The 57671-nt window shown below is 66.0% G+C and carries 44 protein-coding genes (2 of these 44 cut by a window edge); 24 read left to right on the top strand and 20 right to left on the bottom strand.

What is annotated here, in order from left to right; genetic code table 11:
• From ACQR13_RS09770 to ACQR13_RS09755, 4 genes are all read left to right on the top strand, one after another.
• Nucleotides 1–3052, top strand: the 3' portion of a protein-coding gene (locus ACQR13_RS09770; RefSeq protein WP_434862783.1) for a DUF2126 domain-containing protein. It extends 263 nt beyond the left edge of the window; the window shows 3052 of its 3315 coding nt (coding positions 264–3315); its start codon lies off the left edge, out of view; the stop codon is at nt 3050–3052.
• Nucleotides 3053–3082: 30 nt separating this feature from the next.
• Nucleotides 3083–5614: a circularly permuted type 2 ATP-grasp protein gene (locus ACQR13_RS09765; protein WP_434862782.1), complete on the top strand. Its 2532-nt coding sequence runs from the start codon at nt 3083–3085 to the stop codon at nt 5612–5614.
• The gene (locus ACQR13_RS09760; RefSeq protein WP_434862781.1) at nt 5611–6489 is read left to right on the top strand and encodes a transglutaminase family protein; all 879 of its coding nucleotides are present in this window, start codon (nt 5611–5613) and stop codon (nt 6487–6489) included. Before ACQR13_RS09765 ends, ACQR13_RS09760 begins: the two co-directional genes overlap by 4 nt.
• Nucleotides 6490–6588: 99 nt before the next feature.
• Nucleotides 6589–6969 (top strand): hypothetical protein, encoded by a 381-nt coding sequence (locus ACQR13_RS09755; RefSeq protein WP_315714907.1) that lies wholly within the window; start codon nt 6589–6591, stop codon nt 6967–6969.
• Between the two features lie 733 nt (nt 6970–7702).
• Here the strand turns inward: ACQR13_RS09755 and ACQR13_RS09750 are convergent.
• From ACQR13_RS09750 to ACQR13_RS09710, 9 genes are all read right to left on the bottom strand, one after another.
• Nucleotides 7703–8596 (bottom strand): SMP-30/gluconolactonase/LRE family protein, encoded by an 894-nt coding sequence (locus ACQR13_RS09750; protein WP_434843538.1) that lies wholly within the window; start codon nt 8594–8596, stop codon nt 7703–7705.
• A 181-nt stretch (nt 8597–8777) separates the two neighbouring features.
• Nucleotides 8778–10826: a PQQ-dependent sugar dehydrogenase gene (locus tag ACQR13_RS09745; RefSeq protein ID WP_434862780.1), complete on the bottom strand. Its 2049-nt coding sequence runs from the start codon at nt 10824–10826 to the stop codon at nt 8778–8780.
• A 13-nt stretch (nt 10827–10839) separates the two neighbouring features.
• The gene (gene nhaD, locus ACQR13_RS09740; protein ID WP_434862779.1) at nt 10840–12123 is read right to left on the bottom strand and encodes a sodium:proton antiporter NhaD; all 1284 of its coding nucleotides are present in this window, start codon (nt 12121–12123) and stop codon (nt 10840–10842) included.
• Nucleotides 12124–12236: 113 nt separating this feature from the next.
• The gene (locus ACQR13_RS09735; protein ID WP_434862778.1) at nt 12237–13763 is read right to left on the bottom strand and encodes a cryptochrome/photolyase family protein; all 1527 of its coding nucleotides are present in this window, start codon (nt 13761–13763) and stop codon (nt 12237–12239) included.
• Between the two features lie 30 nt (nt 13764–13793).
• A complete protein-coding gene (locus tag ACQR13_RS09730) occupies nt 13794–14390 on the bottom strand; it encodes an RNA polymerase sigma factor (RefSeq protein ID WP_315749230.1) in 597 nt (198 codons plus the stop codon).
• A 162-nt stretch (nt 14391–14552) separates the two neighbouring features.
• Nucleotides 14553–15203 carry a ChrR family anti-sigma-E factor gene (locus tag ACQR13_RS09725; RefSeq protein ID WP_315749232.1) on the bottom strand — a complete coding sequence of 217 codons (651 nt, stop codon included), beginning with the start codon at nt 15201–15203 and terminating at the stop codon, nt 14553–14555.
• Complete coding sequence (locus tag ACQR13_RS09720) at nt 15200–15745, bottom strand: sigma-70 family RNA polymerase sigma factor (RefSeq protein WP_315714900.1); 546 nt, start codon at nt 15743–15745, stop codon at nt 15200–15202. The genes ACQR13_RS09725 and ACQR13_RS09720 overlap by 4 nt, the downstream gene beginning before the upstream one ends.
• A gap of 205 nt (nt 15746–15950) precedes the next feature.
• On the bottom strand, nt 15951–16571 hold the full coding sequence (gene folE, locus ACQR13_RS09715) for a GTP cyclohydrolase I FolE (RefSeq protein ID WP_315714899.1): 621 nt from the start codon (nt 16569–16571) through the stop codon (nt 15951–15953).
• Between the two features lie 90 nt (nt 16572–16661).
• On the bottom strand, nt 16662–18398 hold the full coding sequence (locus tag ACQR13_RS09710; protein WP_315749234.1) for a methyl-accepting chemotaxis protein: 1737 nt from the start codon (nt 18396–18398) through the stop codon (nt 16662–16664).
• Nucleotides 18399–18981: 583 nt separating this feature from the next.
• On the opposite strand from ACQR13_RS09710, the gene ACQR13_RS09705 reads away from it, so the two are divergent.
• Nucleotides 18982–20568, top strand: coding sequence for a B12-binding domain-containing radical SAM protein (locus ACQR13_RS09705; protein WP_315714897.1), 1587 nt, complete (start codon nt 18982–18984; stop codon nt 20566–20568).
• A 394-nt stretch (nt 20569–20962) separates the two neighbouring features.
• A complete protein-coding gene (locus tag ACQR13_RS09700; RefSeq protein ID WP_316194561.1) occupies nt 20963–23320 on the top strand; it encodes an efflux RND transporter permease subunit in 2358 nt (785 codons plus the stop codon).
• A gap of 250 nt (nt 23321–23570) precedes the next feature.
• Here ACQR13_RS09700 and ACQR13_RS09695 read toward each other — a convergent pair whose 3' ends face one another.
• A complete protein-coding gene (locus ACQR13_RS09695) occupies nt 23571–24065 on the bottom strand; it encodes a hypothetical protein (RefSeq protein WP_315737293.1) in 495 nt (164 codons plus the stop codon).
• Nucleotides 24066–24541: 476 nt separating this feature from the next.
• Here ACQR13_RS09695 and ACQR13_RS09690 point away from each other — a divergent pair, with 476 nt between their 5' ends.
• The 5 genes from ACQR13_RS09690 (at nt 24542) to ACQR13_RS09670 (ending at nt 29074) form a co-directional block, all read left to right on the top strand.
• Nucleotides 24542–24778 carry a hypothetical protein gene (locus tag ACQR13_RS09690; protein ID WP_315714894.1) on the top strand — a complete coding sequence of 79 codons (237 nt, stop codon included), beginning with the start codon at nt 24542–24544 and terminating at the stop codon, nt 24776–24778.
• A gap of 223 nt (nt 24779–25001) precedes the next feature.
• Entirely contained in the window at nt 25002–25880 is an 879-nt protein-coding gene (gene hpnC / locus ACQR13_RS09685) for a squalene synthase HpnC (protein ID WP_315749238.1), read from the top strand.
• Complete coding sequence (gene hpnD, locus ACQR13_RS09680; protein ID WP_316188177.1) at nt 25877–26716, top strand: presqualene diphosphate synthase HpnD; 840 nt, start codon at nt 25877–25879, stop codon at nt 26714–26716. The genes hpnC and hpnD overlap by 4 nt, the downstream gene beginning before the upstream one ends.
• Complete coding sequence (hpnE, locus tag ACQR13_RS09675; protein ID WP_316203758.1) at nt 26716–27966, top strand: hydroxysqualene dehydroxylase HpnE; 1251 nt, start codon at nt 26716–26718, stop codon at nt 27964–27966. The genes hpnD and hpnE overlap by 1 nt, the downstream gene beginning before the upstream one ends.
• Nucleotides 27967–28309: 343 nt before the next feature.
• The gene (locus ACQR13_RS09670; RefSeq protein ID WP_409977888.1) at nt 28310–29074 is read left to right on the top strand and encodes a phosphorylase; all 765 of its coding nucleotides are present in this window, start codon (nt 28310–28312) and stop codon (nt 29072–29074) included.
• 108 nt (nt 29075–29182) lie between these two features.
• Here the strand turns inward: ACQR13_RS09670 and hpnH are convergent, their stop codons facing one another.
• Both hpnH and ispH read right to left on the bottom strand, forming a co-directional pair.
• Nucleotides 29183–30331 carry an adenosyl-hopene transferase HpnH gene (hpnH, locus tag ACQR13_RS09665; protein WP_315714889.1) on the bottom strand — a complete coding sequence of 383 codons (1149 nt, stop codon included), beginning with the start codon at nt 30329–30331 and terminating at the stop codon, nt 29183–29185.
• A gap of 34 nt (nt 30332–30365) precedes the next feature.
• Nucleotides 30366–31292 carry a 4-hydroxy-3-methylbut-2-enyl diphosphate reductase gene (gene ispH / locus ACQR13_RS09660; RefSeq protein ID WP_434862777.1) on the bottom strand — a complete coding sequence of 309 codons (927 nt, stop codon included), beginning with the start codon at nt 31290–31292 and terminating at the stop codon, nt 30366–30368.
• 486 nt (nt 31293–31778) lie between these two features.
• On the opposite strand from ispH, the gene ACQR13_RS09655 reads away from it, so the two are divergent.
• Nucleotides 31779–34379: an MMPL family transporter gene (locus tag ACQR13_RS09655; protein ID WP_434862776.1), complete on the top strand. Its 2601-nt coding sequence runs from the start codon at nt 31779–31781 to the stop codon at nt 34377–34379.
• A 62-nt stretch (nt 34380–34441) separates the two neighbouring features.
• Here ACQR13_RS09655 and ACQR13_RS09650 read toward each other — a convergent pair whose 3' ends face one another.
• Nucleotides 34442–35068 (bottom strand): DUF2147 domain-containing protein, encoded by a 627-nt coding sequence (locus ACQR13_RS09650; protein WP_409977889.1) that lies wholly within the window; start codon nt 35066–35068, stop codon nt 34442–34444.
• A 101-nt stretch (nt 35069–35169) separates the two neighbouring features.
• Here ACQR13_RS09650 and hpnO point away from each other — a divergent pair, with 101 nt between their 5' ends.
• Nucleotides 35170–36561 (top strand): aminobacteriohopanetriol synthase HpnO, encoded by a 1392-nt coding sequence (gene hpnO, locus ACQR13_RS09645; protein ID WP_315714885.1) that lies wholly within the window; start codon nt 35170–35172, stop codon nt 36559–36561.
• A 110-nt stretch (nt 36562–36671) separates the two neighbouring features.
• On the opposite strand, the gene ACQR13_RS09640 is transcribed toward hpnO, so the two are convergent.
• The 4 genes from ACQR13_RS09640 to ACQR13_RS09625 form a co-directional block, all read right to left on the bottom strand.
• Complete coding sequence (locus tag ACQR13_RS09640; RefSeq protein ID WP_434862775.1) at nt 36672–37463, bottom strand: anti-sigma factor family protein; 792 nt, start codon at nt 37461–37463, stop codon at nt 36672–36674.
• A gap of 3 nt (nt 37464–37466) precedes the next feature.
• A complete protein-coding gene (locus ACQR13_RS09635) occupies nt 37467–38015 on the bottom strand; it encodes a sigma-70 family RNA polymerase sigma factor (RefSeq protein WP_315749251.1) in 549 nt (182 codons plus the stop codon).
• Between the two features lie 97 nt (nt 38016–38112).
• Entirely contained in the window at nt 38113–38430 is a 318-nt protein-coding gene (locus ACQR13_RS09630; protein WP_315714883.1) for a cupredoxin domain-containing protein, read from the bottom strand.
• Between the two features lie 14 nt (nt 38431–38444).
• Complete coding sequence (locus tag ACQR13_RS09625; protein ID WP_316185213.1) at nt 38445–39389, bottom strand: metallophosphoesterase family protein; 945 nt, start codon at nt 39387–39389, stop codon at nt 38445–38447.
• Nucleotides 39390–39612: 223 nt separating this feature from the next.
• Here ACQR13_RS09625 and ACQR13_RS09620 point away from each other — a divergent pair, with 223 nt between their 5' ends.
• On the top strand, nt 39613–40785 hold the full coding sequence (locus tag ACQR13_RS09620; RefSeq protein WP_316191766.1) for an acyltransferase family protein: 1173 nt from the start codon (nt 39613–39615) through the stop codon (nt 40783–40785).
• 156 nt (nt 40786–40941) lie between these two features.
• Here ACQR13_RS09620 and ACQR13_RS09615 read toward each other — a convergent pair whose 3' ends face one another.
• Complete coding sequence (locus tag ACQR13_RS09615) at nt 40942–42561, bottom strand: GMC family oxidoreductase (protein WP_316170550.1); 1620 nt, start codon at nt 42559–42561, stop codon at nt 40942–40944.
• A 173-nt stretch (nt 42562–42734) separates the two neighbouring features.
• On the opposite strand from ACQR13_RS09615, the gene ACQR13_RS09610 reads away from it, so the two are divergent.
• From ACQR13_RS09610 to ACQR13_RS09580, 7 genes are all read left to right on the top strand, one after another.
• Complete coding sequence (locus ACQR13_RS09610; RefSeq protein ID WP_316170549.1) at nt 42735–43904, top strand: M20 aminoacylase family protein; 1170 nt, start codon at nt 42735–42737, stop codon at nt 43902–43904.
• 477 nt (nt 43905–44381) lie between these two features.
• Nucleotides 44382–44729: a hypothetical protein gene (locus ACQR13_RS09605; RefSeq protein ID WP_315714878.1), complete on the top strand. Its 348-nt coding sequence runs from the start codon at nt 44382–44384 to the stop codon at nt 44727–44729.
• A gap of 239 nt (nt 44730–44968) precedes the next feature.
• Nucleotides 44969–46000: an aKG-HExxH-type peptide beta-hydroxylase gene (locus tag ACQR13_RS09600; RefSeq protein ID WP_316170548.1), complete on the top strand. Its 1032-nt coding sequence runs from the start codon at nt 44969–44971 to the stop codon at nt 45998–46000.
• Nucleotides 45997–47202 (top strand): radical SAM protein, encoded by a 1206-nt coding sequence (locus ACQR13_RS09595; RefSeq protein ID WP_316170547.1) that lies wholly within the window; start codon nt 45997–45999, stop codon nt 47200–47202. Before ACQR13_RS09600 ends, ACQR13_RS09595 begins: the two co-directional genes overlap by 4 nt.
• Nucleotides 47203–47295: 93 nt before the next feature.
• Nucleotides 47296–48411: an aKG-HExxH-type peptide beta-hydroxylase gene (locus ACQR13_RS09590; RefSeq protein ID WP_316191764.1), complete on the top strand. Its 1116-nt coding sequence runs from the start codon at nt 47296–47298 to the stop codon at nt 48409–48411.
• Between the two features lie 39 nt (nt 48412–48450).
• Nucleotides 48451–49740 (top strand): YcaO-like family protein, encoded by a 1290-nt coding sequence (locus ACQR13_RS09585; RefSeq protein WP_316193957.1) that lies wholly within the window; start codon nt 48451–48453, stop codon nt 49738–49740.
• Complete coding sequence (locus ACQR13_RS09580) at nt 49737–51092, top strand: TfuA-like protein (protein WP_316193958.1); 1356 nt, start codon at nt 49737–49739, stop codon at nt 51090–51092. The genes ACQR13_RS09585 and ACQR13_RS09580 overlap by 4 nt, the downstream gene beginning before the upstream one ends.
• 48 nt (nt 51093–51140) lie before the next feature.
• Here the strand turns inward: ACQR13_RS09580 and ACQR13_RS09575 are convergent, their stop codons facing one another.
• Nucleotides 51141–52625 (bottom strand): UdgX family uracil-DNA binding protein, encoded by a 1485-nt coding sequence (locus tag ACQR13_RS09575; RefSeq protein ID WP_316193959.1) that lies wholly within the window; start codon nt 52623–52625, stop codon nt 51141–51143.
• A gap of 153 nt (nt 52626–52778) precedes the next feature.
• Entirely contained in the window at nt 52779–54017 is a 1239-nt protein-coding gene (locus tag ACQR13_RS09570) for a putative DNA modification/repair radical SAM protein (RefSeq protein ID WP_434862774.1), read from the bottom strand.
• A gap of 183 nt (nt 54018–54200) precedes the next feature.
• Between ACQR13_RS09570 and ACQR13_RS09565 the strand changes: the two genes are divergently transcribed.
• The 3 genes from ACQR13_RS09565 to ACQR13_RS09555 all read left to right on the top strand — a co-directional run.
• Nucleotides 54201–54995 (top strand): ImuA family protein, encoded by a 795-nt coding sequence (locus tag ACQR13_RS09565; protein WP_315749266.1) that lies wholly within the window; start codon nt 54201–54203, stop codon nt 54993–54995.
• Nucleotides 54889–56478 carry a Y-family DNA polymerase gene (locus ACQR13_RS09560; protein ID WP_315749269.1) on the top strand — a complete coding sequence of 530 codons (1590 nt, stop codon included), beginning with the start codon at nt 54889–54891 and terminating at the stop codon, nt 56476–56478. Before ACQR13_RS09565 ends, ACQR13_RS09560 begins: the two co-directional genes overlap by 107 nt.
• Before the next feature lie 331 nt (nt 56479–56809).
• On the top strand, nt 56810–57671 hold the 5' portion of the coding sequence (locus ACQR13_RS09555) for an error-prone DNA polymerase (protein WP_316225203.1). The gene runs 2750 nt beyond the window's last position; 862 of the gene's 3612 nt are visible here — the first part of the coding sequence; its start codon is at nt 56810–56812; its stop codon lies beyond the right edge, outside the window.

Raw genomic sequence — 57671 nt, 5'->3', positions numbered from 1 at the left:
CAATCCGTTCGACTTCTTCGTCGAGCCTTACGCCGACAGTTTTCCCTTCGCCTATCCGGAGGGCCTCAAGGTGGAACTGGCGCCCTATCTCGAGACGATCGAGCCGGGGCCGTTGTTCGCGGAATACTTGAAGTCGATTCCCCGCGATGCGGACAACACGGTCAACTATCTCGTCGAACTCAATGCGCAGTTGCAGAAAAAGATTCGTTATATCATCCGGATGGAGCCTGGCGTTCAAACGCCGGAGGAGACGCTGTCGTCGGCCGCCGGCTCCTGCCGCGACTCTGCGTGGCTGCTGATCCAGACGCTGCGGCATCTCGGGCTCGCCGCCCGCTTTGTCTCCGGCTATTTGATTCAGCTTCGTCCCGACATCGATCCGATCGAGGGGCCGGTCGAGGTCGAGAATGATTTCACCGATCTGCATGCCTGGGCCGAGGTCTATCTGCCCGGCGCTGGATGGATAGGCTTCGACGTCACCTCGGGCATGCTGGCGGGCGAAGGACACATCCCCGTTGCTGCGACTCCCCACTATCACTCGGCCGCGCCGATCAGCGGCAGTGCCGGAGTCGCCGAGGTCAACTTCAACTTCGAGATGAATGTGAGGCGCATCCGCGAAGCGCCGCGGATTACCCGGCCATTTTCGGATGAGGCGTGGGACCGGCTCGACCGCCTCGGCGAAGCCGTCGATGCCGATCTCGCCGAAAACGACGTGCGCCTCACGATGGGCGGCGAGCCGACCTTCGTGTCGATCGACGACATGGAATCGGCGGAGTGGAATACGGCTGCCGTCGGCCCGGCCAAGCGCGGGCTCGCGGACAGCCTGATCCGGCGTCTGCGCGCGCGTTTCGCGCCCGGTGGCCTGCTGCATTACGGACAGGGCAAGTGGTATCCCGGCGAAAGCCTGCCGCGCTGGGCGTTCGGACTGTATTGGCGCAAGGACGGTGAGCCGATCTGGCGCAATCCGGATCTGATCGCCAGCGTCGATGGCCCGCGCAGGGCGACGATCCAGGATGCAGAGCGTTTCCTGGACACGGCGGCCGAGACGCTCGGGCTCGAGCCGGACTACGTGCTGCCCGCGTTCGAGGATCCCGCGCATTGGCTGCAGAAGGAAGCCGCGCTGCCCGAGAACGTCGACGCGCTCGACTCGAAGCTCGCCGATCCCGAAGAGCGCGCGCGCATGGCGCGGGTGTTCGACGAAGGCCTGCACATCCCGCGCGGCTTCGTGCTGCCGATCCAGCGCTGGAATGCGCAGCCCCGGCGCTGGCGCAGCGAGCGCTGGGGCCTGCGGCGCAAGCGCCTGTTCCTGATTCCCGGCGACTCGCCGCTCGGTCTGCGGTTGCCGATCGGCTCGCTGGCCTACATTCCGCCGGAGGATTTCCCGTACATCAACGAGCAGGACCCGATGGAGCAGCGCGGGCCGCTGCCGATGTTCACGCAGGGGCGTCCGGTGATCGTGCCGCAGGTACCGCCGCTGCCGAAGCTCGATCGCGCGCCGAAGCCGCAGCAGGACGTTCAGTATCAGTACTGGGGAGGGCTCGGCGTCCGCACTGCGATGTCGGTCGAGATCCGCGATGGCATTCTGTGCGTGTTCATGCCGCCGGTCGAAACCATCGAGGACTACCTGGAGCTGGTCGCAACGGTCGAAGCGACGGCCGAGTCGATGCAGATCAAGGTTCACGTGGAGGGCTATGCACCGCCGTTCGATCCGCGCATCGAGGTCATCAAGGTGACGCCCGATCCCGGCGTCATCGAGGTCAACATCCAGCCGGCCGCGAGCTGGCGGCAATCGGTCGACATCACTTTCGGACTCTATGAGGATGCCGCGAAGGTGAGGCTCGGCGCCAATCGCTTCCTGATCGATGGCCGCCACACCGGCACCGGCGGCGGCAATCATGTCGTCGTCGGCGGCAGCTCGCCGCAGGATTCGCCCTTCCTGCGTCGCCCCGATCTGCTGAAGAGTCTCGTCCTGTATTGGCAGCGGCACCCGTCGCTGTCTTATTTGTTCTCCGGCATGTTCATCGGGCCGACCAGCCAGGCTCCGCGCATCGATGAGGCGCGCCACGACAGCCTTTATGAGCTCGAGATCGCGCTCGCCAACGTGCCTCGGATCGGGCAGAGCGTGCCGCTGTGGCTGGTCGACCGGCTGTTCAGGCATCTGCTCGTCGACATCACCGGCAATACCCACCGCTCGGAGATCTGCATCGACAAGCTGTACTCGCCGGAGGGACCGACGGGCCGGCTCGGACTCGTGGAGTTCCGCGCACTGGAAATGCCGCCGGATCCGCGGATGTCGCTGGCGCAGCAGCTTCTCATCCGTGCGCTGATCGCCAAATTGTGGCGCGAGCCGCAGGACGGCCGGTTCGTGCGCTGGGGCACGGCGCTGCACGACCGCTTCATGCTGCCGCACTTCATCTGGGAAGACTTTCTTGATGTCCTTGATGAGCTGCGGTCGTCCGGCTACGACTTCTCGCCGGAATGGTACCAGGCGCAGCTTGAATTTCGCTTTCCGACCTTCGGCCGCGTGCAGCATGGCGGCGTGACCCTGGAGCTGCGGCAGGCGTTGGAGCCCTGGCATGTGCTGGGCGAGGAAGGCGCCGCGGGCGGCACCGTGCGCTATGTCGATTCCTCGGTCGAGCGACTTCAAGTCAAAGCCGAAGGTTTCATCGAAGGCCGCCACCTCATCACCTGCAATGGTAGGAGGATGCCGATGACCTCGACCGGACGGTCGGCGGAAGCGGTGGCGGCGGTTCGTTTCAAGGCATGGCAGCCGGCCTCCGGCCTGCACCCGACGATCCCGGTGCATGCGCCGCTGACCTTCGACCTGATCGACACCTGGAACGGCCGTTCGCTGGGCGGCTGCGTCTATCACGTCGCCCATCCTGGCGGCCGCAACTACGATACCAAGCCGATCAACTCCTACGAGGCGGAGGCACGGCGGCTCGCCCGCTTCCAGGATCACGGCCACACTCCGGGACGAATCGCGCTGCCGCCGGAGGAACGCACAAATGAATTCCCGATGACCCTCGACTTGCGCAGGCCGCTCCTGCATTGATGGCACGGAGTTTGTACGGAGGACCAGGGTATGGACGGCTCGAGCGGCCAGGACCAGGGAGCGAGCGCCGCCGGTCGGCCGGCGGCACGTTCTCCGCTGCGCCGGGCCGAGCATTGGGCCCGCGACTATGCCCGGCTCCCCGGCATCCCCGATGAGTTCATCGGGGCCGACGGCCGTCCGCGACCGGTCTGGACCCGCTTTGCCGAGACCTTCGCCGCACTCGCGCCGAGCGACATCGAGCGCCGCTTCGCCTCCGCCGATCGCCATCTGCGCGAAGCCGGCGTCACCTATCGCTCGCCGGGCGACAACGCCGAGCGATCGTGGCCGCTGAGCCATCTGCCGCTGCTGATCGACGAGTCCGAATGGGCGCAATTGTCCCAGGGCATCGTCCAGCGCGCCGAACTGTTCGAACGGGTCCTGCAGGACATCTATGGCGAGGGACGGCTGGTGGCGAGCGGCGCGCTGCCGGCAGCCGCCGTCGCCGGGTCCAGCGAATATCTGCGCCCGGTCTGCGGCGTCAAACCGCCCGGCGGCCGCTTCCTCAGCATCTACGCCGCCGATATCGGCCGCGGGCCCGACGGCGGCTGGTGGGTGCTCAACGACCGCACCCAGGCGCCGTCCGGCATGGGCTATGCGCTAGAAAATCGGCTCGTGCTGTCGCGCGCCTTCTCCTCGATCTACAAGTCCATGAACGTGGAGCGGCTCGCGCCGTTCTTCGAAGCATTCCGCGATGCTCTGCGCGCCAGCGCCGATCGTGACGAGCCGCGCATCGGCGTGCTCACGCCGGGCATGTTCAGCGAGACCTATTTCGAGCACGCGACGCTGGCGCGCTATCTCGGCTTCCTGCTGGTCGAGGGCGACGATCTCGCCGTCAGCGGCGACCGCGTGCACATCCGCACCGTCGCCGGCCTGAAGCGCGTCGACGTGCTGCTGCGGCGGCTCGATTCCAACTCGCTCGATCCGCTCGAACTCGATGCCGGCTCGCGACTCGGCGTCGCCGGCCTGATGGACGTCGTGCGCAAGGGCGGTGTGGTGATCGCCAACATGCCGGGTTCTGGTGTGCTCGAGGCGCGCGCGCTGCTCGGCTTCCTGCCGAGCCTTGCGCGGCGCGTGCTCGGTGAGGATCTCAAGATCCCGCACATCGCGACCTGGTGGTGCGGCCAGAAGTCCGCACGCGACGAGGTGCTGTCGCGGCTCGAGGAGTTCGCGATCGAAGGCGCCTATGGCCGCGCCGTGCCGGGCTTCGCAAGCAGCGGTCCGGTGCTGGCTAGTGAGCTCTCGGCCGCCGAGCGCGAGCGGCTGCGTGCTGCGATCAGCCAGCGCGGCATCGATTATGTCGGCCAGGAGGTGGTGCGGCTGTCGACCACGCCGGTGTGGGAGGACGGTCGGATCGCGCCGCGGCCGTTCGTGCTGCGGGTGTTCGCGGCCGCCACGCCCGACGGCTGGACCGTCATGCCCGGCGGCTTCTGTCGCATCGCCGACAAGCTCGATGCGCGCGCGGTGTCGATGGGCGACGGCGCGCGCGCCGCCGACGTCTGGGTGGTCGCCGACAAGGCGGTGGCGGCGCGCACCTTGCTGCCGCGCTCCGACAACGTGCGGATACGCCGCATCGCCGGCGTGCTGCCGAGCCGCGCCGCCGACAATCTGTTCTGGCTCGGACGCTATCTGGAGCGCGCCGAGGCCACCGTGCGGCTGATCCGGGCGCTCGCAGCCCAGCATCGTGATCCCGGCAAGGGATCGCCGGCGCAGCTCAACACCTCCGAGCGCATCCAGCGGCTGTTGCTGGCGTGGGGCGCGGTTGAGCAGACCTCGCGCAGCAAGGGATTCCAGGTGGCGGCCGAGGCCCTGCAGGCCGAGGCGCAGTTCGGCTCGGCGCTGTCGCTGCTCAGATCGGCTCAGCGCACCGCGACCTCGCTGCGCGAGCGCCTCTCGCCCGACGCCTGGCAGGTCATCACCGAGATGCCGAATCGCCTGGCGCAGGAGGCCGAGGATGAGGACGCCGTCGTCAGCATCGCCGAGCTCACGCTCGACCGGCTCGCGAGCTTCGCCGGCCTTGCCCAGGAGAACATGAACCGCGCCGCCGGCTGGCGCTTCCTCGACATGGGTCGCCGCGCCGAGCGCGCCATCAACACCGCGCGGTTCGCGCGGCAGTTCGGCTATGACGAGGCGACGCCCGAGGATCTCGACGTCCTGCTCACCCTGGTCGATTGTCAGATCACCTATCGCTCGCGCTATCTGATCGGCCCGGCACTGGCGCCGATCCGCGATCTCGTCGTACTCGACCTCTATAACCCGCGCTCGGTCGCGTTCCAGGTCGAGCTGCTGAACGAGCACATCGCGAGCCTGCCGGTCCTGAAGGAGAACGGGCTGATCGAGCGGCCGCAACGCCTCGCGATCTCGCTGGGCGCGCGGCTGACCGCGGCGGAGGCGGCCCATCTCGATGGCCGCACGCTGTTTGCACTGGAGCAGGACCTGCTCAATCTGGCGGAGGCGATCGGTCAGCACTACTTCCCGCACGGTCCGAATGCGACGCGGCCGGAAAAGCTGACGGGCCTCGCGTGATCTACGACATCCGGCACGTCACGACCTATGAGTATGAGAGCGCCGTCAGCTTTGCGCGCTGCTCGCTGCGGCTGGAGCCGCTCAGCGGTGACGGCCAGGAGCTGATCTCGCATAGCGTGGACATCCGGCCGCGGCCCTCGGAGCGGACCGCGCGGCGCGATTTCTTCGGAACGTTGACCGAGAACGTCGTGATCGACACCCAGCACCGCCACCTGCGCATCGACTCGCGCTCGCGGGTGAGGCTGTCGCGCACACCGCCGGAGCGCGATGCGCCGAGCGCGGCCTGGGAGGACGTGCGCGATGCCGCCTTCGAGGCGACGAGCCTCGGCCCGTCGTCGCCGATCGGCTACGTCTTCGCCAGCGCGCTGGTGCCGGTGCTGGAGCCGGTGACGGACTATGCCGCGGCAAGCTTCTCCGCCGAGACGGGGATCGTAGCCGGCGCCGCCGATCTGATGCGGCGCATCCGCAAGGAGTTCAGATACGATCCGAAGGCGACCGTGATCTCGACCCCGCTGCGCGAGGTGTTCGACAATCGCCACGGCGTCTGCCAGGACTTTGCTCACGTCATGATTGCCGGCCTGCGCGGTCTCGGTCTCCCCGCGGCCTATGTCAGCGGCTATCTGCGCACCATCCCGCCCGAGGGCCGGCCGCCGCTGCAGGGCGCCGACGCCACCCATGCCTGGGTGTCGCTGTGGTGCGGCGACGACCTCGGCTGGATCGGCTTCGATCCGACCAACGATCTCCTGGTCGGCAATGATCACATCATCCTCGGCATGGGCCGCGACTTCTCCGACGTCTCGCCGGTCGATGGCATCATCGTCGGCTCGCGCAAGCAGAAGCTCGGCGTCGCCGTCGATGTCGTGATGGTCGAGTAGGGTTCCCTGACCGGGAACGGTCGGAACATTTTTCCCGCATCGCACTTGATCCGCCCGAGGGGCCCGAATGGGGGCTGGCTGACCCTTTCGAGCGATGGAGTGATCGACATGAAACGTGTTGCAATCGTCATTGGCCTGGTCGGCGCCTGCGTCGCCGGCAGCGCCTCGGCCCAGCCGAGTGCGAACCTCACCGGCACCTACCGCTGCATCCAGATGTGCCGCGACGGAATGATCGGCGCGCCGGCCTTCGTGACGCAGAACGGCGATGCCGTGAACCTGACCACCGAAACCGGCGAGTCCCTCCAGGCCTGGCCGGACTGGAATGCTCCCAATAGCCGGCTTTGGATCGACGCACGTGACGAAAGCGCAGTGTATTCGCCCGACGGCATGCGCATCCAGTTCGACGACGGCCGTGTCTGGGAGCGCGACCTGCCGCCGCCGCTCATCGTCCGCCGCGCGCCGGTGGTGTACGGGCGATAAGCGATCGCCATTGCTATCGAGGCTCTCGCGCACGCGGGGGCCTTGATTTGCGGGTGAGATGAACGGTGCCGGCCTCACGATCCAGTACTCGCCGGAAGGGGTGATGAATCGAGACGCCGCGGCGTACCGGATGCCCGCCTGCGCGGACATGACACGGGGTACGGGGCGGCGTTCTCGCGACACGATCTGTCCGAGTCATGAAGGATAGCTCGAACCCTCTGAGAACAAGAGGGCGCAGGGAATGCCGGGTGATGGCCTCACCCATGGCCCGCCTGCGAAAAGAATGCAGGCGGCAGGAACCACAGGTCCAGCCGGATCAACCCGGCATTCCCTGCGCGATGGCTTTACGGCTTATACGTGGTCTCCCTGGTGCGCCGGGCTTTCTGGCCACCATCCCCAGCGCGATCGTATTGCGCCAGGTTGACACCAGCATCGGGGTGTCGGGACATCACGACTTCACCGTGCGCATCATGCCGTTCGTCCGCGCGACTGATCACGCTGCAGCACCACACGCCCACCGCTCCCCAGGCTCCACGTTCGTGACGATCGCGATACGCCCCTCTCACGAGCCCGGGATGGCCGGAAACATCGGTCTGATTTGCCCGACGACACAAGTGGGCAAGCGTGCGACAAACTGGCACGACGGGTAATTCGGGCATGGCGGATATGCGCGATCTATTAGTTGCCGTTCAGACAGCGAGCGCCATGCTGAATCCGGCACCAGCAGAGAAGCTCAGCACTTCCGCATCTGCAAACAATGCTCTCGCCCCTCGACATCAGTCCGAAACGACTCGATGAAGCCGCCCTGGCGCTGGGTCACATACACGGTCTTGCCGTCGCTGCCGCCGAAGGCGAGGTTGGTCGGCTCCCTGGCTTTCAGCGCGATCTCCCGGATCATGCGCCCATCCGGCGCCAGCATGGCGATGCTGCTCTTGAGGATGTGCGCGACCAGCAGCCGGCCGCTGGCGTCGGTGCGCAGTCCGTCGATCGTGTTCGGCTCGAAGGTCTTGATCAGCTTTGGCCGTGTCAGCGCGTCGCCGTCGATCGCATAGGACCAGATCTCGCCGCTGTTGGATTCGCCGACATAGAGCGTGCGGCCGTCGGGGCTGAGATCGATGCCGTTGGCGGTGCCCATGGCACGCGGCGCCGACATGGCTGCGCCTTGCAGGGATCCGTCGGGTCCTTTCGCGATCCGCCAGATGCGGCCGCTGCGCGCCTTCCAGTTGGGATCGCTCGCATAGATCGTGCCGTCGCGCGCCAGCGTGATGTCGTTGGGCTGGCTCATGTCATCGGCATGGAAGACGAGGCGGGGCTCGGTCGTACCGGGGGCGATGGCGAAGATGTTGTGGCGCTTGTAGTCGGCGACGAACATCGTGCCTGTGGCGTCGATGCGGATGGCGTTGCCAATGCTGTTGTCGGGCAGCTCGGTGAATTTTTCGGAGGCCGTCGCCTCCGGCGCGAGCTTGCCGATCGTGCCGGCCTTGCCGAGATTGACGACGAACAGATTGCCGTCGCGGTCGACGGCGGGCCCCTCGATGCCGAAGGTGTATTCGCCGGATGGAGTGAGCTGGGTGCTCTCGAACAGTTTTGGTGCGGCGAGGGTGGGCGCGCTCGCAAGCAAGAGCATGAGAACAGTCGCCAAACCCGAGATGCGTAGGGTGGACAAAGGCGCAGGACGACGCCGCTTGCGCCCGAACGCACGCTCGTTCGCGCCGTGCCCACCAGCCGCAGCACCGGTGCGCGCGGCCGGTGGGCACGCGCCGCCTGCGGCGGTCGCTTTGCCCACCCTACGGGCCATTGCAAGCCGGTCAGAGCGGCACCAGAAACTGCTGTTGGATGTAATAGCCATTGTCGTCCGCACAGGTGCCGTTGAGGTAGGTATCGGCGGGCCGGAAGAAACGGCTGAAGCCGGGCTTATTGACGGCAGACCTCTCGGTCATCACGACGACCTTGCCGAACGGGATCTCGCCGCATTCGCGGCCGTCGCCGGCGAAGAACTTGCGATGCGGAGGGCCGCCCGGTTTCACCCGCATCCTGGTTCCTGGAATCATGCGCGCGACCAGATCGTCCGCCACATCAAGCACCCTGGCGTAGCCTGGTTCCGTCTTGATGAGGTTGGCGCCCGGCGGCATCTGCCGCTCGGCACCCAATCCGCGCAATCGTTGACGCAGCCGGCCGGCTTCGGGATCGCCCGGATAGATCCAGCCGTCTTGCGCCAGCATGAAGCGCAGCACGGCGCGGTCCTTGTCGTCATCGGATTGCCCGGCCTTGAGGCCGAAATCCGAATGGCAGCCGCTGCAATGTTTTTCGATCAGGCTCCTGCGCACGGTCGTGAGCCGCGCGCGACTCGCCGCGTCCTGCATCACGAAAGCCGCAAGCCGGTCGATCAGCGCCTCGCTCCTGATGTCGCAGGGCAGGGGTTCGGGGGCAGCCTCGCCAGAGCGGTCGATGCGGATCACGGTCTGGTTCTTGTCCTCGACCAGCCAGATCGCGCCGTCGTCGGCGATGGTCATGCCGACCGGCGCGCCCTGCGGCCGGATGCCGTTGACGCGATGCCACCCCGTGATGATCTCGTCGAACGCCGCGGCCGGCGCGGGACCGGCTGCGGTCTGGAAAGCGCGGGTTGGCTCGGCGGCGCAGCTCACATGGTAGCGCACCGGCGCCGGGCTCAGCTTGGGCAAGCCGTGGTCGTCGACCTCGAAGGCGAGTAGCCGGCTGCCGGTCGGCCGATAGCCATGCAGGCCGACCAGCAGCTTGCCCTTCAGGTCGTCGAAGCGATCGCCGGTGTAGTAGAGCATGCCGAGCGGCGCGCCATGCGGCGGCAGCAGCGACCAGGGCTGCTTGTAGAGCGTGGTGGTGTTGCAGAGGTTCTTGAGCGCGCCGGACTGCAGCACACGCTTGAATTCCGGGCTCGGCGTCGTCAGGTCGTAGCAATAGGGCCAGCCATAGTGGCGGCCTTGCTCGATCGCGTTGATCTCCTCGTTGGGCGCGAAGATGTCCTGCAGGTCGCGCGCGTTCTCGCCCTGCAGGAACGCGGTGCCGGGATCGGGAAAGCGCGGATGCAGCGCCAGCGCCATCGAGTTGCGCAAGCCGCGCGCGAACACCTCATGAGGCGGAGCGGAATCGCCGGGTTTCAGCGCTGGAAAGAGGCCGCCGGCGGGCGGCGTGAACAACCAGATGGAAGCCAGCGGCGAGGTGCCGTCGCCCGCCGCGCAGGGTCGCGTGATCGGCGCCGGCGACAGGCAATTGTCGCTGTGCGAGCCGATGTTGACGAACAGCCGCCCGTTGCGGTCGAAAGCGAAGGCCTTCAGCGGATGCGCACTCTCCGCGATCCGGGTGCCGTCCGGCAAGGTCAGGCGGCGCCCAGGCAGATCGCGGATGATGGTCTCGATGGTCGCTCTCGGGTTCGCGGCGAGCGGATCGAAGCGGAAGATCGCGGTGTCGGTCGAGGCGTAGATCCTGCTGTCGAGGCCCGCGGCGAGGCCGAATGGATAGGACAGTCGCGTGACCGCCTCGCGGATGCGCTGGCCCGCGGGCGCTACGGGATCGAGGATGAGGAGGCGGCCGTCGTCATGGCCCCAGCCGCCCATGTCCGCGACCACGAACAGTTGATGGCCGGGAATCTGCACGATGCTGCGGGGAAATCGCAGGCCGTCGTCGCGACTGGCGACGAGGCCGGCGCAGAAGCCGGGCTTCATGTCGATCTGGAGGCGCGGAAAGGTGAGGGCGCCGTCGCCGCAACTGGCCGGGCCGAGCGCGTAGCCGCTGCGGATCGTCGCGTCGTCGGCGTGGCCAGCTCCGATGCCGATGAGCATGGCGGTCGCGACGGCTGCAAGACTGTGCCACGACCATTCCATGCGTCGGTCCCGCTCAGTGAAGCAGATTGTATTGGATGATGTAGGCGGCGGCGCCGGCAAAATAGCCGAGCAGGGCGATGCCGCTGATGCGGCGCACGTACCAGAAGAAGTGGATGTTCTCGAGCCCCATCGCGGCGACGCCGGCCGCCGAGCCGATGATCAGGATCGAGCCGCCGGTGCCGGCGCAGTAGGCGACGAACTCCCACAGGAAACTGTCCGGCGGAAACTGGCTCAGGCTGTACATGCCCATGGATGCTGCGACCAGCGGCACGTTGTCGATGACCGCGCTGGCGAGGCCGAGCACGATCACGATCAGGTCGAGCCGGCCGACGGTGCGATCGAGCCATTGCGCCAGCGCCTCCAGGATGTGGGTGTGCTCCAGCGCCGCGACGGCCAGCAGGATGCCGATGAAGAACACGATCGAGGGCATGTCGATCCGGGTCAGCGCATGCACGAGCGTCAGGCGCTGCTTCTGCTCCGAGGCCTTCTCGCGATGGATGATCTCGCCGACCATCCAGAGCAGGCCGAGCCCGAACAGGATGCCCATGAACGGCGGCAGATGCGTCACCGCCTTGAACACCGGCACGGCGACCAGGATGCCAAGGCCCATGAAGAACATCAGATTGCGCTCGAACGGCAGGATCGGGCTGATCGAGGCGAGGCCGGCGCTCGCGGGCGGCACGAGCTGCTTGCCGCGCAGCGTGACGCTGACGACGGCGAGCGGCACCAGCAGGTTCAGGAGCGAGGGGATGAAGACCGACTTCATGATCGCGAGCGGCGTGATCTGGCCGCCGATCCACAGCATGGTGGTGGTGACGTCGCCGATCGCCGACCACGCGCCGCCGGCATTGGCGGCGATCACGATGATGGCGGCGAACACGAGACGATCTTCGTCACGCCCCGACAGCTTCTTCATCAGCGACACCATCACGATCGCGGTGGTGAGGTTGTCGAGCATGGCGCTGAGGAAGAAGGTCACGAAGCCGACCAGCCAGACCAGCGTGACCTGATTCCTGGTGCTGATCAGCGAGGTCACGACCTCGAAGCCGTTGTGCGCGTCGATGACCTCGACGATGGTCATCGCCCCGATCAGGAAGAAGATGATCTGCGCGGTCGAGGCCACGGACTCGTTGAGTTCAGCCGCAACGGCCGGCGCGGTCCCGCCCATGACGGCGTAGATGGTCCACATCAGGCCGGCACCGACCAGAGCGGTGGCTGCCTTGTTGATCCGGAACGGATGCTCCAGCGCCACCACGGCATAGGCGAGCGTGAAGACGGCGACGATGGCGGCGGTCATGGGCAGGGCATTCCGGGCTGGATCGGCGGGAGACGGATGGAACTGCCCAAGATATGACCGATCGGCGTCCGGCCAGCAAGCCGTGAGCGCTGTTCAGGCTGGACGAACGCCGGTTACACCAGGGCCGACGCGATCGCGTCGGCGTGGCTCCGGATGGCGCGGATCTCCGCCGCGCTGCGGCGCTCGAGATTGACGTACTGGTTGCGCATGCGGCCATTATTGGCGAAGCGCCGGCGGTGCTTGGCAAGGAAGCTCCAATACAGCGTCGTGAGCGGGCAGGCCCTGTCGCCGGTCGCCTGCTTCGGATCGTAGCGGCAGTTGCGGCAATGGTCGCTCATGCGGTCGATGTAGTGGCCCGACGCCGCATAGGGCTTGGTGCCGACCACGCCGCCGTCGCCATGCTGGCTCATGCCGAGCGTGTTGGGCAGCGACACCCAGTCGATGGCGTCGTGAAACATCGACATGTGCCAGAGGTGCACATCGTAGGGCCGGACGCCGAGCAGCATCGCGAACAGGCCGAGCACCATCAGCCGCTCGATGTGATGCGCATAGGCGTGATCGATGGTATGGCCGATCGCCTGCGCCAGGCAGCGCATCTCGGTCTCGCCGGTCCAGTAGAAGCGCGGCATCGGCAGGCCGGCGTCGAGCGCGTTCTCATCGGCGTAGTGAGGCATGCGCTGCCAATAGATGCCGCGCACGAATTCCCGCCAGCCGATGATCTGGCGGACGAAGCCCTCGAGCGCGTTCAGCGGCGCGTTGCGGCTCTGAAGCGCGGCCGCGACCACTTCGCGCGGATTCAGCATGTGCAGGTTCAGCGCGCCCGACAGCCGCGAGTGATACAGGAACGGCTCGTCGCTCAGCATCGCGTCCTGATAGGTGCCGAACAAGGAGAGGCGCCAGGCGACGAAATCGGAAAGCTCGGTCAGCGCGTCGACGCGCGACACCGGCAGGTCGAAGCGGTCGAGCTTGCCGGGACTGTTGGAGAAGCGCGCCGCGACCAGCATGAGCACGTCGCGCGTGATCGCGTCGGGCGCATAGGATCTGGCGACGGGGATCGGCGGGCGCGACTTGCCGAATCCCTTGCGGTTCTCGGCGTCGAAATTCCAGCTGCCGCCGACCGGGCGGCCGCTCTCGTCGATCAGGATGCCGGTCTTGCGCCGCATCGCGCGGTAGAACGTCTCCATGATCGGGCGCGGATGGCGCTCGGTGAAGGCGTCGAACTCCTCCGCCGTGCACAGGAAGTGGCGGTCGGCGCGGATGTCGGGCCGCTGCGGCAGCTTGCGCAAGCCCTCGCGCACGCGAAAATCGCCGGGCTCCAGCACGATGGTCGCCGCAGGCCGCAGCGCCGCCTGATGCCGCGCGATCTCGCTGTCGAGTGCGCCGGTGTTGGCGGGATCATCGAGCCGGACGTAATGGACGGTGCGGCCGCGGCTCTCGAGATCGGCGCGGAAGTGGCGCATCGCCGCGAAGAAATACGCGATGCGCATCTTGTGCTGCGGAACGTAGCTGGCCTCGTCGCTGACCTCCATCTGCAGCACGGCGTCCTGCTCCGGGTCGAAACCGTCGAAGGCCGCCGAGTCCGCATCGAGCTGGTCGCCCAGCACGATGACAAGGTGTCTTACGGCACGTGTCCTGGTCATGGGACCTTGGTCATCACGCCATGCAGCCGATCAGGCGGCCGCCGCGGTAACCGCGTGGGCCTGGCCAAGACAGTCCTTGCGCACCGTGAGCAGGCTGCGATGCAGCCAGGTCTTGATGGTGCCGACCGGCACGCCAAACCGTTCCGACAGACGCGTCCGGCTTTCGCCCTCGAGATAGGCGAGCGCCAGCAGCCGTCGGCGCTCCTCCGGCAGCCGCCCAAGCGCCTCGCGGGCGATCGGTTCCGCCAGCGCGTAGTCGAATTCGTCGGCGGCGCTGTCGGCGGGATCGGGGATCGCGAGGGCCTCATCGAGCTCCGAGGTCGGCACGCCGGTGGCGCGCAGCGCGTCGATCGCGGTGTTGCGCATGATGCTGCACATCCAGGTGATGGGCGAGGCGCGCGTCGGGTCGAAGCTCGCGGCATGCCGCCAGATCTTCAGGTAGCCATCCTGCAGGATGTCGTCGAGGTCAGCCGCGGACGGCAGCAAGGCGCGCACGGTCTTCCGCATCTTCAAGATCGTTGCAGCATGGAGCTCGGCAAAGGCTTGCTCATCGTTGCGTCCGGCACGGGCCAGCAGGCTGCCAAGATGCGCGACGCAACCCTTCTGATCCGCGCTTGCTGATCGCATCATTCTCCTCCATGCGCTCTCTCTGAACGGAAACGGGTCAGAGTCAGATGCGGATCACCGCCAGCGTGCTGTCGGTATCGCGCGGAGGGAAGTGGCGAATCGTCCAGCCGATCTAGCTCGTCTTGATTGCTCCGCGGCGGCACGCCACGATGCGATCAGAGCTCAGAGCCGGACGAAGGGGCTGATGAGGCGGCCGAGCAGGCCGTGCATGCGCAGGTCGCCGGTCATGGCGACGAGGCAGAGGCAGGGGCCCTCGTCACCGACCACCGGACGATGGTCGACCTCGTCGTCGCCATAGTCGAAGTCGCCGGGTCCGTAATAGCCGCCGAGATGGCTGAAGCTGCCCTTCAGCACGCAGGTCAGCTCATTGCCGGAATGCGTATGCTCCAGCATCCGCGCCCCTGGCTCCGAGCGCAGCAGGAAGGCGCGCGATTTGCCGGTGCCAGGCAGCAGGATCGGGCGCATGCTGATGCCGGGTGCCACGCGCCGGCGCTTGCCGATCTTGCAGCGCTTGACCATCTCGGGCAGGTCCGCGAGCTCGGGATCGTGCTCGGCGACCTCGCTCACCTGCGGCGCCGCCTGCGGGCGTCGATCGATGCGGGCCATCACGGCATCGAAAGCATCCGCGCCCGTCGCGATCGGCTCGGCCGCGTCCAGCGAGGCGCCGGCGAGCTGCTCGATGGCGCGGACGAAGCGCTGGCATCGGCCGCAATCGGCGACATGGACACCGACGACCAGCCGCTCGGCCTCGTCGAGCGCACCAGTGGCGAAGTCGGCCAGCAGGTCTTCCGGCGGGTGGTGGCTGATCGTCATGTCGCGTCGTCCAACAGGTCTCTCAGGCGATTCATCGCCAGTCTGATTCGTGACTTTACCGTACCCAGCGGCAGGCCGAGCACCGCCGCGATTTCCGAATGCGGTCGTTCCTCAACGAACGACAGGCGGATCACGGTGGATTGCTCCGCCGATAATCTTTCGATCGCGGCCGCTACCCGTGTGGCATCTTCGACACGCGAGACGATCTGGTCGGCTGCGGGCGTCGGATCGGCTTCCTCGTCGCGCCCCACTTCTCTGCTCAGCCGGCTGTCGCGGGCGGCCTTGCGCACGGCGTCGATCCGCTGGTTGCGCGCGATCGTGAAGATCCAGGCGGCCGCGCCGGCCGTCGACGGATCGAATTGCCCCGCCTTCGTCCACACCGCCACCATGGTGGATTGGGCGATTTCCTCGGCGTCGTCGGCGTTGCAGCCGGTCTTGATGAGGAAACCTTTGATGCGGGGCGCAAAATGCGCGAACAGGGCCTTGAACGCCTCGCGGTCGCCGCGCGCGGCGACGCGTCCGATCAATTCAGCCCAATCCACAGTCGCCTTCGGCCCTCTGCTCACATTCACCTTGGTACGGGCGCCCAAGGCCCGTGCAAATCGATGCCGGGACGATGCCACGTTCCATTGCGCTAATCCAGCCGCTCTCATCGCGTGGTCATGGTCCCCGGCACGCATGCTTGATCCCGGATAACGTGGCTCATGGACGGCTGGATCACAGCGGGCGGACGATTTTCCGTGCCCCTCAATCCTTCAGATCGGAATTGACCATCGCCAGGAACTCCTGGCGGCTCATCGGGTCGGTGCGGAAGCAGCCGAGCATGCGGCTGGTGGTGAGATCGACGCCGTGCTTCTTGACGCCGCGCGAGCTGATGCAGTGATGGGCTGCCTTGATCACGACCGCCACGCCCTGCGGCTGCAGCACCTCGTCGATGATGTTGGCGATCTCGGCGGTCATGCGTTCCTGGATCTGCAGCCGGCTGGCATAGGCCTCGACGACCCGGGCGAGCTTGGAAATCCCGACCACGCGGTTGCGCGGCACGTAGCCGACCCAGGCGCGGCCGATGATGGGCGCCATGTGGTGCTCGCAATGGCTCTGGAACGGGATGTTCCGCAACAGCACCATCTCGTCGTAGCCGGCGGTCTCCTCGAACGTCTTGCGCAGATACTCCTCGGGGTTCTGCTCATAGCCGGAAAAATAGCTCTTGTAGGCCCGCGCGACGCGGGCCGGGGTCTCGGAGAGACCCTCGCGTGACGGGTCCTCGCCGATCCAGGTCAGGATGGTGCGGATGGCGTCCTCGACGTCATCCTGGGTGACCGCAACCGGGTCGCAGGCGAACGGAAGTTTCTTGGCTGTCTGGCGCACGATGGCTCTCCAAAAACCAAGAAACGGTTCCGGTGTCGGAACGGATCACGTCTTGTGGGGGCGATTTCCGCAACCGATGGCTCGCCGCCGTCAGCTCGCCTTGCGCAGCCGCATCTCCGCAGACGGACCCGAGCGGAGGTTCTGGAAGAACTTCTCGACCTCGTTGGCGAGCGTCTGCGCGGTCGCGTTGAGGTCGCCGGACGCCGACAGGACGGAGGCGGCGGCTGTCGAGGTCTCGCTGATGGCGTCGCGGAGCGAGTCGATGTTCATGACCAGCGTCTGGTTGCCCTGGGCGGTCGACTGCGCGTTGGTCGAGATCTCCCGCGTCGCCTGGTCCTGTTGCTGGATGGCATTGGAGATGTTCGAGGTGATCTCGTTGATGCCGCGGACCGCCTGGCCAATCTCGCGGACGGCGTCGACCGCGGTCTTGGTCGAGGCCTGGATCAGGCCGACGTTCTGGCTGATCTCCTCGGTCGCCTTGGCCGTCTGCCCGGCCAGCGCCTTGACCTCGTGAGCGACCACGGCAAAGCCACGGCCGGCCTCGCCGGCGCGGGCGGCCTCGATGGTCGCATTCAGCGCGAGGAGATTGGTCTGCTCGGCGATGGTCTGGATCAGGGTCAGTACGCCGTCGATGCGCTGGGTGGCGGCGGCAAGGCCCTCGATCTCCGTGACCGACTTCTCGGTGCGTTGGCCGGTCTGCTCGACGGCGCCGGCCGACTGCCGGATCTGCCGGCCGATCTCCTCGACCGACGTCGACAGCTCCTCGGCGGCGCTGGCGACGGCGGAGACGTTGGTCGAGGCCTGCGACGTGGCGCCGGCCGCGGTGACCGCGCGCTCGTTGGCATCGGCCGTCAGCCGCGTGATCATCTCGGCGGTTTGGCGCATCGCGGCGGCGTTCTCGGTGACGGTCCGCATCACGCTGCTGATCGCGGTGCGGAATTGCTCGACCGCGGTCTCGATGTGGCGGGCCCGGGCTTCGCGGATTTCCGAGTCCTGCGAGACCTGGACATTGAGGTCGCGGTTATGGGCCATCGCCTGCTGGAACACGCCGATGGCGCGGGCGAGCTCGCCGATCTCGTCGGCCCGTCCGGCATGCGGCACCTCGACGTTCTCGGCGCCGGTCGCGACCTGGCGGATCGTATCGGTGATCTGCGACAGCGGCCGAGCGATCGAGCGGGCGATGATCACCACGCCGGCTGCGACCAGAACCAGCATCAGGCCGCCAAGGCCTGTCAGCACGAGCGAGAGCTTGTTGTTCAGCGCCGTTTCCTCGGCGATCTTTCCTGCGCGCTCGACATAGACTTTGGACAGCGCCTCGAGATCCGTGTTGAGCGCCTTGCGCACGGAGCGATTGGCATCGTTGTCGCCCCACTCGCGTCCCGCAGCCGGGCTGATTTCATTGGCGCGGCGGACCAGTTCGGCGCGGAATTCGACGAATTGCTCGATCCGCTTCTTGAATGTTGCGAATTGCTGGGCGTCGTCGGCCTGGACGATCGCCTGCCACTTGTCGACGACCTTCAGGATCTCGGCGTTGAACTTGAGCAAGCCGTTGCCGTATTGCTTCACGACGGCCGGGTCTGTCGACATATAGACGCCGCGCGACTCCATGACGACGGCATAGACGAGGCCGTTGACCAGCTGAACGTTGTGAGCGGCGAGATTGGCTGTCTCGATGGCTTTGATGAGCTCCGTGGCCCGCCGCGAGTTGTAGTCGGACAGCCAGGTGATTGCGGCGGTCAATAGCGCAAACAATGCAAAGATTGCATAGAGCTTGACTGCGATGGACTGGCGCGTGGCCGTCTTCGTTGACGTCGGGCGTGAGGTCATGAGGTGAGATACCGCAAGTTTTTGCTACGACGGAGGAGGCGCTTGATTGTTAATAGTTATGCAAAACCTTCATGGAGAAAGCGTTAAGTGGACATCGTCAGTATTATGCAACCACAGCGTACTTTGCTTGGCGTTTCAATCGATTAGTTGGTGCTCCGCAGCAGGGGCGGGCGCCGGGGCATCCGGTCGACTACGGAGGGCATGCGCCATTTCGAGGCCCCGCGTTCCCCTGCAAATGCATTGCAAACCAGTGGCCGCGCGCACGCGCGCTCCGCAATTGGTTCGCCGGTCGGAGACAGGCGGGAGCAGTCGTCGCGCTCGACCGATCAATTATCCATCCGATTGGAACTTTGGATCGCCCTTCGCATTCCGCCATCCGTATTGCGATGCATCGGATCAGGTCGCCTCGTCAGGACGCGTCGGATCATGCCAGGCAGCGTGAGCATCTGGCAAGCGGCGGGGACGTCGCGCCTTGCGACAGGAGCGGAAGGCGCGATCGCACTCAACTTTTCCGGAAGGGGTAGCGAAGCCTTATCTTCGGCCGTAAGGTAACCGGTTAGCGGGTTGTCGCGAGGGGCAGTCGATGAGATTCGAGGGCATCGAAACGGTACGTCGCATTCTCTGTGTGTTTCCGCGCTACACCTCGTCGTTCGGAACCTTCGAGCATGCCTATCCGCTCACCGACGGCATCCAGGCCTTCATGCCGCCGCAGGGGCTGCTGCTGATCGCGGCCTATCTTCCAGGTTCCTGGCAGGTGCGCTTCATCGATGAGAACATCCGCCCGGCGCAGGACGAGGATTTCTCATGGGCCGAAGCGGTGTTCGTCAGCGGCATGCACATCCAGCGTCAGCAGATGAACGACATCTGCCAGCGGGCGCACGCGTTCGACCTGCCGGTCGCGCTCGGCGGCCCCTCGGTCAGCGCCTGTCCGGACTACTACCCGAGCTTCGACTATCTGCATGTCGGCGAGCTCGGTGATGCGACCGACGAGCTGATCGCGCGGCTGGCGCGGGATCCGTCACGGCCTGCGCAGCAGGTCGTGCTGCGGACCAACGAGCGGGTGGCGATGACCGATTTCCCGGTGCCGGCCTACGAGCTCGCCGAGGTGAAGAAGTACTTTCTCGGCAGTATCCAGTATTCCAGCGGCTGCCCCTATCAGTGCGAGTTCTGCGACATCCCCGGCCTCTATGGGCGCAACCCGCGCATCAAGTCGCCGCAGCAGATCATCGCCGAGCTGGACAAGCTCAGGGAATGCGGCGTCACCGGCTCGGTCTATTTCGTCGACGACAACTTCATCGGCAACCGCAAAGCCGCGACGGAGCTGCTGCCGCATCTGATCGAATGGCAGAAGCGCACCGGCTATGTGATGCGGCTCGCCTGCGAGGCCACGCTCAACATCGCCAAGCGGCCCGAGATCCTGGAGAAGATGCGTGAGGCCTATTTCATCACCATCTTCTGCGGCATCGAGACGCCCGATCCGGATGCGCTGACGGCGATGCAGAAAGATCACAACATGATGGTGCCGATCCTGGAGGGGATCAGGACCATCAACAGCTACGGCATGGAGGTCGTCTCCGGTATCATCATGGGGCTGGACACCGACACGCCGCAGACCGCGGACGCGCTGCTGCAGTTCGTCGAGGAGAGCCGGATCCCGCTGCTTACGATCAATCTGCTGCAGGCGCTGCCGAAGACGCCCCTGTGGGATCGCCTCGAGCGCGAGGGCAGGCTGGTCCACGATGACGGTCGCGACTCCAACGTGAAATTCCTGATGCCCTATGACGAGGTGGTCACGGCGTGGCGGCGCTGCATGGAGGTGGCCTATGAGCCGGAGCGGCTGTTCGCGCGCTACAAGCACCAATGCGACACCACCTATGCCAACCGCATCGAGGTACCGGTCAGCGACGAGATGAAGAGTTGGCCGAACATCAGGCGCGGCCTGGTCATGATGGGCAAGATCTTCTGGAAGGTGGGCGTGCTCGGCGACTACAAGCGGCCGTTCTGGCGCTTTGCCTGGAGCCAGCTCAAGCGAGGCGAGATCGAGAATTTCATCGCCGTGGCGTTGATCGCGCATCACCTCATCATGTTTGCGCGCGCCGCCTCGCGCGGGCATCAGAACGCGTCGAACTACTCGATCCGGCTGCGCGAGGCCGCCCTTCCCGCAGGGTGATGGTCCTCTGTGGAACTGGGGGCGGCGGGTGGTGCTCGCCAGCACCGGCTCGCGGCCTGCCCAGAGCAAGGGACGGCTCGGTCGGATACCGGTCCTTGAGTCGTTCAGGTTTCGAGGCCCCGCGTCCGTCGGGGCCATCCACGCTCTTTTCAAGCACGGCAGAATCGTGGCGTGATCGGAAGCCGTGGCGGCTCGCCGTATTGTGTGGCCGCGCATGGTTGCGGCCGGGGAGTGAACCCTGCTAGATCGCCTCGACGAATTTTCACGTGTTTTCAAGGATTAGCTTGGGCTGCGGGCCACAATGCGGTCATCTCTGCTTCGCTGAGCGGCCTTATTTCTGCCCTATGCGCTCAGGCCCTCAGAATTGGGCCGCACCCCAACCACTGGACACCACATGCTGGAAGTCAGGCACGACAACGAAGTCCATGTCGAGAAGGTCGAGCACCGGCCGGCCGACAGCATCGCTTTTGGCATCGAACGACTCGGCCTCCTCGCGGTCAAGGCGCCGATCTTCTCCTGCGTCGTCCTGCTCGTCCTCATCGTGGCGGCGGTGTTCGGCATCAAGCGCATCCAGATCGACGATTCGCTCAGCCAGCTGTTTCGCTCCGACAGCAGGGAATTCCACCAGTACGAGGAGGTGACGAAGAAGTTCCCGGCCGAGGAATTCGACGTCCTCGTCGTGGTCGAGGGCCAGACCTTGCTGGCCCGCCAGAACCTCGAGAAGCTTCGCGACTTCGTGACCGACCTGCAACTGGTCGAGGGTACCCGTGGCCTGGTGTCGCTGTTCTCGGCCCGTCAGGCGCCGGCGCCCGGCAAGCTGCCGGCGGCGCTGTTTCCGTCGGATCTGCCGGAGGGCGAGGCCTACGACAAGTTCATCGAAACGGTGAAGTCGAACGAGATCATCCGCGGCAAGCTGTTGTCGGAGGACGGCACGCTCGCCCTGATCGTGCTGTCGCTCGAGCCCAAGGTGGTCGCCTCGAACGATCTCGGGAAGGTGGTGGGCGACATCCGGAAGCTGATGGCGGAGGACCTCGCCGACACCGGCCTGAATTTCCAGCTTTCCGGCGTGCCGGTCATGCAGCTCGAGATCCGCAACGCGGTGGAACGCGACGGGCTGACCTACAACATTCTCGGCATTCTCGCCGGCTGCATCATCGCCATCATCTTCTTCCGCAAGGTCTCCTTCATGATCGCAGCGGCGTTTCCGCCGCTGATCGCGATCATGCTCGCGCTCGGCGCGCTCGGCTGGGCCAATTTCAATCTCAACATGTTCCTGAACGTGATGACGCCGCTCATCATGGTCATCAGCTTCTCCGATTCGATGCAGCTTACCTTCGCCGCCCGCGACCGCCTGATCGCGGGGCAGGACAAGGTGACGGCGTTCAAGAACGCCGTGCTGGTCGTCGGCCCGGCTTGCGTGCTGACCCACGCCACCGCCGGCATTTCCTTCATCGCTCTGCAGTTTTCCGACAGCGACCTGATCCGCAAGTTCGGTGAGGCGGGGCTCGCAGCCACCATCATCGCGCTGGTCGCGGTGCTGTCGCTGGTGCCGGTGTTCGGCGTGCTGCTGGTGCGCAACGAGAAGACATTCGCGGTCAAATTCCAGGGCGCCGACGCCGGCGTCCAGGCGCTGCGCAATTTCTGCTACTGGATCGCGGTGCGCATGGTCGGCCGTCCCGGCCTGTTCAGCCTGATCGCGGTGCTGTTCGTCGGCTCGCTCGCGGTGGTGTATTCGACCCTGGAGCCGCGCTATCGCCTCGCCGACCAGGTGCCGGACAAGCAGCAGGCGGTTGCAGCAAGCAACCGGCTCGATGCCAAGCTGACCGGCGCCAACCCGGTCAACGTGCTCATCCAGTTTCCGAAGGGCGCCTCGCTCTATGCGCCGGAGACGTTGCAGACGATCGCCGACGTCCATGCCACCGTCGAAAAGACTGCTGGTGTCGGCAACGTCTGGTCGGTCGAGACGCTCCGGCGCTGGCTGGCCGAGAAGGCCGGCTCGTCGGATACGGCGACGTTGCAGGAATACGTCAATCTGATCCCCGAGCACCTCGTGCGCCGCTTCATCGACAAGGAGCAGGACGCCGTCGTGGTCGCCGGCCGTGTGCCGGATGTCGATTCCAGCCAGCTGCTGCCGGTGGTCGACAAGCTCGACCGCGAGCTCGATGCGGTGAGAAAGAAGCATCCCGGCTATGAAATCGCCGTTACCGGTCTCGCCGCCATCGCCGCGCGCAACTCCGCCGGCATGATCGAAAAGCTCAACCATGGGCTGACGATCGAGTTCGCGCTGGTGGCGATGTTCATCGGGCTGGCCTTCCGGTCCTGGGTCGTCATGCTCGCCTGCATCCTGCCCGGCATTTTCCCTGTCGTGATGTCGGGCACTGTGCTGTGGGCAATGGGGGAGGGGCTGCAATTTGCCAGCGTGGTGGCGCTCACGGTCTCCTTCGGCCTTGGCCTGTCGGCCACCATCCACTTCCTGAACCGGCTGCGGATGGAGAGCGCGCCCGGCGTCAGTGCCGCAGTCGCAGTGGAGCGCGCCACCGTGCTGGTCGGACCGGCGCTGATCCTCACCACCGTGGTGCTGGCCTGCGGCCTGGTCGTCACCGTGTTCTCGGATCTGCCGTCGCTGCGGCTGTTCGGTTGGCTCAGCGCGTTCTCGATGGTGGCGGCGCTGTTTGCCGACCTCTTCATCCTCCGCCCGACCGCGATGTTCCTCATCAACCTGTCGCAGAAGCTGAAGCGCAAGCCGCTTTAGCCCAGGCTGTTGCGTCAACCAGGGCCGTCATCACCCGCGAAAGCAGGTGATTCAGTACGCCGCGGCCTATCGGTTCAATCACGACAGCCTCCGGAAGACTGGGTCGCCCTCAAGCCGGGCGACGACAGCGGCGGGTCTCATTCGTATCCGAGGGCTGCGGAAGCACCGCAAAACAAAACGGCCCTGACATTGCCGGGGCCGTTTGCGCATTCGACTGCCCGTGAGCGCGCGACGCGCTCCGGTCCAAGGATCAGGTCTTCGACATCGTGATGTTGACGCCGCGGATCTCGCCCTTGGAGGAGATCTGCACGACCTGCTTGTTGCCGCTGGTCCTCAGGGTGATGCTGGCGGCGAAGCCGGCGGCCTGCACGAACACGTCGATCTGGCCGTTGCCGGCGGTGCCCTGCAGCTCGCCGTTCACGTTGCGGCTGGATTCGCTCCAGTTGCCGGAGATGCGATCGCCCTGGCTGGTGACGTCACTGGTCAGGAGGAACTTGTAGCTGTCGCTGGCGCATTGCAGACTCTGCTTCAGATTGGCGCCGGCCACCTTGTAGCTGGCCTTGCAGCGGATGCGCTCGGTGGTGCCGTCGGACAGCGCGACCGTACCGTTGCCCGACCACGAGCCGTCGAAGCCTGCGAACGGGCCCGACTGAGCCTGAACCGCGGTCGCCGCCACGAACAATGCCGCTCCGAGACCGGCGGCCTTGACGACGCGCCCAGAGAAAGGTGAGCCGAACAGTTTCATATCGAGTTTCCCATCCAAAATGACACCGCTGTGTCGGCGTACGCCGCCGCTTCGAACACTTGGTGTTCTCGCCGAAGGTTAGGTTCAAATGACGGCCGGTCGGGCGCTGCGACCGGATGCCATGATGCCCGCCGACACCGTGCGACGGGTCGGCGCCGAATGGTCGTCCTCGCAAGACGGCTGCACGCAAGCCGCCTCGACGGCGCTGCATCTAACGGTCCGCGCGGCAAGCTTGCAACAGCCAAATGCGAAAAACGTGTTCCGAGAATAACGCCCTAGTATCAACGCCTTGTTTGTGCCAAAGCTGTGATCTCCGAGCTTGATCCGCTCGGGATCATAGGGCGCAAATTTGGCCGCATTTGGCAGCGTACCTCCGGCGCTGGGGGGCTTGCGGTCCTTGCCAAACCAAACAGGTGTTTCCCGGGCAGCATCGGCGATCCGGGAGGTCTCCTCTGCTGTCAAAATGAAGGAACACGATGCGTAAGATTTTCCTGGCACTTTCCCTGCTGTCGTCGGTGTCCGTTTCCACCGGCGCGTTCGCGCAAGGCCGCGGCGGCACGCCCGAAGAGCAGGCGGCCTGCACGCGTGACGTTCAGAAGTTCTGTCGTGCCGTCATCGATCAGGGTGACTTCACGATCCTTGCGTGCCTGAAGGAGAACCGCCCCAAGATCAGCCCGGCCTGCGATCAGGTGCTGAAGACCCACAACCAGTAAGTGGTTGCCGTTCGGAACGGTTGTTTCCGAACTCGTTTGGTTAACGACCGCCGGCCCGCCCCTCAGGGCAGGGCGGCGGTTCGATCCTATGGGCTGCCCGACATCGATTGCATTGGTTTTGGCTGGATCTTCGCCTATATGGGGGCGAGCAATCCGTTCGCATGAGCGAAGCGGCGGGCATTGTTTTCGGTAGCGCCCTTTCAACCTGATAGCTGTTTCGTCCATGACCACCGCGAGCGATTTGCGATCCGGCAAGACACACCGGGACGAGAACTTTCCGGTGGCGTCGTGGATCATCCGTCCCGAGCACCGGGCGCTGATCCTCGCCTTCTACAATTTCGTGCGCACCGCCGACGACATCGCCGACCATCCGAGCCTGCCGGGTGAGGAGAAGCTGCGGCTGCTCGATCTGCTCGAAGCCGAGCTGACCGGGACGGGCGAGACCCAGGACGTCGCCGTCAGCCTGCGCCGGGCGCTCGCCGAGCGCGGCATGCCGCCTCGGCACGCGCTCGATCTGCTGGTTGCCTTCCGGATGGACGTGACCAAGCTGCGCTACGAGAACTGGGACGAGGTCATCCACTACTGCCGCTACTCGGCGATGCCGGTCGGCCGCTTCATGCTCGACGTGCACGGCGAGTCCACCGCGACCTGGCCGGCCTCGGACGCGATCTGTGCGGGCCTGCAGATCAACAACCACCTGCAGGACTGCGGCAAGGACTACAAGGCGCTCAACCGCGTGTATCTGCCGCGCGATGCGCTGGCGGAAGCCGGCGCGACCGTCGAGATGCTCGGCGAGGCCAAGTCGCCGCCGCCTCTGCTGGCCTGCCTGCAGAAGCTCGCGGTGCGCAACGCGGCGCTGCTCGATGAGGGCAGGGACCTCAACAGCGGCGTCAAGGATTTCCGCTTCGGACTGGAGATCGCCGTGATCCAGGCTTTCGCCGACCGCATCGTGGCGTTGCTGAAGGTGCGCGATCCGCTGAGCGAGCGCGTGCACCTGTCGCCCGTCGGCATGCTCGGCCTCACCTTCACGTCGGTCATGGGCGAGATCGGCCGCCGCGTGGCCGGGCGTCATCCCGTCACCAAATCGGCAGCCGGCGCATGACCCTCGAGGCAACCGCAGACAATATCGATCACGGCACGGCGGCCTCCGGCAGCTCGTTCTATGCCGCCATGCGCATCCTGCCGCGCGCCCAGCGCGACGCGATGTTTCAGGTCTACAGCTTCTGCCGCGAGGTCGACGACATCGCCGATTCCGACGGCCCGCGGCCCGAGCGGCTGGCGGCGCTGCAGAAATGGCGCGACGACATCGACGCGCTGTACCAGGGCAACCCGCCGCCGCGGCTGCGCGACTATGTCAGCTCGGTGAAGACCTTCGGGCTGAAGCGCGAGGACTTCCTCGCCATCATCGACGGCATGGAGATGGACGTGCCGCAGGAGATCCGCGCGCCGGATCTCGCGACGCTCGACCTTTATTGCGACCGCGTGGCGAGCGCGGTCGGCCGCCTCTCGGTGCGCATCTTCGGCATGCCCGAGGAGGACGGCATCCTGCTCGCGCACCATCTCGGCCGCGCGCTGCAGCTCACCAACATCCTGCGCGACATCGACGAGGATGCCGGCATCGGCCGGCTCTATCTGCCGCGCGAGGCGCTGCTGTTCGCCGGCATCACCGGCGACGATCCGGTCAAGGTCACGCAGGAGCGCGCGCTGCCCAAGGTCTGCAACTCGGTTGCGGTCAGGGCCAAGACGCATTTCGAGAAGGCCGACGAGATCATGCGGCGAAATCGCCGGCGCGCCGTGCGGGCGCCGCGGATCATGTCAAAATATTATCGTGCCGTGTTCGACCTCTTGCTCGAACGAGGCTTCGCGCCGCCGCGCGAGCCTGTCCGCGTGAGCAAGCTCACGAAGATCGGCATCATCCTTCGTTACGCAATCATCTGATGCACAAGACAGCTCACATCATCGGCGCCGGCGTGTCCGGCCTTTCCGCCGGCGTGCGGCTCGCCAATGCGGGCTACATCGTCCATGTCCACGAGGCGACGCAGCAGCTCGGCGGCCGCTGCCGGTCCTATTACGACGCCGCGACCGACCTGGTGATCGACAACGGCAACCATCTGCTGCTGTCGGCCAATCATCACGTGTTGGCCTATGCCCGCGCGATCGGCTCGGAGGCGGGGCTCGTGGGGCCGGCGAAGGCAGAGTTCGCCTTCGTCGACATCCGGAGCGGCCAGCGCTGGCTGCTCGATCTCGGCAACGGCCGGCTGCCGCTGTGGGTGTTCGACGAGGGCCGCCGCGTGCCGGATACCAAGCTAGGCGACTATCTCGCGCTGTCGCCGCTGATCTGGGCCGGTACGTCCAGGACGATCGGCAGCACGATCCCCTGCAAGGGTACGCTATATGACCGTCTGGTGCAGCCGCTGCTGCTTGCGGCGCTCAACTGCGATCCGCCGGAGGGGTCGGCGGGGCTGGCCGGCGCCATCGTCCGCGAGACCTTGCTCGCCGGCGGCCAGGCCTGCCGGCCGTTGATCGCGCGCGACGGCCTGTCGGGCGTGCTGATCGATCCGGCCGTGAAATTCCTGGAAGGCAAGGGCGGCAGCGTGCGGATCGGCCGCGAGCTGCGCGGCCTCGACGATGGGGGCGGTCGCGTCACCGGGCTCAGGTTCGGCGGCGATGAAACCGTCGCGCTCGGACCTTCCGATGTCGTGGTGCTCGCCGTGCCGCCGCGGCCGGCGATGGCCCTGCTGCCGGGGCTCACGGGGCCGACGAAATATCGTGCCATCGTCAATGCCCATTTCCGCATCACGCCGCCGCGCGATGCACCAGCTCTGCTCGGGGTTGTCGGCGGCCTGGTCGAGTGGCTGTTCGCCTTCCCGCAGCGGCTCTCGGTCACCATCAGCAATGGCGATCGCCTCGTCGACATGCCGCGCGAGGAGCTCGCCGCCGCGATCTGGGCCGACGTCTGCAAGGCCGCCGGCATCACGGCCGAGCTGCCGCCGTGGCAGATCGTGCGCGAGCGTCGCGCCACCTTCGAGGCGACGCCCGAGCAGAACGCGCTCCGACCGGGAGCGAAGACGGCGTTCGGCAATCTCGCTCTGGCGGGGGACTGGACCGATACCGGCCTGCCGGCAACCATCGAAGGCTCGGTGCGCTCCGGCGACCGCGCTGCGAATCTCCTGCTCGGGCACGGCTGACCGGCGCAGGAGCGGCCGAATCTGGCCGCGCCGTCATGCCGCTTGCCGTGAGTCTCACATTTTCGTGGCGTAGTTCTTGCTTAAAGTTCCACGCCCGGTGGCACCGGCGCAATCTGTTCCAGGACGGAACAGGGATCGGCGGGGCCAAATGGCAACACCGGGCAAAAAACGCATCAGGTGCGGGTGCAGTGCGGCGCAAACGGGGTTTCCTCGCGGATTTTTTCTGCGTAATCCTCGGTTTGTTAAGGCCTTTCCGCTCTGGCGCCGCCGTGGCTGAGGCTTTGGAACAAGAGACGGAGACGTCGGATCACGCGACGTCCGAGAAGGTGTCAGGGGTCGGATTGTGAAGTTGGGGATGGGGGACGACACGTCCGCGGATCGCCCGATTGATTCGCGGCCGGTCTTGGTCGTGACGGGCTTGGTGCAGGAGGCCCGGATTGCTGCCGGGCCCGGCATGATGGTGATCTGCAGCTCGAGCGACCCCAGGCAGTTGCGCTCGCTGCTCACCGTGTTCGATCCGACCTCGATCCGCGGCGTCGTCAGCTTCGGCGTGGCCGGCGGTCTCGATCCGAGCCTCAAGGCCGGCGACATCGTCGTCGCCACCGAAGTGACCGCCGGCGATGCCCGCTGGCTGTCGGGCCTGTCGCTGCGCGAGGAGCACATCGCCCGCGCCGCCCTGAAGAAGCGCCGCGTTGTGCGCGGCGTGCTCGCCGGGGCCGAAGAGGTGGTGGTGGCCCAGGCCCGCAAGGCGGCGCTGCGCATGAAGACCGGTGCGGCCGCGGTCGACATGGAGAGCCACATCGCCGCCGCCTATGCCGCCGAGTACGGGCTGCCGTTCGCGGCGCTGCGGGTGATCTCCGATCCCGCCCATCGCACCCTCCCGTCGCTTGCCAAGGACGCCATCAAGCCAAACGGCGACATCGACCTGCCGATGATCCTGCGCGGCGTCGCCCGCAATCCGGCCGTACTGCGCGGCCTGGTGTCGACGGGCATCGAGTTCAATCGCGCCCTGCGCTCGCTGCGCGGCGCGCGCGACCTGCTGCTGAGCGGCATGCTGGCGGCTGAGCATTTCCTCGAGACCGAGACGCTGGCCGCTGCCGAGGCGTGAGCCGTTTGCTCATCGCCGAGCGTAGCGTCCATCCCGATCCACAGATCAGTTCAATGAAAAAGGCCGCCGATCACTCGGCGGCCTTTTGATTGATCAGAGCCGTGAAGATCAGGCGGCCGTCGAGGCCTTCTGCTGCGCCTCGATCGCCTCGTCGTGACGGATCTCGGAGAGGCGCTTCTGCACCTCCGACGAGAACACGTACTGCGCCGGGCGCTGCTTGGAGAGATCGATCTCCGGCGCCATCGGACCCTCGGTCTTGATGCCACGCAGCGACACGAACATCGCCTTGATCGGGTTGGTCAGCGCCGCATTGGCGGCGGTCGCCTCGTAGCCGCAATGCGCCATGCAGTCGGCACACTTCTCGTACTTGCCGGTGCCGTAGGAGTCCCAGTCGGTGGTCTCCATCAGCTCCTTGAAGGTCTTGGTGTAGCCTTCGCCGAGCAGATAGCAGGGCTTCTGCCAGCCGAAGATGTTGCGCGCAGGCATGCCCCAGGGGGTGCACTCGAACTCCTGGTTGCCGGCCAGGAAGTCGAGGAACAGACCGGAATGCATGAAATTCCACTTCTTGCCCTTGCCGAGCTTGAAGACGTCGCGGAACAGCTGCTTGGTCTTGGTGCGGTTGAGGAAGTGCTCCTGGTCCGGCGCGCGCTCGTAGGCGTAGCCGGGCGACATGGTGACGCCGACGCCGAGCTCGGTGGTGAAGTCCAGGAACTTGGCGATCTCCTCGGCGGGGTGGCCGTCGAACACCGTGGCGTTGACGTTCACCGTGAACCCGCGCGCCTTGGCGGCCTTGATCGCGGAGACGGCGCGGTCGAACACGCCCTTCTGCGACACCGCCTTGTCGTGATGCTCGCGCAGGCCGTCGAGGTGCACCGAGAAGAACAAATACGGCGACGGCTCGAACAGGTCGAGCTTCTTCTCCAGCAGCAGCGCGTTGGTGCAGAGCGAGACGAACTTCTTGCGGGCGACCAGGCCGCGCACGATCTCGCCGATCTCCTTGTGGATCAGCGGCTCGCCGCCGGGGATGGCGACCATCGGCGCGCCGCACTCGTCGGCCGCGTCCCAGCACTCCTGCGCGCTCATGCGGCGGTTGAGGATCGCGTCGGGATAGTCGATCTTGCCGCAGCCGGCGCACGCCAGGTTGCAGCGGAACAGCGGCTCCAGCATCAGCACGAGCGGATAGCGTTTCCGGCCGAGAAGCTTCTGCTTCATCAGATAGGCCCCGATACGCAGTTCCTTATGGAAGGGGATTGCCATTACGTCTCTTCTTTCTGGACCAAACGAGGACCGATCAGCCCGCGACCAATTCGGCCGGCAGGCGGAATTCGATGTTTTCTTCCCGCCCCGGGACCACCGCGACCTCGACCGGTCCGATGCGCCGCAGGGCTTCGATGACGTCGTCGACGAGAACTTCGGGAGCCGAGGCGCCGGCGGTGATGCCGACGGCTTTGGCATCCTTCAGCCAAACCGGATCGAGCTCGCTGCCATCAGCGATCAGATAGCTTGCGACCCCGGCCTCGGTGCCGATCTCGCGCAGTCTGTTCGAGTTGGAGCTGTTGGCGGCGCCCACCACCAGGATGACGTCCACCAGCTTGCTTAAGTCCCTTACCGCAGATTGCCGGTTCTGTGTCGCATAGCAGATATCCCGGATATCGGGACCTTGAAGGTCTGTAAAGCGGGCTTGGAGGGCTAAAATGATGTCTCTTGTGTCGTCCACGCTGAGCGTAGTCTGGGTAATATAGGCCAGCGGGGTATCGACCGGCAGGGGCAGGGTGGCCACATCGGCCACGTTCTGCACCAGGTGGACCGGGCCGGGAACCTGGCCCATGGTTCCCTCGACTTCCGGGTGGCCGGCATGGCCGATAAGTACCAGGGTACGGCCTTTGGACATGTAGCGCTTGCCCTGGTTGTGGACCTTCGTCACCAGCGGGCAGGTGGCATTGAGCACCGGCAGCCTGCGGGCGGCCGCTTCCTCCTCCACCGTCCGGGCGACGCCGTGGGCGCTGAACACGGTGACGGCGCGCGGGGGGACCTCGGAGAGGTCCTCGACGAAGATGGCGCCCTTGGCCTTCAGGCTCTCGACCACGTGCTTGTTGTGGACGATCTCATGACGCACATAGACCGGCGGGCCATACTTCTCCAGCGCGCGCTCCACGATCTCGATCGCACGCACGACTCCAGCACAAAAACCGCGCGGCTGCGCGAGATACACCTGCATTGGACGTCCAGCCACGTTGCCTCACTTTCGACCTGGCACCTCCGTGCGTGCGACAGGGTTGCAATAATCGCACCAGCGAATGCCCAATGGCCCGCCACACGGATGGAAACGCAGGACTTTGTGTCAAAAATCGAGCGAAGAAGAAAGCCGGTCTGCAAGTGGCTCGCATGTGACACGTCGCACACAGCTCGCGACAGGTCGCCGGTAATTTAGTAATTATAAATTAGATCAATTAATTGAGTTGGTTATGCTCTCACTCGTTCGTCACTTTACCGCCGAGAACAGCCGCTATATCAGCCGCCCCGACGGTTCCGTGCATCGTTCGACCTGATCCGCCGTCGACGGACCATCCTCGTCTTCAAGGTTGGGCCAGGCCGGGTCGGGGCGCCGCTCAGGATGTGTGCGTCCGGGGCTCGCCCTGATCGGGGAACTCCGCCATGAAGCGGACGTTTCCGCCCAGCTCTCTAAACATTAGAAAGTCACGAAGTGCTGACCACGTTTGTCGTCTCGATCGTCAAGGCCTGCACCCGGTTTGCCTGGCCGACATTGATTGCGGCCCTGCTGCTCTCCGTAGGTGCGGGCTTCTATACGGCGCGTCATTTCTCGATCAATACCGACATCAACAAGCTGATTTCGCCTGATCTCGACTGGCGCAAGCGCGACCAGCAATATGAGCAGGCCTTCGATCGCGATCGGATGATCCTGGCGGTGGTCGAAGCGGCGACGCCCGAGATGACAGGTGTGGCGGCCGATGCGCTCGCCAAGAAGCTCAAGGGCGACACCGCGAACTTCTCATCGGTCGAGTTGCTCGGCGGCGGCGAGTTCTTCGCCAGGAACGGCCTGCTGTTCCTGCCGACCGAGGAGGTCAAGCAGCTCACGGACCAGTTCGCGGCGGCAGCGCCGCTCGTCGAGATCATGGCCGGGGACCCCTCGATCCGCGGCCTGACCGGTGCGCTGGAGACCGGCCTTGCCGGCGTCAAGCGCGGCCAGGTCAAGCTCGACAATGCCGCACGGCCGTTCGACTACATCTCCCAGACGGTGGAGACCGTGCTCGACAAGGGTGATGCGACCTTTTCCTGGCGCCAGCTGATCTCCGACAAGCCGCTCGAAGACAGCGACAAGCGCGCCTTCATCCAGTTCAAGCCGATCCTCGACTACCAGGCCCTGGAGCCCGGCAAGGCCGCCACCGATGCGATCCGGCAGGCCGCGGCCGAGCTCGATTTCCCCAACCGCTTTCACGCGCGCGTGCGGCTGACCGGTCCGGTGCCGATCGCCAACGAGGAATACGCCACCGTGCAGGAGGGCGCCGTCGTCAACGGCATCGGCACCGTGGTCGTCGTGCTGATCATCCTGTGGCTGGCGCTGCATTCGGCCAAGATCATCTCGGCCGTGTTCATCAACCTGTTCATCGGCCTCGCCCTCACCACGGCCGTCGGCCTGATGATGGTCGGCTCGCTCAATCTGCTGTCGGTTGCGTTCGCCGTGCTGTTCATCGGCCTGGGCGTCGATTTCGGCATCCAGTTCAGCGTGCGCTACCGCTCCGAGCGATTCAAGAACGACAATCTGCCGGAGGCGCTGGCGGAAGCCGCGCGCCGCTCCGCGGTGCCGCTGTCGCTCGCGGCGATGGCGACGGCTGCCGGCTTCCTGTGCTTCCTGCCGACCGACTACAAGGGCATCTCCGAGCTCGGCGCCATCGCCGGCGCCGGCATGATCATCGCGTTCCTGTCGTCGATCACGGTGCTGCCGGCGCTGCTGAGGATTCTCAATCCGCCCGGCGAGAAGGAGCCGGTCGGCTATGCCTTCCTGGCGCCGGTCGATCATTTCCTCGAGAAGCACCGCGTGCCGATCATCGTCGGCACGCTCGGCCTGGTCGTCGCCGGCCTGCCGCTGCTCTACTACATGAAGTTCGACTTCAACCCGATGAACCTGCGCAATCCGCGCGCCGAGTCGATCGCGACCTATCTCGACCTGCGAAAGGATCCGAACACGGGCGCCAACGCGATCGACGTGCTGACGCGCTCCGAGACCGAGGCCAAGGCGATCGAGGCCAAGCTCGGGAAACTCCCCGAAGTGGCGCGCGTGATGTCGCTCGACAGCTTCGTTCCCGAGGACCAGCCGGCCAAGCTGAAGCTGATCGCGCAGGGCGCGAAGGTGTTGGGGCCTGCGCTCAATCCGGATCAGGTCGATGCGGCGCCGAGCGACAAGGAGAATGTCGACGCCCTGAACTCGACCGTCGACAATCTCCGGCGCACCGCGGGCGAGAGCAATGGGCCGGGCGCGGTCGCGGCGCGGCGGCTCGCAGATGCGCTTGCCAGGCTCGCGGGCGCGAGCGAGGCGGTTCGCAACAAGGCACAGGCGGTGTTCGTCGAGCCGTGGAAGATCACGCTGACGCAGCTCAGCGCCACCCTGCAGGCGCAGCCGGTCAGCCTCGCGAACCTGCCGCCGGAACTGGTGTCGCAGTGGAAGAGCAAGGACGGACTGATTCGGGTCGAGGCGCAGCCCAAGGGCGATCCGAACGACAACGACAATCTCAGGCGATTCGCCAACGCCGTCCTGACGGCCGAGCCCAACGCGATCGGCGGGCCGGTCTCGATCCTGAAGTCCGGTGACACGATCGTGAAGGCATTCATCCACGCCGGCATCTACTCGCTGGTCGTGATCAGCCTGCTGCTGTGGGTGACCTTGAAGCGCTTCACCGACGTGCTGATGACGATCGTGCCGCTGCTGGTCGCAGGCGCCGTGACGTTGGAGATCTGCGTGCTGATCAAGCTGCCGCTGAACTTCGCCAACATCGTCGCTCTGCCGCTCCTGCTTGGCATTGGCGTCGCGTTCAAGATCTACTACGTGGTGGCGTGGCGCGGCGGCCGCACCAATTTGCTCCAGACCAGCCTGACCCGGGCGATCTTCTTCAGCGCACTGACGACGGCGACCGCATTCGGCAGCCTGTGGCTGTCGAGCCATCCCGGCACGTCCAGCATGGGCAAGCTGCTGGCGCTGTCGCTGGTCACCACGCTCGCCGCCGTGCTGCTGTTCCAGCCGGCCCTGATGGGCAAGCCTCGCGAGGTCAAGGAGCAAGAGGGCTCTTGATCACCGAATAGAAAAAGCGGCCGATCTCTCGGCCGCTTTTTTGTTCGGGTGACGGACGCCAACTAGCGGGCGCGCGCAATATCGGGCAGCAGGCAGATATCGCCGACCTGGTCCGCGGGCTTGTGTCCCGGCTTGGCCGATGCGGTTGCGCCACTGCCGACGCCGGTCGTGGTCTTGGCCGCCGGGGCAGGGGCCGGCGCGATTGGTTTCTGTGTACCTTTGGCCATGCTGTTTACGGGGCTCGACGGGATCGGCGGAGCAACCCGCGTCCAGGTCTCGCCGCCGCACAGGAAGCCGAGCACGCAGCCCTTGATCTCCAGGTGATCGGGGTCGACCGGCGTGATGGTGGAGCTGTAGAGCTGCCCATCCTTGGCGTTGTAGACTTGGCCTTCCCACGCGTCTGCGCCGGGCTTCTTCTTCATGTCGATCAGGATCGGCATGCCGAGCGTCGGCCGGCTCTGGCGGGCCGGATCGGGGTTGTTGCTGTCGCGTCCGCCCGGGGTCTTCTCCCAGGCCACGACGCCCCACATGCTGCCATTACATTGTGCGACTCGGATGTTAGCGACGCCGTCGGCGACCCGCCAGTCGCCGGTGGGGTCGGCCGCGAGCGCGGAAGAAATTCCTGCTGCGAACACGACTGCGGAGTATGCTAGTGTCGTCGACATGAGATATCTAAGGCGATGCAACATTGGCAGAAACCCGTGCTTGCTTTGATGGTGCGAATGAGGGCAAAACGCCGCATTGCGCGTTTTCAGTTGACGTCACGTCCATCAACCGAAGTATGTAGCCGATGCTAAAACCCAATCTAGACGTTTCCGAGATGTTTGTGGAGCGCCAAGCGCAGCGCAGCACGATGCACTCTCGGCATCTGAACGAGCAGCTTGTCCGCGTTCTAAAGACGATTGGATATGATGTTGGGTTCCAGAAGGGACAAGGGCAATATCTCTACGATCGTGATGGCGCCCGTTATCTTGACCTGCTCAGCGGTTTTGGCGTCTTTGCAATCGGCCGCAATCATCCGACGCTGCGCGCCGCGCTGAAAAGCGTCCTCGACACCGATCTGCCGAATCTCGTTCAGCTCGACGTCTCGACCTTGGCGGGCGTTCTTGCCGAGCGGCTGCTGGAATATGTCCCGTATCTGGACAAGGTGTTCTTCGCCAATTCCGGCGCCGAGACGGTGGAAGCCGCGATCAAATTCGCGCGTGGCGCGACCGGCCGGCCCGGCATCGTCTATTGCGGGCACTCCTATCACGGTCTCACCTACGGCGCGCTGTCGCTGACCGATGATTCGAACTTCCGCAACGGCTTCGAGCCGCTGCTGCCGGGCTGCACGGCGATCCCCTTCAACGATCTCGCCGCGCTCGAGCAGGCGCTGTCGTCGCGCGAGATCGCAGCGTTCATCGTCGAGCCGATCCAGGGCAAGGGCGTCAACATGCCCTCCGACGAGTTCCTGCCCGGCGCCGCGGCGCTCTGCAAGAAATACGGCACCATCTTCATCGCCGACGAGATCCAGACCGGCATGGGCCGCACCGGCCGGTTCCTTGCGGTGGAACATTGGAACGTCGAACCCGACATGGTGCTGCTGTCGAAGGCGCTGTCCGGCGGCCATGTCCCGGTCGGCGCGCTGCTGACGCGCAAGCAGATCTTCGACAAGATCTTCAACCGCATGGACCGCGCCGTGGTGCACGGCTCGACCTTCGCCAAGAACGACCTCGCGATGGCCGCCGGCATTGCCACGCTCGAGGTGATGAAGGCCGAGAAGCTGGTGGAGGCCGCAGCCAAGCGCGGCGCCGAGCTGCGGCTGGCGCTGACGCGGATGGTGCCGGGCTACGAGCTGCTCAAGGAAGTGCGCGGCAAGGGACTGATGATCGGCGTCGAGTTCGGTCCGCCGAAATCGCTGCGCCTCAAGGCGTCGTGGACCATGCTGGAGAGCGCCAACAAGGGCCTGTTCTGCCAGCTCATCACGGTGCCGCTGTTCAAGGATCACAAGATCCTGACCCAGGTCGCCGGCCACGGCTTGCATACGATCAAGCTGCTGCCGCCGCTGACCATCACCGAAGAGGACTGCGCCTGGATCGAGCGCGCCTTCGACGACGTCATCGCGCAGAGCCACAAGGTCCCCGGCGCGATCTGGTCGCTCGGCAAAACCCTGGTCGACAACGCGATCCGCAAGTCCGCGTGATGTTCGCATCGGGTGGGCAAAGGCGCGTGGCGCCGTGCCCACCGTTTCAGTTCGTCTCCGGACAGACCGTGGGCACGCTTCGCTCGCAATGACTGAAGCGCAAGAGCGCGTCACCCCTCCTTGTTCGCACCCATCGCGCGCTCGAACCGCTCGCCGAACTCGTTGAGTTCGTCGGCGCCGATATCGCTGACCGCCCAATAGCTCAGGCCGCGGTCGCGCCAAGAGCGGATGTTGAAGCCCTGGATCGTGTCCATCCGTGCGGCGCGGCGCTCGGTGGACGAGGTCTGCGCCACGAACAGGTTGATGATGTGCTGGCGGCGGCGATAGACCACCGCGCCGATCGCGCGTGCGTCGACGTAATCGAGCCGCCCGCCGATGAGGGTGAAGCCCTGCGCGGTCAGATCGATCACCGGCGGCGCGACGTCGAGCTTGCCGTTGAACCAGGGCTTGACGGTGTGCTGGTCGGTCGAGATGACGTCGGTGAGGTGGCCGGCCTGTAGCGAGCGCAGATGCGCCGAGACGATCTCGGCCTCGATCCGCTGCTGGTCGTCATTGCGCAGCACGATGGCGACGAGGCCGGTGGCGGCCAGCGCCGACACCGCCGAGCCCAGGGCGAAGCCTCGCAGCAGCGTGCGGCGGCTCGGCGGCACGGCAGCGAGCGGGATGATGGAGGCCGCATCGGCCGGCGGCAGGGCGGCTTCGATGCGCTGGCGCAAGGCAGGGGACGCCCTGTAGCCGAGGTCGGTGCCGGCGAGCATCTGCTTCATCTGCCTGACCGCGGCAAGCTCCGCGGCGCAGCGCGGGCAGGTCGCAACATGGGCTTCGACCTCACGAGCGTGGCCGGCATCGAGCTCGCCATCGGCCAGCGCGTGGATCAGGATCTCGGCTTCATCGCAGTTCATGGCTTAAGGCTCCTCCTGCGCGAGCCAGGCGGCGCGCAGCATCGCGCGGGCGCGGGCAAGACGCGACATCACGGTGCCGACCGGCACGCCGGCGGCCTCCGCGATCTCGCGATAGGACAGATTGTTGACCTCGCGCATGACGAACGTCTCGCGAAACGGCTCGGCCAGCGTGTCGATCAGCCGGCGGATCGCCGAGGCATCACGTTCCCGCAACACGGCGCCTTCCGGCGTCTCGGCGCTCTCCTGCCACAGCGGGGGCTGCTCGGCCGCTTCCGGCGCGTCATCGAGCGCCTTGACCGGCGCGCCGGCCCGGCGCGCGAATTCGGCGTGGCAGACATTGCGCAGGATCGCGAACAGCCACGGTTTCATCGCCGGGCCGCGATAGGTGTCGAAATGCTTCAGCGCGCGCAGGTAGCATTCCTGCACCGCGTCCTCGGCGTCGGCGGCGTTGCGCAGCAGATAGCGCGCCAGCGTGTAGGCATCGTCGAGATAGGGCAGCGCCGCCTCGCGGAAGCGTCGCGCCTTCTCGGGATCGTCACTGGCTGTCGTCACCGGCGAGGTCTCCGGCCCGGTTCGCGGTCGCACGGCGCGGCCGGCGGTACGCCGCCGACCGGCCCATCCGACGATGCTCATGCCCTGGTTCGCGATGCTACTCAACCTTGACCAGCCCCGTCATGTGCGGATGCAGCGAACAGAAATATTTGTAGTCGCCGGCGGCTGCGAACGTGAAGGAGAAGCTGTCGTCGGTGTCGAGCGTTTTCGATCGGTATTTCCCGGCCGACACCACCGTGTGCGGAATGTCGTCGTGGTTGGTCCAGGTGACGGTGTCGCCGACCTTCACCGTCACTTCGGTCGGGGTGAAGGTGAAATTGTCGATCGTGACCTTGATGGTCTCGGCGCGCAGCGGCGTGGCGCAAACAAGCAGTACGGCGGCCAAGCCGGCACCGCGAAGAACAGGCTGGATCATCGCGTTTTCGTCCCTCAGCCCGCAAGCGGCGTGTCGATGATCGCGAGCCGCTCGTCACCGACCTTGAAGTCGATACTGGCGATGCCGAGCAGGCTGCGCAGCCTGGCGTCCTCGACCTTCATCGGGCCGGGCGAGGGCGCCGTGCCCGGCGCCGGCTGCGGAAAGGCGGTCGAGCGCGCGGTATGGAAGGTGACGTTGCCTTCGACCTTCTGCATCACCTGATGGATATGGCCGTTCAGCACCGTCACCGAGCCGAAGCCCTTCAGGCTGTCGAGCGCGCGCCCGCCATCCTCGGTCCCCCAGCCCCATTGCGGATACACCGTCCACAGCGGGATGTGCGCGAACACAACGATCGGCGTCGATTTCGAGCGGCCCTTGAGATCCTGCTCGAGCCAGGCAAGCTGCTCGGCGCCGAGATTGCCGAGCCCGCCGGCCTTGAGATCGACCACGTTGACGAGCCCGACGAAGTGCACGCCATTGGCATCGAACGAATACCAGCCGGAACCGCGCGTGCCCTTGCCGTAGCGCTCCTTGTAGAGCTTGACGTCCTCGTCGAGGAAGTCGTGCTCGCCCGGCACGTAGTGCACGTCGAGCCTGGACTGCGAGATGATGCGGTCGGCATCGTCGAACTCGGCTGCCTTCGACAGATGCGAGATGTCGCCGGTATGGATCATGAAGGCGGGCTTCACCGGCATCGCCTTGATGCGGTTGACGGCCTCCTCGAGCGTGCCGGTCGCGTTGGGATTGGCCGGCTTGTCGAAGCCGACATGGCTGTCGCTGATCTGCAGGAAGGTCAGGCCGGGCGCGGGCTGCTCGGCCGCCCGCGCCGCGTCGACCAGGCCGAGCGAACGTGGCACGCCGCCCGACAGCGTCCAGAGCACGCCCGTGCCCGCCCATGTCATGCACTCCAGCACCTTGCGGCGGCTGACGCCGTTCTCGTCATGATCACCAAGGCTCATCGTCATCTCCCGTTGCCCGTCATCGGGCTTGCGGGTGAGAAGAGCGGTCGCGGCCCGGTTTTATTCCCGGCTTCTCGCGATCGAAACGCGATGACGTGTTCGTGATCATGGCGGCAATGGCCGACGGCTCACCCGGTCACGCAGGATGTCGGCGCAGGGCCGGGCGAATGATATGAGCGGCGCGCGCCGCCGAGGGGCGGCTGATGGACCGGATGCGACGTCGATGCATGAGCGCGTGACCCCAACCCTGCAACGAACCGAGACGTCGCGCGATCGGATCGTGCCGCTCGACCGCGCCAGGACCTTCATCACGCTCTCGGTCGTGCTCTATCACTCCGCCATCAACTACACCGATTTCGGCCAGGGCGGCGACCGCATGCACTGGCTCGGATTCGATCTCGTCGCGCTGTTCAACGACAGCTACTTCATGTCGTGCATGTTCTTCATCTCCGGCCTGTTCGTGCCGGCAAGCCTGGCGGGCAGGGGCGCGTCGGACTATGTCGGGCGCCGTGCGCTGCGGCTCGGTGTGCCCTATATCATGTCGATCTTCGTGATCATGCCGATCGCCTACTACCGCTACTACGTGGCGAAGGATCAGTTCAGCGCGGTGTGGTGGCGGATGATCAGCGAGGGGCCGTGGCCGTCCGGCTCGGCCTGGTTTCTCGGCGTGCTGCTGGGGTTTGATATGCTGGCTGCGTTCGTCTGGGTCCTGGCACCGCAGGCGATCGGCGCACTCGGGCGCTGGGCCGGGACGTTGCTGCACTATCCGCTCACTGGCTTCCTGATCTTCCTCGTGACCGCCAACCTGGTCTATCTGCCGCCGCATCTCGGCTTCGGTGACGGATTCTGGTTCATGCCCGGACATTTTCCGCTGCCGCTGCAGGCGAGCCGGGTGCTGCTCTATCCGGCCTTCTTCGCCGGCGGCGTCGCGATCGGCGCAGCCGGGCTGCGGACGGGGCCGTTCGCAGCCGACGGCGCGCTGGTGCGGCGCTGGTGGATCTGGTTCGGTCTTTCCTACGGCTGCTATGGCGCGATCCTGTTGCTGGCCTACGCGCATCACAACTGGATCGCCGATTTCGATTCCCCGCCACGGTGGTGGCGCGCGGCCTATGGCGCGGCGGTGGCGAGCTTCTGCGCCGCGATGGCGTTCGGCGTACCGACCTTCTTCCTGCGCTGGGCGAAGGCGCCGCTGGCGCTGATGGATCGCCTGCAGCCGTCGGCCTACGGCATCTACCTGCTGCACTTCCTGCCGCTGCTGTGGCTGCAATATCTGGTCTACGACCCGGCGTGGCCGGCGGGAGTGAAGTTCGCGATCGTGCTGATCGGCACGCTGTCGGTGAGCTGGCTCGCCGCAGCACTGTTGCGCCGGGTTCCGCTGGTGGCGCGGATCATTTGAAGCTGAACCTCTCTGACGTCAAAAGCCACCGTTCATTGATGGTGTCATTGCGAGCGAAGCCGACGAAGCAATCCAGAGTCGGGACGGGGCTCTGGATCGCTTCGCTTCGCCGCTTCGTTCGCAATGACGGCAGCGGTGGTTGTTGGACGTGAGCGCCTAGCGCCCATCCTCCAAGATCATCGACGCCGCCTTCTCTGCGATCATCGCCGTCGGCGTGTTGGTGTTGCCTGACGTGATGGTCGGCATGATCGAGGCATCGGCGACGCGCAGCCGTTCGATGCCGCGAAAGCGCAGCCGCTCGTCGACCACGGCCATCGGATCATCAGCGGAGCCCATCTTCGCCGTGCCGACCGGATGAAAGATCGTCGTGCCGATGTCACCGGCGGCCTTGGCCAGCGCCGCGTCGTCATCGCCGACGGATGGGCCGGGCAGATATTCCTCCGGCCTGTAGGCGGCGAGCGCATTCTGCTTCATCAGCCGGCGGGTGACGCGGATGGCGTCGGCCGCCACCTGGCGGTCGTCCTCGGTTGCCAGGTAGTTCGGCGCGATCGATGGCGCCTCGTCTATCCCCGCCGACCTGATCCGGACCGTGCCGCGCGAGGTCGGACGCAGGTTGCAGGCGCTGACCGTGATCGCGGGAAAGCGATGCAGGGGATCGCCGAACTTGTCGAGCGACAGCGGCTGCACGTGGAACTGGATGTTGGCGCGGTCGCGCGTCGCATCCGAGCGCGTGAAGATGCCGAGCTGCGACGGCGCCATGGTCAGCGGCCCGCGGCGCCGGAACGCGTAGTCGAGCCCCATCAGGCCGCGCCGCGCCAGCGAGTAGTACGTCTCGTTCAGCGTCTTCACGCCCGTGACCTTGTAGATCGCGCGCTGCTGCAGATGGTCCTGCAGGTTGCGTCCCACGCCCGGTCTGTCGAGGACGACATCGATGCCGAGCTCGCCGAGCCAATCCGCAGGGCCGATGCCCGAGCGCTGCAGCACCTGCACCGAGCCGATCGAGCCGGCGCTGAGGATGACCTCGCCCCTGCTGCGCGCCTCGATGGTCTCGCCGTTCTGCCGGTAGCGCACGCCGACGGCGCGGCCGTTCTCGACGATCAGGCGGTCGACGAGGACGTTGGTTTCGAGCCGCAGGTTCGGCCGGTTCAGCGCCGGCTTGAGGAAGCCCCGCGCGGAAGACCAGCGCCGGCCGCGCTTCTGGTTGACGTGGAAATAGCTGATGCCTTCATTGTCGCCGGTATTGAAGTCGGGGATGCGGCGGAGGCCCATCTGCTCGGCGGCGTCGCCGACCGCGTCCAGCACCGCCCAGGACAGCCGGGGCGCCTCGATGCGCCAGCCGCCGCCGGTGCCGTGATGCTCGCTTTCGCCGAGGAAATGATCCTCCAGCCGTTTGAACACCGGCAGCACGTCGGAATAGGACCAGCCGGAGAGGCCGAGCTGGCGCCAATGGTCGTAGTCGGCGGCCTGGCCGCGCATCGAGATCATGGCATTGATCGCCGAGCAGCCGCCGATCACCTTGCCGCGGGGGTAGGCCAGCGAGCGGCCGTTCAGCCCCGGCTCGGCCTCGGTGCGAAACATCCAGTCCGAGCGCGGATTGCCGATCGCGAAGAGGTAGCCGACCGGAATATGGAACCAGATCCAATTGTCATTGCCGCCGGCCTCGAGAATCAGGACGCGGCGCTTCGGATCGGCCGACAGCCGGTTGGCGAGGATGCAGCCGGCGGTGCCGGCGCCCACCACGATATAATCGTAATCCCCCTCGAGCTGTCTCGGCATCGGCATTCCCTTCCCATCGTTGCCAGCTTTTAGTCAGCCCGGACGGGGCCGGACAAGCGCCACGTTCATGGCTGGTTGACCGAGCCATGAGGCGGGCGCAGCCCTTATCTTGGGCGGTGCGGCTTTTGCATGCTAAACAGGCGCAAAGTCCCACCGGAGTTACGAGATTCCCCATGCCCATCGTCAACCGCGTCGCCGATCTGCAGCCCGATATCCAGGCCTGGAGGCGGGATATCCATTCGCATCCGGAGCTGCTCTACGACGTGCACCGGACGGCGGCCTTCGTCACCGAGCGGCTGCGCGAGTTCGGCTGCGATGAGGTCGTGACGGGCCTCGGCAAGACCGGCGTGGTCGGCGTCATCAAGGGCCGCAAGCCCGGCCACGGCGAGGTGAAGGTGCTCGGACTGCGCGCCGACATGGACGCGCTGCCGATCGAGGAGGCGACCGGGCTGCCCTATGCCTCGAAGACCCCGGGCATGATGCATGCCTGCGGCCACGACGGTCACACCGCGATGCTGCTCGGCGCCGCGCGCTATCTCGCCGAGACCCGCAACTTCGCCGGCGAGGTCGCGGTGATCTTCCAGCCCGCCGAGGAGGGCGGTGGCGGTGCGGACGCGATGATCAAGGACGGGCTGATCGACCGTTTCAAGATCGACCAGGTTTACGGAATGCACAACGGGCCCGGCCTGCCGGTCGGCGCGTTTGCCATTCGCCAGGGCCCGCTGATGGCATCGACCGATGCGGTCGACATCGCGATCGAGGGCCATGGCGGTCATGCCGCCAAGCCGCACAATTGCATCGACTCCCTGCTGGTCGGCGCCCAGCTTGTCACCGCGCTGCAGCAGATCGTGTCGCGCAGCGTCGACCCGCTGGAGGCCGCGGTGTTGTCGATCTGCGAGTTCCACGCCGGCAATGCCCGTAATGTGATTCCGCAGAGCGCGGTGCTGCGCGGCACCGTGCGGACGCTGACGCCGAAGGTACGTGAGCTGATGGAGAAGCGCGTGCGCGAGGTCGTGACCGGCGTCGCCCAGATGACCGGCGCCAAGATCGACCTGAACTATGCACGCGGCTATCCTGTCGTCATCAATCACGCCGAGCAGACCGAGATCGCGATCCGCGCCGCCAGGGAGGTCGCGGGCGACGCCAATGTGCACGAGATGCCGCCGATGATGGGCGGCGAGGACTTCGCCTACATGCTCGAGGCGCGCCCCGGCGCCTTCATCTTCGTAGGCAATGGCGACAGCGCCGGCCTGCATCACCCCGCCTACAACTTCAATGACGAGGCGATCGTCTACGGCACCTCGTTCTTCATCAAGGTGGTGGAGAATACGCTGGCGGCGTGAGGCTCGCGGCCGCGTGCAGCGGCACCGCCGCGATCAGGCACGAAAGTGGACTGGCAGGGCCCGTGCGATGAGCGCGGGCCTTTTGCTTTCCATATGCACGTCGAGCTTCATGAGCTACGCGAGAATGTGCGCTGCCGCGGAATGAGGTGCGACAATATGCCTGGCGGGTGACATCCGAGAGCGCAAGACGTCATCACGCGTGGTCACTGCCGGCCTGAGACGACCGCAGTGCGTCGCTCATTCGAGCAATCAACAGGTGTATCTGACAAACTACTCTATTGTTAAAGAACTAGCTTCATGTTAGTTTTTTTCTGGCTTCGACGACTGGCGAATTGGGACAGTCTGAGCGAAGTGCTTAGCACAGCTACATTGCTTCAGGTTCTGTGAGTTCAGGGCGCGAGATCACAGAGCTTGTACCGGGACGTTGCTATTTCCTTTCTGAACGATGGCGGTTCTCAACCGACTGGGAGTATAGGAATGGCTGATCGCGATCCGGCGGAAATGCGCAAGAAGGTCGATCTGGCGCTGAAATCCGTAGTCGACTCAGAGATCGCACGCGCGTCTCTGAAGATCGACATCATGGCAGAAGGCGTTCCATTCTCGCGTGGAGCGATCTTCAGCAAGACCAATCCATTCTCGCGCGGCATCGTCTTCAGCCGCCTTGCGGCGATGGAGCGTCCGGACGAGATGGAACGTGAAATCGCCAACGATCCCGCGGTGTTGGGGGCTCTTGCGGAGCGTCTCACGCAGGTACGGGCGGTGAAGGACCTCAAGGGTCAATTTAGCGTGCCGCAGGCGGGGGGCGCGCCGAAATCGGTCAGGTGAATGGATCGATCGTTCGGCTAAGACGGAGCGAAGCGGGCCTGCGATGTCGGATCTTTCCGACGTGACGTGTCGTGGGCCCGCCCGCGACTCGCTGGTGCGGATGACGGGCAATGGTCGCCGTCATCAGCGTGACCTTTCCTGATAGCTGCTCTTGATTCCGGCATCGGTTGCGGTCCTGTCTGACGGCGGGACAGCTTGCGGCCGGCTTCGTTGGCGTATTTCCGGAGGCATGCTCGATCATGAGTGACGCGTGGACCTGGCGACCGTCGAAATCTGCCTGGCATGAAAAATTCAACGACAGGATCCTGAGATGGCAGCCGGAGGATCGCCTCGGCCTCGACTGCGAGCCGCTCAAGGCGTCGCTCATCGAAGCCAACGCGCGTGAAGCGGACTGGCTTCGTCATCCCTGCATGAACTCCATCACCTATGAGGGGCATGACAAGAGCCCGCAGCGTGATCTGCAGGTGGCGATCTGGACGGCGGCGAATGCGCCGACCCCATCCACGTCGCTGACGACGCCGGAGCCGTTGACCTTGTGGTCGCCGGTCGGAGGCTACCGGATCGAGGCCGGCGCCTATGACCTGAACGAGCTGGTTGGGCTGCTCCCGATGAAGGAATGGCCGTACGACATATCGGTCGACGTGGGGTGCCACTCCCTCGGATTCCCGATTCCCGACACCTGGGCCGAGCACACCGATCTCTCGTTCGACGAGCAGGCCCGGATGACGCGCGAGGTGACGAACGCGCTCGAGATCCTCGTGACCGCCGCGAAGAAGTTTCCTGAGTGCGTGAATTGGGTGTCCGATGTGACGCGGGTCCTGATCCCCCTGCGCAGCAGCGAGCGATCCTATTTCCGCAGCGGGTCGCAAGCCGATGTGCCCGGGATGGTTTACGCCGACCTGTTCGGCGGCCTGATGCAGGTGATGGAGGCCATCGTCCACGAATCCGCGCATCTGCATCTGTTCATGGCGGAGGCGTCGGGACCCCTGGTGGATCCGCAGCACCAGGGGCGCTACGCATCGCCGTTGCGGCCGGAGCCGCGGCCCTTGCGCGGGATCCTGCTGGCCTTTCACGCCATCGCCTACATCTGCGCCTTCTATCGTGAGGCCGAGAAGCAAGGGTTCGGCGGATCAGCCGAGTATCAGGCCGAGCTTGCCAATATGCTGACCAAGCTCAAGGAGGCGCAGGTCGTACTGGACGGTGCCCGGCCGTTCCTGACCGAGGACGGCCGCATCTTCGTCGATCGCACCGCCGAGATTGCGTACCAATGAACGACGGTCCCCATCTTCACTTCGTGTTCAAGGTCGCGTCGCGCTGCAATCTGAACTGCTCCTATTGCTACGTCTACAACAAGGGCGACAGCACGTGGAGAGAGCGGCCCGCGATCATGGATGATGAGGTCGTCGAGATCGCGATCGACCGCATCCGCCGCCATTGCCAGGCAACAGGTCAGAGCTATCTGACGATCACCTTTCATGGCGGCGAGCCGTGCCTGGTCAAGCAGGAGCGGTTCAGCTCATGGTGCCGGAAGATCAAGGAGGGGCTGGCGGGCGTCGCGCGGGTGCAGCTCTGCATGCAGACCAACGGCACGCTGCTCGACGACGGCTGGGCCGAGATCATCAAGAGGTTCGACATCGATCTCGGGATCAGCATCGACGGAACCCCCGAGGTGCATGATGCCCTGCGCGTCGATCATGCCGGGCGTGGCTCCTATCGCGATGTCGAGCAGGGCCTTGCCGTGCTGCGCCGCGCCGGGATTCCGCTGCGCTTCCTGTCGGTGATCCAGCTCGGGGCGAGCGGTGCCGCGGTGCATCGCCATCTGACGAGCCTGGGCCCGGCCTCCATCGACTATCTGCTGCCGGATTTCACCCACGACACCATCGCGGCGGTTCGCGACCGGTATGGACCGACACCCTGTGCCGATTTCCTGATCCCGATCTTCGAGGATTGGTGGCGGGACGGCACGCTGGATCTCCGGATCAAGATCTTCTGGAACATCGCTTGGCTGGTCCAGGGCGGGGAGAGCCGCATCGACATGCTCGGCAACCAGCCGCTGACCTTCCTGTTCGTCAACACCGATGGCGAGATCGAAGGGCTGGATGTGCTGCGGGTCTGCTACGACGGCGCCGCGCGCACCGGCCTGAATGTGCGGACGTCCGACTTCATGGACGTCCGGCACGCCGGCGAATTCCATCGTGCGGCGGTGTTCGAGGGCATGCCGCTGCCCGACGGCTGTCGCGCGTGCCGCGAGCGCGACACGTGTGCCGGCGGCTATCTTCCGCATCGCTATGCATCGCGGACGGGCTTCAACAATCCGACGGTGTGGTGCGCCGATCTCCTGAAACTGTTCGATCACGTCCGCGAGCGGCTGGGAACGTCGGTGGAGGAAACCAAGCTGCGCCGGGCTCATCTCCTCGACACCGCCCTGCGGCGGGCGGTGGGGCTGCAGCAGGAATCTCCGGCCATCGGCTGAGGTCGGACCTCGATCGCCGACTTATGCGCGCTGTCGCGCGGGCCTGCTGCAAGGCGGCGTGGTCGAGAGTGGAACGTGGAAGGAGTGCGCACGATGACGATCACCCTGATGCCTGACGTTCTGCGCTGGAATGACTACGAGGCGGTGTGTGACGGCGTGCTTGCGACCTATGGCGACCGGCTCGCGCAGAAGCTGGGCGAAGCCCTCGGCGAGATCGGCCGCGACGACCCTGCGGGCGGGGACGAACTGCGCAGCCTGATGGATCGCGTGGCGGACGACGGCTTCATGCGGGTTCTCGATGCCCCCGAGACCTCGTTCCGTCTGCTGTCGGCGCCGGGCCGGTACGCCGAGGACAAGGGACGATTTCTGCGCGATTCATTCGTGGCTGAGGCCTTGCGCCAGGGACTCGAGATCACCGCCGATCGGGAGCTGTGGACCGCGCTCGGCGATCGCGGCTATCGGCGTGACGGCGCCTGCATCTGGCCGCAGATCGAGGGCATGCCCGTGACCGATTACGGCAGCCCGCATGCGGTCAAGGTGGATCTGTCCGGCCAGGACCGGCCGGTCCCGCCGCAGCGCCCGCCGTTCTCCGAGGACGAAATCGACCGGCTGCACGATCTGCTGCACCGGTCCCTGGATGCGCTCGAACGGACCGAAGCGGGGCTTCCCCGCTTCGTCGCGCGCTTCAACATCGCGCTCATCCTGCAGAAGGATCCGGAGAGCCCGGGCAGCTTCTCGTCAGGATCGAACGGCTACTACATCGGCCGCACCTTCCTCGCCAACCCGCATCTTCCCGAGATCGACGAATCCCACATCGCCGATGCGCTCGTCCATGAGGGCATCCACGCGCTGCTCTACATGCAGGAGCAGGAACAGCCCTGGTTCCTCGATTCGACGGCGAAGGGCTCGCTGCCGCGCATCACCTCGCCCTGGAGCGGCAGCCGGCTGCCGTTTCCGTCCTTTCTACAGGCCTGTTTCGTCTGGTACGGCCTGCTGCACTTCTGGAGCCTGGCGATGCAGTCCGGCGCGTTCGAGCAGGGCGTCGCGATGAAGCGCATCCAGCTCTGCCTGCGCGGCTTCTGCAAGCAGCCGTTGCTCGACAGCATCGCGGAGTTTTCGTCGGTGGTCGACGCCGACGTGCAGAAGACGATCGAGGAGATGCAGAACGTCGTGGTCGGCGCCTTTGCCGATGTCCGCCGTGCGGGCTGATGCGACGACGTCAGCGGCGGTTGAGTGTGGAGGCTGCGGATGGCGAATGGAACGGCACTGCATCGGGATCGTCTGGCGCGTCCGGTCCCGAAGAGCTTTCGATGGGGAACTCAGCGGTCGGTGCCGCCGTCGCAGACGGTCGAGCGGGTGCGTCCGTTCCTGGGAGAAATGGGAATCACGCGCATTGCTGACGTCACGGGTCTCGACCGCGTCGGCATTCCCGTCACCATGGTCTGCCGGCCGAACTCGCGCTCGGTCTCGGTGTCGCAGGGCAAGGGGCTGACCCTGGATGCTGCGAAGGCGTCGGGCGTGATGGAATCGATCGAGCTGTTTCACGCCGAGACGATCACATTGCCGCTGAAGCTTGCGACCTATGCCGAGCTGATCCGCGACCATGAGGTGGTCGACGTGGCGGACTTGCCGCTGATCGCCGGCGGGCGTTTCCATCCCGATCTGCAGATGCTGTGGATCGAAGGGCGCGATCTCATGGCCGATGCCGACGTCTGGGTGCCGTTCGAGATGGTGAACCTGTCGACCTCGCGGCCGGAGATGCCGGCCGGCAGCTTCATCTCGTCGTCGAACGGGCTGGCGTCCGGCAACCAGCTGATCGAGGCGGTCCTGCACGGCATCTGCGAGGTCGTGGAGCGCGATGCGACCACGCTCTGGCACCTCCGCAGTCCGGACGAGCAGCAGAGCCGGCGCGTCGCGCTCGAGACGGTTCAGGACGAAGGCAACCGGCGGCTGCTGGAGATGTGCGAGCGCGCGGGCCTCGAGGTCGTGGCGTGGGACATCAGCTCCGATGTCGGGCTCGCCGCCTGCCAGTGCCTGATCTTCGATCGTGACGAGGAGCTGGGGCGGGATCTCTACGCGGCGTTGGGCATGGGCGCGCATCTGTCGCCAGAGATCGCCTTCCTGCGGGCGCTGACGGAAGCCGCGCAGAGCCGGCTGACGCTGATCGCGGGCGCGCGCGACGACGTGTTCCGCGAGGAATATGACGAGAAGGCGTTGGCCGCACAGTTTCTCGGCGAGCAGCGGGCGCTGCTGCGGAACAGCCCGCCGACGCGAAGCCTGCGCGAAACTCCGTCGCTGGCAGCGGAGACGTTCAACGATGATCTCGCCGTGGTTCTCGAACGGCTGCAATCCGCCGGTGTCCGGCAGGTGATTGCGGTCGATCTCACCAAGAGCAGGTTCGAGATCCCCGTGGTGAGGATCATCATTCCGGGGCTCGAAACCTTCGACAAGAATCCTGACTACAGCCCGGGGCGCAGAGCGCGGGCCTTCGCCGGCGATCAGATCTCGCGGCATCAGCCATCGGGGCATCCGCTATGACGTGCATCGTATTCACCGGGCCGACGCTGCATCCGCGCGACGCGGCGCTCGAATTGGAGGCCGAGTATCTCCCGCCGGTGCAGCAGGGCGACGTCTATCGTGCCGCGCTGGCGAAGCCTGCGGCGATCGGAATCATCGACGGCTATTTCGAGCAGGTGCCCTCGGTGTGGCACAAGGAGATCCTGTGGGCGATGGCCAACGGCATCCACGTGTTCGGCAGCGCCAGCATGGGCGCGCTGCGCGCGGCCGAGCTGCACGCGTTCGGCATGGAAGGCGTCGGCAAGGTGTTCGCGGCTTATCGCGACGGCGTGTTCGAGGCCGACGACGAGGTCGCCCTGATTCACGGGCCGGCTGAGCTCGGCTTTCCCGCGCTGTCCGAGCCGCTGGTCAACATCCGCTTCACCTTGCAGAAGGCGGTCGACCAGGGCGTGATCTCGGAGGCGTCCCGCCTGGTCCTGGAGGCGCTCGGCAAGGCGAGCTTCTATCCCGAGCGCAGCTACCCGGCGCTGCTGCAGGGCGCGCGGTCCGACGGTCGCCCGACGGCGCAGGAGATCGACGCGCTGGAGGCCTGGCTGCCGGATCACCGCGTCGACCAGAAGCGCGAGGATGCGCTGGAGATGCTGCAGACGATGCGGCGCCGGTTTGCCGGAGACACGGTGCCCAAGGCGGTCGATTACGCCTTCGAGCACACGCAGCTATGGGACGGCCTGATGCAGGACGCGCGGCGTTCGGCGGCCGCAGCGCGCGAGACGGTGATGCCGGACGGAACGCCGCACCTGCTGGACGAGCTGCGCCTGCTGGCCGTGCGCGGCAGCGACCTGTCCGACAAGGCGATCGCGAGATTTCTCGCGGCATCGGAGGCGAAGCGCCGCGGCGTCAGGGTCGACGCGCAGGCGCTGAGCGCGGAGATCATCCGGTTTCGCCAGAGCAGGGATTTGATGGACCCGGCCGAGCTCGAGGCGTGGATCGCGCGCAACGGCCTGACCCGGTCGGAATTTCTGGAGCTGATGCTGGACGAGGCGCGCATCCGATCTTTCAGGAAGGGGCTCAACGGCTCGGCCCTGAATGCGCTGGCCGACTGGGCGCGGATCGACGGCCATTTCGAGGATCTGCTGGCGCGCGCGCGCGACAAATGCGACGTGCTGAAGCAGACGGAACTCGACGGCGGTGGCAGTCCGGCGGACTATGGCCTCAGCGAGGGCGAGCTGATGGCGAGATACCTGCCCGCGATGCAGGCCGGCGCACCCGACCGGGACGAGACGGACGTGGCGGTGTCGCTCGGCTTTCCCGACCGAGCAGCGCTGATCCAGGCCTTGCTGCGTGAGCACGTCTACACGTCGCGCAAATCCTGAGGCCCCGTTGTCGCGTGGGGGCGGCCCGGTCGAGGCCATGCCGGCCCGTCACGCCGCATGTGCGCGCTTGATCGCGGCCGCGGCAATCTTCAGGTCCTCGACGAAGCGCTCATACTCCCGCGCCTTGGCGTCGGCATCCGGCAGCCGCAGCAGGTAGGACGGGTGCACCGTCACCATCGCCTTGGGGCCGTCGGGCAGGTCGGCGACATGACCGCGGTTCTTGGTGACCTGCGTGATCTTGCCGAACACCGCTTGCGCGGCGGTCGCGCCCATCGCCACCACCAGCGCCGGACGCACGGCGGCGAGCTCGCGCTCGTACCATTGCCGGCAGGCCTTGATCTCCGGCGTGTTCGGCTTCTGGTGCAGCCGGATCTTGCCGCGCGGCACGAACTTGAAGTGCTTCACCGCATTGGTGACGTAGACCTTGGACCGGTCGATGCCGGCCTCTTCAAGCGCGCGGTCCAGCATCTGGCCGGCCGGGCCGACGAAGGGATGGCCGGCGAGATCCTCCTTGTCGCCGGGCTGCTCGCCGACCAGCATCAGCGGCGCATGCGCGGGGCCTTCGCCGAACACGGTTTGCGTGGCGTCCTTCCACAGCGGGCAGGCGCGGCAGGAAGCGGCTTCTTCGCGCAAGGTCTCAAGATCGGCGGCCTCGACATCACGCGAGGTCTCAGCAGCGGGCGCGTGGTGGGCTTTCGGCTTGCGGCTCATCGCAGTCTCCTCGACGCGTTTCTGCGGCTTGTGGGGTTCAGTGCCGGCTTCGGCGATCATCGATGACGTGCGCCGGCTGGCGGCCGCGATCAGCGGCTGGATCAGCTTGGCCTCGGGCAGGTTCTGCCAATATTTCTTCGGCATCTCCTTTTCCATCGCCTTCACTTTCAGCCGTGCCGGATTGAAAATGCTGGCATAATAACGCAGCCAGACCTCTTCGAGCCGGTCCTCCGACGGCGCTTCAGCCTTGCTCACACCGGGCGTGAAGCTGACGCGGCTGCCGTCCCAATGCGCACAGAGTTCGGGCGTCAGGATCGACCACGGCATGTCGGCGAAGCGGCGGGCGAAGAACGGCGCGGCGCGCTCGACGATGTGGTGCTCCGGCTCGAACCAGGCGACGTAGCGCGCCTCGCGCTCGCGGCCGACCTCGCGGAAGCGGACGAAGGCATGCATCTTGTGGACGTCGCGGCGCACCGCCCGCGCCAGCGCGTTGGCCTGGGCGACATCAGGATCGGTCGCGATCTCCATGAGATCGTGGTTGGTCCGCAGACGCCACAGCAGCCGGTAGAGCAGGGCGAAGCGGTTGGGATCATTGTGCAGAATCGCGCTCTCGGCGAGCTCCATGAAGCTCGCCGGCACTGAGAACGCGCCCTTCGGCACCTCGGGAAGCTGCGTGTCGGCCTGATCGTCGAACAGGTCGGGCGCTGCGCCCTTGACGCGCCAGCTGACATCGGCCGGCTTGACGTCGTTCATCGCCAACGCCCGCGCCGCCTGACGCCAGCCGTCGAAATCAGTGTCGCTGTCGAGGGTTACGACGTGCATTTCACCTCTCTCGTCATTGCGAGCGAAGCCGCCGCGTCATTCCGGGGCGCTTCGCAGAGGCGAACGCGGAATCTCGAGATTCCGGGTTCGATGCTTCGCATCGCCCCGGAATGACGGCTGTTTCCTGGCTTCGGTCTTCGCCACGACGTTCAATTAGAACCCAAATCCCAGCTGCTGCGGTTTGGGCCGCAGCCGGGCCGCCAGCCCGGCACCGTCGAGCAGAGACGGCTGTGGCCGGTGGTCGGAGAGAACGATGAACGGCAGGACCTTGTTCCTGACAACGTTGAGCCGGGCGAGATCCGCAAACCGGATCGTGGTGGTGCGGCGGGTGGCGAGGATGCGCTGGACGGTGCGGGTGCCGAAGCCGGGTACGCGCAACAGCTCCTCGCGGCTCGCTTTGTTGATGTCGAGCGGGAAGCGGTCGCGGTGGCGCAAGGCCCAGGCGAGCTTGGGGTCGATGTCGAGCGGCAGCATGCCTTCGTTCTCCTCGACGATCTCGTCGGCATCGAAGCCGTAGAACCGCATCAGCCAGTCGGCCTGGTACAGCCGGTGCTCGCGCACCAGAGGCGGTGCCTGCAGCGGCAGCGCGCGGCTGGCATCGGGGATCGGGCTGAAGGCGGAGTAATAGACGCGCTTGAGCTTGTAGGCGCCGTAGAGATTGGCCGAGGTCGACAGGATGACGCGGTCGTTGGCCTCGTCGGCGCCGACGATCATCTGCGTGCTCTGGCCGGCCGGCGCGAAGCGCGGCGGCTTGGCCCGGCGCACCGTCTTCTTCGCCTCCGCCGTCTCGTCGAGCTTGAGCCGGAGACGGCCCATGGTACGGCGGATGGCGCGCTGGTCCTTTTCCGGCGCGAGCGTCGTCAGGCTCGCCTCCAGCGGCGTCTCGATGTTGATGCTGAGCCGGTCGGCATAGCGGCCGGCCTCGGCGATCAGCGCCTCGTCAGCCTCCGGAATCGTCTTCAGATGGATGTAGCCGCGGAAGCGATGCTCCTCGCGCAATTTGCGCGCGACGCTCACGACCTGCTCCATCGTGTAGTCGGGGCTGCGGATGATGCCCGACGACAGGAACAGTCCCTCGATGTAGTTGCGGCGATAGAAGTCGATGGTCAGCTTCACCACCTCGTCGACCGTGAAGCGCGCGCGGGCCACGTTGGAGGAGGCGCGGTTGACGCAATACAGGCAGTCGAAGTTGCAGGCATTGGTCAGCAGAATCTTGAGCAGCGAGATGCAGCGTCCGTCCGGCGCATAGGAATGGCAGATGCCCATGCCGGGCGAGGTCGAGCCGAGGCCCTTGCCGTCGCGGGAATCCCGCATCTCGGTACCGCTGGAGGCGCAGGACGCGTCGTACTTGGCGGCATCGGCCAGGATCTCCAGTTTGCGCAACAGCTCCATGGCTTTGAATCCCTTTGATTCCATTCGTTGAATCACACCCGGGTCAATCCCGATTGACTCTCTCGAAGGCGTTAGCTTTATATTAGAACGTATCATGAACAAAGAGGGTCGTCGCGGGTTCACTGCCTGATCACTGAAACAACGGCAGCGCCCGCACGATGGATTGAAGAGGAGCGGCGACGGATGACCGGCGCACGCATGGATACGCTCGCGCGTCTGCGCGGCCGCATTGCCCGTCTCGAGGCGGGAGATGGCGCACATGATTTGCGCCGGGTCGCGCTCGGCCATGACGAGGCCGACGCGACCTTGCAGGGCGGGCTCGCGACCGGCGCGCTGCACGAGGTGTTCGCCGAGACCGGCCGCCAGGCGGCAGCCGCGACCGGCTTCCTGTGCGGGCTTGCCGCGCGTGTCGCCGCGCACCGGCCCCTGATCTGGATCCGGCAGGATTTCGCCGAGCGCGAGATGGGCGCGCTGTCGATGAGCGGGCTCGCCGAGCTCGGCCTCGATCCGCGCCGCATCGTCATCGTGTGCGCGCCCGATCTCGACCACGCCTTGCGCACCGCCGCCGACGCGCTCGCCTGCGATGCGCTCGGCAGCGTGATGCTGGAGGTGTGGGGGGAGACGCAAAAGCTCGATCTCGTCGCCAGCCGCAAGCTGACCCTGGCGGCGCAGGAATCCGGCGTCACCGCGCTCATGTTGCGCATTGCGGCTGCGCCCGAGCCATCGACCGCGGAGACGCGCTGGATCGTGCGCACCGCGCCGTCACCGCTCGTTGCCCCGTGGATGGCGTGGGGCGCGCCGCGCCTCGATGTCGAGCTCATTCGCAACCGTCACGGCCAGACCGGACGATGGATCATGGAGTGGACCCCCGATGCATGCCGTTTCAACGAACCGGCGGCGGATCCTCAGCCTGTGGCTGCCGCGCCTGCCCATCGATCGCATCAAAAGACAGCGGGCACTCACAGGCGCTCCGCCTGAGAGCAAGCCGCAGGTCGTCGTCATCAAGGACGCCAATGCGCTCTTGATCCATTCGCTGGACGAAGCGGCGGCGTGCCACGGTGTGTCGCTCGACCAGCCCTTGGCGAATGCCCGCGCGGTCTGTCCCGACCTCGTCGCGCACGAAGCCGATTTGGCGGCTGATGCAAAGATGCTGGAGAGCATCGCCGACTGGTGCGACCGCTTCACGCCGCTGGTGGCGCTCGACCCGCCGCATGGGTTGTCGCTCGACATCACCGGCTGCGTGCATCTGTTCGGCGGCGAAGCCAGGCTGATGCAGTCGGTCTGCGACGCGCTGACCGCGCATGGCCTCATTGTGTCGGCGGCGATCGCCTCCAACGCCGTCTGTGCGCGTACGCTGAACCGCCAGGTGCATGGCCGCATCGTGCCCGACGGCGAGGAGGCGGCCGCGGTGGCGCCGCTGCCGGTGGCCGCCCTCGGCGGCAGCGAGGCCATTACGCTCGGCCTGCGCCGAGCCGGCCTCAAGACCATCGGCGACGTCGCCGCGCGCGGCCGCAACGAGATCACCGCGCGGTTCGGCGCCGCCTTCACCCGCGTGCTGGCGCAGGCGCTGGGCGAGGCCGATGCGCCGATCAGCCCGCGCAAGGTCCCGCCGGACTACATCGTCGACAAGCGTTTTGCCGAGCCGGTCGCGACCGACACGGTGATTGCGGCCAGCCTCTCCCGTCTGGCCGCGATGCTGGTGGCGGCGATGGCGCAGCAGGGCAAGGGCGCGCGGCGGCTGGAGGCCTGCTTCTTCCGCACCGATGGAATGGTGCGCGTGATCACGGTCGACACCGGCCAGCCGGTCACCGAGGCCGCAATCATCGACCGGCTGTTCCGCGAGCGGCTCGAGGCGCTGAACGATCCGCTCGATCCCGGCTTCGGCTTCGACATGATCCGGCTCGCTGCTGGCCGCAGCGAGATCGTGGTGCAGCAGCAGCGCGATCTCGATGCCCATGTCCACGACAATGACGAGCTGTCGGCACTGATCGACCGCATCGCCGCGCGCATCGGCGGCAAGCGCGTGGTCGTGCATCTGCCGGTCGATACCCATGTTCCGGAGCGCGTGGCGCTGCCGCTGCCGGCGCAGCAAAATCTCGCCGCCGCCACTGCTGCCGCCTGGCCGGAGCGCGCCGAGGGCGAGCCGCCGCTGCGACCTCTGCGGCTGTTCGCGCACCCCGAGGCGATCCAAGTCATTGCCGGCGTGCCGGACGGCCCGCCCGCGCGCTTCGTCTGGCGCCGTGCCGCGCATGCCGTGGTCCGCGCCGAGGGCCCGGAGCGCATCGCGATGGAATGGTGGCGGCCGGACGGGCAGGGCCTCACGCGCGATTATTTCCGCGTCGAGGACGAGCACGGCCTGCGCTTCTGGCTCTATCGCGACGGGTTGTATGACCGTGAGTTCGAGCAGCCTGAGGGCCCGCCGGTGCAGCCCGCCTGGTACATGCATGGCCTGTTCGCATGAGGGTCGGGATCGCACATCTCTCGCGGCGATCTCGCTGCTCACCCTCCCCTGGAGGGGGAGGGTGGGCTCGCATGCGCGCATGCGAGCCGGGGTGGGGTGACAGACCATCCGCGTGCACGGTGCCGATTTTCGCCGGAGCCGAGACGCCCACAGCCCTAACGTGTCGACGTCAGGACGACCGATTGTTGGGCTCACCCCACCCCGCCGCGCGCTGTGCGCGCGTCGACCCTCCCCCTCCAGGGGAGGGTGGGCAGCTGCGCAAGCCGCTTGGTGAGGGGCTGTCTTTCGTATCGCATGGGCAACGCGCCGCCCCAGCCTTCGCAGCCGCGCCATGACTCCCATCCCCTATGCCGAGATCGGCGTCACCACCAATTTCTCCTTCCTGCATGGTGGTTCGCATCCGCAGGACTATGTGCACCAGGCCGCCGAATATGGCCTCACCGCCATCGGCATCGCCGACCACAACACGCTGGCCGGCGTCGTGCGCGCCTATAGCGAGTTGAGTAACGACCGACTGAGTTACAGACCGAAGCTGCTCTACGGCGCGCGGCTGGTGTTCACCTGCGGCACGCCGGACATCCTGGTCTATCCGTGCGACCGCGCGGCCTACGGCCGGCTGTGCCAGCTGCTCACCCGCGGCAAGCGCGGCAGTGACGCGGACAAGGTCGCCAAGGGTGATTGCCGCCTGAGCTTCGAGGACCTGTTTGAGTTCATCGAGGGACAGTTGCTGGTGCTGATGCCGCCGCATCGCTTCGACGAAGCCGCGCTCACCACCATTCTCACGCGGCTGAAAGACAGTCCCGCCGAAGGCGTGTGGCTGGCCGGCAGCCTGCTGTATCGCGGCGACGATCGGCGCCGGCTGGCGCGGCTGTCGCGCCTCGCAGCTTCAAGCAAGGTGCCGCTGATCGCCACCAATGACGTGCTCTATCATCATCCTCGACAGCGGATGCTGCAGGATGTGCTGACCTGCATCCGCGAGAAAGCCTCGATCGAGGCCATCGGCCGAAGGCTCCAGGCCAATGCCGAGCGCCATCTCAAGCCGGGACACGAGATGGCGCGGCTGTTCCGTGACCACCCCGACGCTGTGACCGAGACGCTCCGTTTCACCGACCGCATCGTGTTCTCGCTCGACCAGCTCAAATATCAATATCCCGACGAGCCGGTGCCGCCGGGCAAGACCGCGCAGGGGCATC

The organism is Bradyrhizobium sp. HKCCYLRH3059 (assembly GCF_051168035.1).
GTDB lineage: Bacteria > Pseudomonadota > Alphaproteobacteria > Rhizobiales > Xanthobacteraceae > Bradyrhizobium.
Note: the sequence above shows the minus strand (reverse complement) of the source record. Positions and strands in the feature narration are given on the sequence as shown.

Bases quoted from the DNA above. Each gene is read 5' to 3' on its own strand.
- ACQR13_RS09765 (WP_434862782.1), top strand. From the start codon at position 3,083: ATGGACGGCTCGAGCGGCCAGGACCAGGGAGCGAGCGCCGCCGGTCGG.
- ACQR13_RS09750 (WP_434843538.1), bottom strand. From the start codon at position 8,596: ATGCTCTTGCTTGCGAGCGCGCCCACCCTCGCCGCACCAAAACTGTTC.
- ACQR13_RS09745 (WP_434862780.1), bottom strand. From the start codon at position 10,826: ATGGAATGGTCGTGGCACAGTCTTGCAGCCGTCGCGACCGCCATGCTC.
- nhaD (WP_434862779.1), bottom strand. From the start codon at position 12,123: ATGACCGCCGCCATCGTCGCCGTCTTCACGCTCGCCTATGCCGTGGTG.
- ACQR13_RS09735 (WP_434862778.1), bottom strand. From the start codon at position 13,763: ATGACCAGGACACGTGCCGTAAGACACCTTGTCATCGTGCTGGGCGAC.
- ACQR13_RS09730 (WP_315749230.1), bottom strand. From the start codon at position 14,390: ATGCGATCAGCAAGCGCGGATCAGAAGGGTTGCGTCGCGCATCTTGGC.
- ACQR13_RS09725 (WP_315749232.1), bottom strand. From the start codon at position 15,203: ATGACGATCAGCCACCACCCGCCGGAAGACCTGCTGGCCGACTTCGCC.
- ACQR13_RS09710 (WP_315749234.1), bottom strand. From the start codon at position 18,398: ATGACCTCACGCCCGACGTCAACGAAGACGGCCACGCGCCAGTCCATC.
- ACQR13_RS09705 (WP_315714897.1), top strand. From the start codon at position 18,982: ATGAGATTCGAGGGCATCGAAACGGTACGTCGCATTCTCTGTGTGTTT.
- ACQR13_RS09700 (WP_316194561.1), top strand. From the start codon at position 20,963: ATGCTGGAAGTCAGGCACGACAACGAAGTCCATGTCGAGAAGGTCGAG.
- ACQR13_RS09695 (WP_315737293.1), bottom strand. From the start codon at position 24,065: ATGAAACTGTTCGGCTCACCTTTCTCTGGGCGCGTCGTCAAGGCCGCC.
- ACQR13_RS09690 (WP_315714894.1), top strand. From the start codon at position 24,542: ATGCGTAAGATTTTCCTGGCACTTTCCCTGCTGTCGTCGGTGTCCGTT.
- hpnC (WP_315749238.1), top strand. From the start codon at position 25,002: ATGACCACCGCGAGCGATTTGCGATCCGGCAAGACACACCGGGACGAG.
- hpnD (WP_316188177.1), top strand. From the start codon at position 25,877: ATGACCCTCGAGGCAACCGCAGACAATATCGATCACGGCACGGCGGCC.
- hpnE (WP_316203758.1), top strand. From the start codon at position 26,716: ATGCACAAGACAGCTCACATCATCGGCGCCGGCGTGTCCGGCCTTTCC.
- hpnH (WP_315714889.1), bottom strand. From the start codon at position 30,331: ATGGCAATCCCCTTCCATAAGGAACTGCGTATCGGGGCCTATCTGATG.
- ispH (WP_434862777.1), bottom strand. From the start codon at position 31,292: ATGCAGGTGTATCTCGCGCAGCCGCGCGGTTTTTGTGCTGGAGTCGTG.
- ACQR13_RS09650 (WP_409977889.1), bottom strand. From the start codon at position 35,068: ATGTTGCATCGCCTTAGATATCTCATGTCGACGACACTAGCATACTCC.
- hpnO (WP_315714885.1), top strand. From the start codon at position 35,170: ATGCTAAAACCCAATCTAGACGTTTCCGAGATGTTTGTGGAGCGCCAA.
- ACQR13_RS09640 (WP_434862775.1), bottom strand. From the start codon at position 37,463: ATGAACTGCGATGAAGCCGAGATCCTGATCCACGCGCTGGCCGATGGC.
- ACQR13_RS09630 (WP_315714883.1), bottom strand. From the start codon at position 38,430: ATGATCCAGCCTGTTCTTCGCGGTGCCGGCTTGGCCGCCGTACTGCTT.
- ACQR13_RS09625 (WP_316185213.1), bottom strand. From the start codon at position 39,389: ATGAGCCTTGGTGATCATGACGAGAACGGCGTCAGCCGCCGCAAGGTG.
- ACQR13_RS09620 (WP_316191766.1), top strand. From the start codon at position 39,613: ATGCATGAGCGCGTGACCCCAACCCTGCAACGAACCGAGACGTCGCGC.
- ACQR13_RS09615 (WP_316170550.1), bottom strand. From the start codon at position 42,561: ATGCCGAGACAGCTCGAGGGGGATTACGATTATATCGTGGTGGGCGCC.
- ACQR13_RS09610 (WP_316170549.1), top strand. From the start codon at position 42,735: ATGCCCATCGTCAACCGCGTCGCCGATCTGCAGCCCGATATCCAGGCC.
- ACQR13_RS09605 (WP_315714878.1), top strand. From the start codon at position 44,382: ATGGCTGATCGCGATCCGGCGGAAATGCGCAAGAAGGTCGATCTGGCG.
- ACQR13_RS09600 (WP_316170548.1), top strand. From the start codon at position 44,969: ATGAGTGACGCGTGGACCTGGCGACCGTCGAAATCTGCCTGGCATGAA.
- ACQR13_RS09595 (WP_316170547.1), top strand. From the start codon at position 45,997: ATGAACGACGGTCCCCATCTTCACTTCGTGTTCAAGGTCGCGTCGCGC.
- ACQR13_RS09590 (WP_316191764.1), top strand. From the start codon at position 47,296: ATGACGATCACCCTGATGCCTGACGTTCTGCGCTGGAATGACTACGAG.
- ACQR13_RS09585 (WP_316193957.1), top strand. From the start codon at position 48,451: ATGGCGAATGGAACGGCACTGCATCGGGATCGTCTGGCGCGTCCGGTC.
- ACQR13_RS09580 (WP_316193958.1), top strand. From the start codon at position 49,737: ATGACGTGCATCGTATTCACCGGGCCGACGCTGCATCCGCGCGACGCG.
- ACQR13_RS09575 (WP_316193959.1), bottom strand. From the start codon at position 52,625: ATGCACGTCGTAACCCTCGACAGCGACACTGATTTCGACGGCTGGCGT.
- ACQR13_RS09570 (WP_434862774.1), bottom strand. From the start codon at position 54,017: ATGGAGCTGTTGCGCAAACTGGAGATCCTGGCCGATGCCGCCAAGTAC.
- ACQR13_RS09565 (WP_315749266.1), top strand. From the start codon at position 54,201: ATGACCGGCGCACGCATGGATACGCTCGCGCGTCTGCGCGGCCGCATT.
- ACQR13_RS09560 (WP_315749269.1), top strand. From the start codon at position 54,889: ATGCATGCCGTTTCAACGAACCGGCGGCGGATCCTCAGCCTGTGGCTG.